The 48,224-nt window shown below is 69.7% G+C and carries 55 protein-coding genes, 1 tRNA gene and 1 pseudogene; 33 read left to right on the top strand and 24 right to left on the bottom strand.

The features are described from left to right. On the top strand, window positions 1-105 hold a 105-nt coding region (locus VGO10_RS21860; RefSeq protein ID WP_414642257.1), incomplete at its 5' end, for an IS3 family transposase. Between the two features lie 95 nt (window positions 106-200). Here the strand turns inward: VGO10_RS21860 and VGO10_RS17505 are convergent. Beyond that, on the bottom strand, window positions 201-677 hold the full coding sequence (locus tag VGO10_RS17505; protein WP_327470736.1) for a hypothetical protein: 477 nt from the start codon (window positions 675-677) through the stop codon (window positions 201-203). Window positions 678-693: 16 nt separating this feature from the next. Next, window positions 694-1,056: a nuclear transport factor 2 family protein gene (locus VGO10_RS17500; RefSeq protein WP_327470734.1), complete on the bottom strand. Its 363-nt coding sequence runs from the start codon at window positions 1,054-1,056 to the stop codon at window positions 694-696. A gap of 67 nt (window positions 1,057-1,123) precedes the next feature. Between VGO10_RS17500 and VGO10_RS17495 the strand changes: the two genes are divergently transcribed. Then, window positions 1,124-1,852, top strand: coding sequence for an SDR family oxidoreductase (locus VGO10_RS17495; protein WP_327470732.1), 729 nt, complete (start codon window positions 1,124-1,126; stop codon window positions 1,850-1,852). Here the strand turns inward: VGO10_RS17495 and VGO10_RS17490 are convergent, their stop codons facing one another. From VGO10_RS17490 to VGO10_RS17470, 5 genes are read right to left on the bottom strand one after another with little or no spacing between them, the layout of a single operon-like run. Then, window positions 1,853-3,397, bottom strand: a complete 1,545-nt coding sequence (locus VGO10_RS17490; RefSeq protein WP_327470730.1) for an MFS transporter — start codon at window positions 3,395-3,397, stop codon at window positions 1,853-1,855. It lies immediately after the preceding gene. Between the two features lie 3 nt (window positions 3,398-3,400). After that, window positions 3,401-4,312 (bottom strand): alpha/beta hydrolase, encoded by a 912-nt coding sequence (locus VGO10_RS17485; RefSeq protein ID WP_327470728.1) that lies wholly within the window; start codon window positions 4,310-4,312, stop codon window positions 3,401-3,403. Then, complete coding sequence (locus VGO10_RS17480) at window positions 4,309-4,617, bottom strand: hypothetical protein (protein ID WP_327470726.1); 309 nt, start codon at window positions 4,615-4,617, stop codon at window positions 4,309-4,311. The genes VGO10_RS17485 and VGO10_RS17480 overlap by 4 nt, the downstream gene beginning before the upstream one ends. Then, entirely contained in the window at window positions 4,617-5,282 is a 666-nt protein-coding gene (locus VGO10_RS17475) for an isochorismatase family protein (RefSeq protein ID WP_327470724.1), read from the bottom strand. Before VGO10_RS17475 ends, VGO10_RS17480 begins: the two co-directional genes overlap by 1 nt. A 19-nt stretch (window positions 5,283-5,301) precedes the next feature. Then, window positions 5,302-6,300 (bottom strand): MBL fold metallo-hydrolase, encoded by a 999-nt coding sequence (locus tag VGO10_RS17470; RefSeq protein ID WP_327470722.1) that lies wholly within the window; start codon window positions 6,298-6,300, stop codon window positions 5,302-5,304. A 93-nt stretch (window positions 6,301-6,393) separates the two neighbouring features. Here VGO10_RS17470 and VGO10_RS17465 point away from each other — a divergent pair, with 93 nt between their 5' ends. The 15 genes from VGO10_RS17465 to VGO10_RS17395 all read left to right on the top strand — a co-directional run bounded on the left by VGO10_RS17465 (window position 6,394) and on the right by VGO10_RS17395 (window position 21,066). After that, the gene (locus tag VGO10_RS17465) at window positions 6,394-9,138 is read left to right on the top strand and encodes an ATP-binding protein (RefSeq protein ID WP_327470720.1); all 2,745 of its coding nucleotides are present in this window, start codon (window positions 6,394-6,396) and stop codon (window positions 9,136-9,138) included. Between the two features lie 40 nt (window positions 9,139-9,178). Then, on the top strand, window positions 9,179-10,111 hold the full coding sequence (locus VGO10_RS17460) for a DUF5996 family protein (protein ID WP_327470718.1): 933 nt from the start codon (window positions 9,179-9,181) through the stop codon (window positions 10,109-10,111). A gap of 259 nt (window positions 10,112-10,370) precedes the next feature. Beyond that, window positions 10,371-11,066, top strand: a complete 696-nt coding sequence (locus VGO10_RS17455; RefSeq protein WP_327470716.1) for a polysaccharide deacetylase family protein — start codon at window positions 10,371-10,373, stop codon at window positions 11,064-11,066. Then, window positions 11,066-12,214, top strand: a complete 1,149-nt coding sequence (locus tag VGO10_RS17450) for an alkaline phosphatase family protein (RefSeq protein WP_327470714.1) — start codon at window positions 11,066-11,068, stop codon at window positions 12,212-12,214. Before VGO10_RS17455 ends, VGO10_RS17450 begins: the two co-directional genes overlap by 1 nt. A gap of 51 nt (window positions 12,215-12,265) precedes the next feature. Next, complete coding sequence (locus VGO10_RS17445) at window positions 12,266-12,946, top strand: DedA family protein (RefSeq protein ID WP_327470712.1); 681 nt, start codon at window positions 12,266-12,268, stop codon at window positions 12,944-12,946. After that, window positions 12,943-13,884, top strand: coding sequence for an ABC transporter ATP-binding protein (locus VGO10_RS17440; RefSeq protein WP_327470710.1), 942 nt, complete (start codon window positions 12,943-12,945; stop codon window positions 13,882-13,884). Before VGO10_RS17445 ends, VGO10_RS17440 begins: the two co-directional genes overlap by 4 nt. Continuing rightward, window positions 13,881-14,711, top strand: coding sequence for an ABC transporter permease (locus VGO10_RS17435; RefSeq protein ID WP_327470708.1), 831 nt, complete (start codon window positions 13,881-13,883; stop codon window positions 14,709-14,711). The genes VGO10_RS17440 and VGO10_RS17435 overlap by 4 nt, the downstream gene beginning before the upstream one ends. Window positions 14,712-14,780: 69 nt before the next feature. Then, window positions 14,781-14,981: a hypothetical protein gene (locus tag VGO10_RS17430; protein ID WP_327470705.1), complete on the top strand. Its 201-nt coding sequence runs from the start codon at window positions 14,781-14,783 to the stop codon at window positions 14,979-14,981. 52 nt (window positions 14,982-15,033) lie between these two features. Beyond that, window positions 15,034-15,645 carry a phosphatase PAP2 family protein gene (locus VGO10_RS17425; RefSeq protein WP_327470703.1) on the top strand — a complete coding sequence of 204 codons (612 nt, stop codon included), beginning with the start codon at window positions 15,034-15,036 and terminating at the stop codon, window positions 15,643-15,645. A gap of 424 nt (window positions 15,646-16,069) precedes the next feature. Beyond that, window positions 16,070-16,786, top strand: a complete 717-nt coding sequence (locus VGO10_RS17420) for a hypothetical protein (protein ID WP_327470701.1) — start codon at window positions 16,070-16,072, stop codon at window positions 16,784-16,786. A 157-nt stretch (window positions 16,787-16,943) separates the two neighbouring features. Continuing rightward, a complete protein-coding gene (locus VGO10_RS17415) occupies window positions 16,944-17,519 on the top strand; it encodes a hypothetical protein (protein WP_327470699.1) in 576 nt (191 codons plus the stop codon). Continuing rightward, entirely contained in the window at window positions 17,516-17,782 is a 267-nt protein-coding gene (locus VGO10_RS17410) for an acyl carrier protein (protein ID WP_327470697.1), read from the top strand. Before VGO10_RS17415 ends, VGO10_RS17410 begins: the two co-directional genes overlap by 4 nt. Window positions 17,783-17,861: 79 nt before the next feature. Next, window positions 17,862-18,485 (top strand): hypothetical protein, encoded by a 624-nt coding sequence (locus tag VGO10_RS17405; RefSeq protein ID WP_327470694.1) that lies wholly within the window; start codon window positions 17,862-17,864, stop codon window positions 18,483-18,485. A gap of 5 nt (window positions 18,486-18,490) precedes the next feature. After that, window positions 18,491-20,146 carry an AMP-binding protein gene (locus tag VGO10_RS17400; RefSeq protein WP_327470692.1) on the top strand — a complete coding sequence of 552 codons (1,656 nt, stop codon included), beginning with the start codon at window positions 18,491-18,493 and terminating at the stop codon, window positions 20,144-20,146. Between the two features lie 2 nt (window positions 20,147-20,148). Then, window positions 20,149-21,066 carry a sulfotransferase gene (locus VGO10_RS17395; RefSeq protein WP_327470690.1) on the top strand — a complete coding sequence of 306 codons (918 nt, stop codon included), beginning with the start codon at window positions 20,149-20,151 and terminating at the stop codon, window positions 21,064-21,066. Between the two features lie 397 nt (window positions 21,067-21,463). Here VGO10_RS17395 and VGO10_RS17390 read toward each other — a convergent pair whose 3' ends face one another. From VGO10_RS17390 to VGO10_RS17375, 4 genes are all read right to left on the bottom strand, one after another. Further along, entirely contained in the window at window positions 21,464-22,273 is an 810-nt protein-coding gene (locus VGO10_RS17390; RefSeq protein ID WP_327470688.1) for a nucleotidyl transferase AbiEii/AbiGii toxin family protein, read from the bottom strand. 100 nt (window positions 22,274-22,373) lie between these two features. Continuing rightward, on the bottom strand, window positions 22,374-22,961 hold the full coding sequence (locus VGO10_RS17385; RefSeq protein ID WP_327470687.1) for a hypothetical protein: 588 nt from the start codon (window positions 22,959-22,961) through the stop codon (window positions 22,374-22,376). Window positions 22,962-23,216: 255 nt separating this feature from the next. Further along, complete coding sequence (locus VGO10_RS17380; protein ID WP_327470685.1) at window positions 23,217-24,887, bottom strand: SulP family inorganic anion transporter; 1,671 nt, start codon at window positions 24,885-24,887, stop codon at window positions 23,217-23,219. Further along, complete coding sequence (locus tag VGO10_RS17375; RefSeq protein ID WP_327470683.1) at window positions 24,884-25,198, bottom strand: metalloregulator ArsR/SmtB family transcription factor; 315 nt, start codon at window positions 25,196-25,198, stop codon at window positions 24,884-24,886. The genes VGO10_RS17380 and VGO10_RS17375 overlap by 4 nt, the downstream gene beginning before the upstream one ends. 60 nt (window positions 25,199-25,258) lie before the next feature. Here VGO10_RS17375 and VGO10_RS17370 point away from each other — a divergent pair, with 60 nt between their 5' ends. From VGO10_RS17370 to VGO10_RS17355, 4 genes are all read left to right on the top strand, one after another. Next, window positions 25,259-25,969: a VIT1/CCC1 transporter family protein gene (locus VGO10_RS17370; protein ID WP_414642254.1), complete on the top strand. Its 711-nt coding sequence runs from the start codon at window positions 25,259-25,261 to the stop codon at window positions 25,967-25,969. A gap of 88 nt (window positions 25,970-26,057) precedes the next feature. After that, on the top strand, window positions 26,058-26,411 hold the full coding sequence (locus VGO10_RS17365; RefSeq protein ID WP_327470680.1) for a metalloregulator ArsR/SmtB family transcription factor: 354 nt from the start codon (window positions 26,058-26,060) through the stop codon (window positions 26,409-26,411). After that, the gene (locus VGO10_RS17360; RefSeq protein ID WP_327470679.1) at window positions 26,411-27,607 is read left to right on the top strand and encodes a permease; all 1,197 of its coding nucleotides are present in this window, start codon (window positions 26,411-26,413) and stop codon (window positions 27,605-27,607) included. Before VGO10_RS17365 ends, VGO10_RS17360 begins: the two co-directional genes overlap by 1 nt. Then, a complete protein-coding gene (locus VGO10_RS17355; protein ID WP_327470678.1) occupies window positions 27,604-27,909 on the top strand; it encodes a hypothetical protein in 306 nt (101 codons plus the stop codon). The genes VGO10_RS17360 and VGO10_RS17355 overlap by 4 nt, the downstream gene beginning before the upstream one ends. Before the next feature lie 64 nt (window positions 27,910-27,973). Here VGO10_RS17355 and VGO10_RS17350 read toward each other — a convergent pair whose 3' ends face one another. Then, window positions 27,974-28,759 (bottom strand): DUF2231 domain-containing protein, encoded by a 786-nt coding sequence (locus VGO10_RS17350; RefSeq protein WP_327470676.1) that lies wholly within the window; start codon window positions 28,757-28,759, stop codon window positions 27,974-27,976. 64 nt (window positions 28,760-28,823) lie between these two features. On the opposite strand from VGO10_RS17350, the gene VGO10_RS17345 reads away from it, so the two are divergent. Next, window positions 28,824-29,498 carry a response regulator transcription factor gene (locus VGO10_RS17345; protein WP_327470674.1) on the top strand — a complete coding sequence of 225 codons (675 nt, stop codon included), beginning with the start codon at window positions 28,824-28,826 and terminating at the stop codon, window positions 29,496-29,498. Then, a complete protein-coding gene (locus VGO10_RS17340) occupies window positions 29,495-30,733 on the top strand; it encodes an ATP-binding protein (protein ID WP_327470672.1) in 1,239 nt (412 codons plus the stop codon). Before VGO10_RS17345 ends, VGO10_RS17340 begins: the two co-directional genes overlap by 4 nt. Window positions 30,734-30,903: 170 nt before the next feature. On the opposite strand, the gene VGO10_RS17335 is transcribed toward VGO10_RS17340, so the two are convergent. Then, entirely contained in the window at window positions 30,904-31,242 is a 339-nt protein-coding gene (locus tag VGO10_RS17335) for a metalloregulator ArsR/SmtB family transcription factor (protein ID WP_327470670.1), read from the bottom strand. A gap of 11 nt (window positions 31,243-31,253) precedes the next feature. Further along, on the bottom strand, window positions 31,254-31,811 hold the full coding sequence (locus VGO10_RS17330) for a cation diffusion facilitator family transporter (RefSeq protein WP_327470668.1): 558 nt from the start codon (window positions 31,809-31,811) through the stop codon (window positions 31,254-31,256). 292 nt (window positions 31,812-32,103) lie between these two features. Between VGO10_RS17330 and VGO10_RS17325 the strand changes: the two genes are divergently transcribed. From VGO10_RS17325 to VGO10_RS17310, 5 genes and pseudogenes are all read left to right on the top strand, one after another. Beyond that, entirely contained in the window at window positions 32,104-32,457 is a 354-nt protein-coding gene (locus VGO10_RS17325; protein ID WP_327470666.1) for a metalloregulator ArsR/SmtB family transcription factor, read from the top strand. A 152-nt stretch (window positions 32,458-32,609) separates the two neighbouring features. Next, window positions 32,610-33,347, top strand: a complete 738-nt coding sequence (gene arsM / locus VGO10_RS17320; RefSeq protein ID WP_414642256.1) for an arsenite methyltransferase — start codon at window positions 32,610-32,612, stop codon at window positions 33,345-33,347. After that, a complete protein-coding gene (locus tag VGO10_RS17315; protein ID WP_327470662.1) occupies window positions 33,344-34,066 on the top strand; it encodes an MIP/aquaporin family protein in 723 nt (240 codons plus the stop codon). The genes arsM and VGO10_RS17315 overlap by 4 nt, the downstream gene beginning before the upstream one ends. Further along, window positions 34,066-34,203 (top strand): annotated as a pseudogene (locus VGO10_RS21760) (heat-shock protein HtpX); the annotation flags it as partial. The gene VGO10_RS17315 and the pseudogene VGO10_RS21760, both read left to right, overlap by 1 nt. Window positions 34,204-34,261: 58 nt before the next feature. Further along, window positions 34,262-34,462 carry a hypothetical protein gene (locus tag VGO10_RS17310; RefSeq protein WP_327470660.1) on the top strand — a complete coding sequence of 67 codons (201 nt, stop codon included), beginning with the start codon at window positions 34,262-34,264 and terminating at the stop codon, window positions 34,460-34,462. 36 nt (window positions 34,463-34,498) lie between these two features. On the opposite strand, the gene VGO10_RS17305 is transcribed toward VGO10_RS17310, so the two are convergent. The 3 genes from VGO10_RS17305 to VGO10_RS17295 form a co-directional block, all read right to left on the bottom strand. Beyond that, window positions 34,499-35,143: a cation transporter gene (locus tag VGO10_RS17305; protein WP_414642255.1), complete on the bottom strand. Its 645-nt coding sequence runs from the start codon at window positions 35,141-35,143 to the stop codon at window positions 34,499-34,501. A gap of 32 nt (window positions 35,144-35,175) precedes the next feature. Continuing rightward, window positions 35,176-35,541, bottom strand: a complete 366-nt coding sequence (locus VGO10_RS17300; protein ID WP_327470656.1) for a metalloregulator ArsR/SmtB family transcription factor — start codon at window positions 35,539-35,541, stop codon at window positions 35,176-35,178. Window positions 35,542-35,876: 335 nt separating this feature from the next. Next, a tRNA-His gene (locus tag VGO10_RS17295) sits at window positions 35,877-35,949 on the bottom strand. 87 nt (window positions 35,950-36,036) lie between these two features. Between VGO10_RS17295 and VGO10_RS17290 the strand changes: the two genes are divergently transcribed. Continuing rightward, a complete protein-coding gene (locus VGO10_RS17290; protein WP_327470654.1) occupies window positions 36,037-36,756 on the top strand; it encodes a DUF892 family protein in 720 nt (239 codons plus the stop codon). 50 nt (window positions 36,757-36,806) lie between these two features. Here the strand turns inward: VGO10_RS17290 and VGO10_RS17285 are convergent, their stop codons facing one another. Genes VGO10_RS17285 through VGO10_RS17275 form a run of 3 tightly spaced genes read right to left on the bottom strand, consistent with a single transcriptional unit; the run spans window position 36,807 to window position 39,511 of the window. Continuing rightward, complete coding sequence (locus VGO10_RS17285; protein WP_327470738.1) at window positions 36,807-37,454, bottom strand: HAD hydrolase-like protein; 648 nt, start codon at window positions 37,452-37,454, stop codon at window positions 36,807-36,809. After that, entirely contained in the window at window positions 37,454-38,410 is a 957-nt protein-coding gene (locus VGO10_RS17280) for a hypothetical protein (RefSeq protein WP_327470652.1), read from the bottom strand. Before VGO10_RS17280 ends, VGO10_RS17285 begins: the two co-directional genes overlap by 1 nt. Window positions 38,411-38,452: 42 nt before the next feature. After that, a complete protein-coding gene (locus tag VGO10_RS17275; RefSeq protein ID WP_327470650.1) occupies window positions 38,453-39,511 on the bottom strand; it encodes a hypothetical protein in 1,059 nt (352 codons plus the stop codon). 103 nt (window positions 39,512-39,614) lie between these two features. On the opposite strand from VGO10_RS17275, the gene VGO10_RS17270 reads away from it, so the two are divergent. After that, window positions 39,615-40,148 (top strand): HNH endonuclease signature motif containing protein, encoded by a 534-nt coding sequence (locus VGO10_RS17270; RefSeq protein WP_327470648.1) that lies wholly within the window; start codon window positions 39,615-39,617, stop codon window positions 40,146-40,148. On the opposite strand, the gene VGO10_RS17265 is transcribed toward VGO10_RS17270, so the two are convergent. From VGO10_RS17265 to VGO10_RS17255, 3 genes are read right to left on the bottom strand one after another with little or no spacing between them, the layout of a single operon-like run. Then, the gene (locus tag VGO10_RS17265; protein ID WP_327470646.1) at window positions 40,145-41,662 is read right to left on the bottom strand and encodes an NAD(P)/FAD-dependent oxidoreductase; all 1,518 of its coding nucleotides are present in this window, start codon (window positions 41,660-41,662) and stop codon (window positions 40,145-40,147) included. The genes VGO10_RS17270 and VGO10_RS17265 overlap by 4 nt on opposite strands. Beyond that, window positions 41,659-42,810 (bottom strand): hypothetical protein, encoded by a 1,152-nt coding sequence (locus VGO10_RS17260; RefSeq protein ID WP_327470644.1) that lies wholly within the window; start codon window positions 42,808-42,810, stop codon window positions 41,659-41,661. The genes VGO10_RS17265 and VGO10_RS17260 overlap by 4 nt, the downstream gene beginning before the upstream one ends. 58 nt (window positions 42,811-42,868) lie before the next feature. Further along, window positions 42,869-44,377, bottom strand: coding sequence for a DHA2 family efflux MFS transporter permease subunit (locus VGO10_RS17255; RefSeq protein ID WP_327470642.1), 1,509 nt, complete (start codon window positions 44,375-44,377; stop codon window positions 42,869-42,871). 430 nt (window positions 44,378-44,807) lie between these two features. Between VGO10_RS17255 and VGO10_RS17250 the strand changes: the two genes are divergently transcribed. After that, a complete protein-coding gene (locus tag VGO10_RS17250) occupies window positions 44,808-45,398 on the top strand; it encodes a hypothetical protein (RefSeq protein WP_327470640.1) in 591 nt (196 codons plus the stop codon). Window positions 45,399-45,446: 48 nt separating this feature from the next. On the opposite strand, the gene VGO10_RS17245 is transcribed toward VGO10_RS17250, so the two are convergent. Then, on the bottom strand, window positions 45,447-45,875 hold the full coding sequence (locus VGO10_RS17245) for a MarR family winged helix-turn-helix transcriptional regulator (RefSeq protein ID WP_327470638.1): 429 nt from the start codon (window positions 45,873-45,875) through the stop codon (window positions 45,447-45,449). Window positions 45,876-45,939: 64 nt separating this feature from the next. Between VGO10_RS17245 and VGO10_RS17240 the strand changes: the two genes are divergently transcribed. Beyond that, complete coding sequence (locus tag VGO10_RS17240) at window positions 45,940-47,664, top strand: MFS transporter (RefSeq protein WP_327470636.1); 1,725 nt, start codon at window positions 45,940-45,942, stop codon at window positions 47,662-47,664. Next, a partial coding sequence (locus tag VGO10_RS17235) for an MBL fold metallo-hydrolase (RefSeq protein WP_327470634.1) occupies window positions 47,654-48,224 on the top strand: 571 nt, incomplete at its 3' end. The genes VGO10_RS17240 and VGO10_RS17235, both read left to right, overlap by 11 nt.

Raw genomic sequence — 48,224 nt, 5'->3', positions numbered from 1 at the left:
GTCTTCTACAACCGCGAACGACGACACAGCAGGCTCGGGCAACTCTCCCCGGTCCAATACGAGAAGATGATCACAGAAGATCTACAAGAACACCAAGCCGCCTAAACCACCCCTGCCCACGAGAACGGGGGAACTCCATGTAACGCATCAATCAGCGGCTCGACTTCCCGACGAACCAGAACCTCCCAGCGCACCGCTCGCTAATCCTCCGGGTGCCAGCTGTCTCGCCGCGCCGCAACGTACTGCGAACGATCCAGCGGCTCCCCGGCACGCTCAACGAGGGGACCGATCTCCTTACCCCAGTCCTCGCCCTCCGTCTCAAGGCGGCTGAGCGCCTCGATCAACAAACCGCGCTTCCGCCCTTGCTGACGCAACTCCTCAACCTCTGCTACCAGCGCCATCAACAGCTTCAGCGGCACACGCTCACGCGCGTAGCGAGGATCCTTGACGGTGGGCAGCAGCCCCCGCTCTACCCACGTATCAACGGTCTGCGCACTCACACCCAGCCGCTCTGCCGCCTCGGCCTTGGATGTCGTCCGACCCTCGAACGCCTCCTCGAGTTGCTGCTGGGCGCGATCCAATCCCGCCGCCAAGTCATCAGGGCCCTCACGCCGCGCGCGACGCAGCGTCAGATACGCCGAAGCGACGGGATCCGAGGCTGAAGCTGCGCGAGCCATGACTGGAGTCTATCGCCTAACTTGGGGAAATAGACGTCCATACTCCACATTTACCGGTTCCTCCACGGATACGGCTGATGACCATGCCGTGCAGCACGACCCGGCGGCCGCGATTGGTCCCATACAGGGTCCATCGGCTGGCGACCCGGTCGCCTTCGGTGACTTGCTCGTCGACCTCGAAGCGCAGCGGGCTGAACAGCGACTGGTAGAACGCGATCGACTCCCGCCCCTCGTCATGGCCACGGAAGACCATCCCGTTGACGTAGTCGACGAACTCCTCGTCATAGAACTCGGCGATGCGGTCAAGACGGCCCGCGCAGACGTTCTCGATCGCGTCGCGCGCGATCACGGTCTCGACAGCCGGCGTCTCAGCCTCCATGACACCCGACCCTACGCCGCGTGCTTCGGCTCCGCCATGGCCTGCCCCAGGCTGGTAGGACTACGTCATGACCGAACCACCCCGCAGCGCCCTGGTCTTCGGGGCACGCAACCTGGGCCGGGCCATCATCGAGACGCTCGTCGCGCAAGGCTGGAACGTCGCAGGCGCCGCGCGTTCGGATGAGACGCTGGCCACCATCACCGCGGCCGGCGCGCTCGCGCTGCGCTCCGACATCACCGACCAGGCGACCGTGCGCGCGACCGTCAAAGAGGCCGCGCAGGCGCTCGGCCCCTTGGACCTCGTCGTCAACGCAGCGGCAGCCTACGGGGGCACGCGGACCGGCGTGTTCGGCGGCGGCCCGATCGCCGACGCCGCTCCAGACGCGTTCGACAGCTGGTCGGTGGCGCCCGCGCGCTCGGCGTTCGCGTTCCTCTCGGGCGCAGGCGGCGCGCTGGCACCGCTCGACCGGCCCGCGACCCTGATCCAGGTGACCGGCGGCTCGTCACGGCGGGCGATGCCCGGCCGCGGGCTCTGGGCCGCGGGCGCGTTCGACGTGCGCGCGATCACCCAAGCGGCCGCGCTCGAGTTGCGCGACCGCGCCATCCACGTGGCGTTGCTGATCGTCGACGCGGGCATCGAGCCCTACGCCGGCGGCGGCAGGCCCGGCGTCGATCCCGCCGCGCTGGCCGAACCGCGACAGGTGGCCGACGCCGTCGTGTTCCTCGCCGAGCAGGGACCCCGCGCGGCGACACACGAGCTCCAGGTGACACCGCTGGCCGAGACCTGGGTGCCGTAGCTACGAACCCGGACGCGCCACCGCGAGGCGCGCGCGGTGGCCCCATGAGGCGACCCGCGCGAGGTGGCCGCCGCACGGCGCGCCCGGAGCGCGCGCGGAGGACATCGCGACGGTCTCGGCGTGGATGTTCTCCAGGTCACGCCGGCGCCCCGGGAGCAGGACCATGGCCGCGACGGCGGCCGCGGCGCACAGGATCGCGGACACGGTGAATGCCGCCGTGAAGCCGTGCGTCAGCGCGATGGCCGGCGTCGATCCGGCGTCCAGCGCACTCGTGGCCCGCGACGTGGAAACGGCCGACAGGACGGCCAGGCCCAGCGACCCGCCGACCTGCTGGACCGTGTTGAGCAATCCCGAGGCCAGACCGGAGTCCTCGGCCGCGACGCCGGTGGTCGCGGCGATCGTGACCGGCACGAACGACATGCCGAGCCCGATGCCCATCACGACCATCGCGGGCAGCACGCGACCGGCGTAGTCGCCGTGGGCCTGCAGGCGGGTGAACAGCACGAAGCCGACCGTCGAGATCAAGAGCCCGCCGACGAGCACCGGCTTGGGCGTCAGGCGATCGACCACGCCCGAGGCGATCGTGGAGCTGGCGATGATCGTGAAGCTGAGCGGCAGGTAGGCGACGCCGGTCTTCAGGGCGTTGTAGCCGAGCACCTGCTGCAGGTACAGCGTGCAGAAGAAGAACACGCCGAACAGCGCGGCGGCGAGCAGCAGCATCGTCGCATCCGAGGCCGCGAGGCTGCGGTTGGAGAAGATGCGCAGCGGGACCAGGGGATTGTCGTTGCGGTGCTCGATCCACACGAAGGCGACCAGCAGCGCGGCGGCAACCGCGATGCCCGCGAGCGTGCGCGACGACCCCCAGCCCCACTCGTTGGCCTTGATCAAGGTGAAGACGAGCGCCATCGTGCCGAGCGTGATCGTCGTCGCGCCCTCGAGGTCGTAGCCGCCGCGGACGCCCTCGGCCCGACTCTCGGGCAGGATCCGCGGCGCCAGCAGGAGAACCACCGCGCCGATCGGCACATTGACGAAGAAGACCCAGCGCCAGCTGAGCACCTCGACGATCGCGCCCCCGAGCAGGAGGCCGACCGCGCCGCCCGCACCGGCTATCGCGCCCCAGACGGCGAGTGCCCGGTTCCGTTCGCTCCCCTCCGCGAACGTCGTGAGGATGATCGACAGCGCCGCAGGCGAGACCATCGCACCGCCGAGGCCCTGCGCGCCGCGGGCGATCAGCAGCGTCGACTCCGACTGCGACAGCCCGCACGCCAGCGACGCGCCCGCGAAGAGCGCAATGCCGGCCATGAACAGGCGGCGACGACCGAGTCGATCGGCCGCGCGCCCGCCGAGCAGCAGGAACCCTCCGAAGAGCAACGTGTAGGCGTTGAGCACCCACGACAAGCTCTGCTCGGAGAAGCCGACGTCGCGCTGAATGCTCGGCAGTGCGACGTTCACGACGCTCGCGTCGAGGATCACCATGAACTGGGCCACCGCGACGAGGACGAGCACCGCGTTGGCGCTCGCTCGAACCTGCCGATCGGGCTCCATGAGCTAGGCGCTGACGTGTTCCGCGCCGGCAAGATGCGCCGACAGGAACCGCCCGGCCCGGTCCAGCGCCGCGGCCGCTTCGTCGAGGATCGGGTGATAGGCCTGAAAGACGTGGGGCACCCCCGGGACGATCTCGAGCGTGACCTCGACATCGGCGATGGCGGCTTGCCGCGCGAGGCGGACGGCGTCGTCGAGAAGGACCTCGTGACTTCCGGCCTGGATGCTCAAGGGCGGCAGGCCGGACAGGTCCGCGAACACGGGACTGATAAGGCCAAGAGCCGCGTCTTGCCCTGCCGTGTAGTCGGGAACTCGGGCTTGGAGAGCCTCCCAGCTGAGCAGCGGGTCGACCGCGCGCCGGGTCTCCATGGTCGTCCCGGCCAGGGTGAGATCGGCATACGGCGACATGACGAAGGCCGCGACCGGCAACGGCAGCCCGTGATCGCGAGCGTTGACCAGGGTCGCGATGGCGAGTCCGCCGCCTGCGGACTCTCCCGCGAAGACGATGTCCGAAGGGGCGACGCCGCTGAGCAGGAGCGCTTCATACGCCGCAAGAGCGTCGTCGACCGCTGCCGGATACGGGTGCTCGGGAGCGAGCCGGTAGTCGACGGAGATGGCCCTGGCGTCCGTCCGCCGGCCAACCTGCGAGGCCAGGTCGGCGGCGAGGAAGGCGTCCCCCATCACGTACACGCCGCCGTGGAAGTAGAGGACGACGTGGCGCGGCTCGACGCCGTCCACGGTGATCTCGGCCGCCGGGACGCCACCCAGTTCCGCCGCGATCACGGTCACGTCGGCGGGCAGCGGCTGCGCCGACAACAACACCTTCAGCAACCGCCGTTGCTCGTGGACATCGCTGCCGGCGGGAAACGCCGACTGGCGCAGGATCGCGTCGAGGTTCTCGCGCTGCTCGATGCTCATTCCTTCAACAACCTCTCGGTCAGCACGATCTCGCCGATGTCCGGCACCGTCTCCATGCGGTTCCAGTCGCGCTGCACGGTCGGCTGTTGCTGGCCTGAGGTGACGTTGACGGTCGAGTGGACGATCGGCAGCCCGAACGCGCTGACCGCCCTGACGGTCGAGATGATGTTCTTGCGCAGCAGGTCCGGATCCATCGAGCGGACCGTCGCGAACTGCGACGGCTGGTAGTCGATCAGCACGAGCGCGGCGTTCTGCGGGGTGATCAGGTAGTCGCCGACCTGATCGCGGATCAGTGCGCTGGCCATCACGTCGCTTCCTGCAGTGCGGCTGCCGCGGCCTGCTTCTCGGCCTCGGCGACCCCGACGGCGTCGGTGTGCTTCGGGACCTCGGTGAAGTACCAGTGGATGGCCTCGAGAGCGGGCGCGGCGGGTGGCGTCGCCCAGTCGCGGAACAGCTCGGTGGTGACGGCGAGCGCCGTGGTCGGCACGGCGCCGGCGTGCGCCAGCCGCTCGATGGCGGTGCGGTGCGCGACCTGCGAGCGACCGCCGACCGCGTCGGTCACGACCATCACGTCGTAGCCGTCCTTCAGCGCCGCGACGGTCGCGAACGCGAGGCAGATCTCGGTGTGGAGCCCGGCGATGATCAGACGCCTGCGCCCGGTCGCCTCCACCGCCGCGCGGAAGGCCTCATCCTCGAAGGCGTTCATCGACGTCCGGTCGATCGACGTGACGCCCTCCAGCTCGTCCACGATCGAGGGCAGCGTCGGGCCGTTGAACCCGTACTCGATGCCCACGGTCGACAGCACGATCGGCAGCCCGAGCTTCTTGGCGGTCTTGGCCAGCAGCCGCACGTGCAGCTCCACCAGCTCGGCGCTGGTCTCCGAGCGGATGACCTCGAACATCTCCTGTTGGTGATCGATCAGCACGAGCGCGCAGTCCTCTCGCGTCCAGACGCCCAGATCCTTGTTCATGTCCATCTCCTTACGCGGCTCACGGGTGGACCTGCGAGCCGTAGCCCAGGTCGAGCCGGATCGACTGCATGACGTGGAAGGTCGTGCTGGCGGTGAACACGTCGGCCGCCGCCAGCACGCCGGTGTACTGCTCGATCACGGGCGTCGCCGCGGCGGCCGTGACCGCGTCCAGGTAGCCCCGCACGGCCGCCCAGGTGTTCTCGCCGTACTTGATGAAGTACGGCGTGGGATCGACCGTGTCCAGCGCCTTTCGCGCGTGGTCGGCGATGTCGGCCATGTAGCGCTGGTGCAGCGCGATGTCGTCCCGCGTGCCAAGGCGGCCCATGTGCCCGCCGATGAAGTGCTTCCAAGGGTAGGTCAGCGCCGTGGAAGGCGCCGCGACGTAGCCCGGGACGTCCTCGGTGAGGTTGCTCAGGTACACCGGTGCCCAGCCTGGGTTGACGATGTCGACGAGCATGAGCGTGTCGTGGTCGGGCAGGTGGATGAAGATGTTGTCGGGCGAGTGGTTGGAGCCGTGCCAGGACAGCTCGATGCGCTCCCCTCCGATCTCGAGGGTGCGGCCGTCCTGGAAGGTCTCTTCCGGCGCGGGCCTGGCGGGGTCGTCGTCGCGGAGCAGGAGCCTGCGGGTCTCCTCGTGCCCGATGCGCGCGACCGTCCCGTCAAACAGCGATGACGCGCCGACGTGGTCGGCGTGGTGGTGGGAGTAGACGAGGTGGGTGACCCGGTTGCTGACGCCGTTGGCGGCGGCGATCTCGTCGACCGCGCGCTGGATGTTGTGGCCGATGGTGGGCGGCGCGTCGAGCAGCACGACGCCGTCCTTCGTGGTTAGGAAGGCTGACTGATAGGTGCCGTCGGTGACCCAGTAGAGGTTGCGCTCGACGCGCCCGACGTAGTAGCCCTGCTCGTTGAGGGCAGGGCCGAGCGCCGGACGAGGGATCGGCGCGTAGTCCGGCAGGTCCTGGGCGCTGCTCAGGCGGGTGTCGGCGTGCGCCTCGGTCGTCGTGTCCGGTGCGTCCATGGACACGATCGTCCGCTGCGCGGCGCGCCGATCGCATCCTGGATTTCCTTAGTCCGCGACCCGAGCGCCGTCCTCAGGCATGCTGTTGGCCGTATGGGCTCGCCGTCAGACCTCCGGGAAGGCCGCTTGGTCGGCCGCGAGCGCGAGCGCGAGGCGCTCGGCCGCCTGCTCGCCGCCGCGCGCGGCGGCGACGGCGGGGTCCTGGTGGTGCATGGGGACCCGGGCGTCGGGAAGACGGCGCTGCTCGCATGGACGGTGCAGGAGGCTCAGCGGTTGCGGGTCCTGCAGACGCTCGGGGTCGAGGGCGAGATGGAGCTCCCGTTCGCGGCGCTCCAACAGCTGTGCTCACCGATCCTCGACCGCTCGGACCGCCTGCCAGGTCCTCGGCGCGATGCGCTGCGCGTCGCTTTCGGACTGAGCGCCGGACCGGCGCCGAGCCCGTTCCTGGTGGGATTGGCTGCCCTCGACCTGCTGTCCGAGGCTTCGGTGCAGGAGCCGCTGCTGGCGGTTGTGGACGACGCGCAATGGCTCGATCGCGCGTCGGCGCGCGCGCTCGCGTTCGTGGCCCGCCGCCTGCAGGCCGAGCGGATCGCGCTCGTGGTCGCGTCTCGTGACCGGGGCAGCGCGCTCGCGGGGTTGCCGGAGCTTCGCGTCGAGCCCCTGGGGCGCCGTGATGCGCGGGCCCTGCTGGAGTCGGTCCTTCCGGCGCGCCTGGACGAGCACGTGCTGGACCGGATCGTCCGCGAGACCCACGGCAACCCGCTCGCGCTGATGGAGCTGCCGCGGGGGATGACGCCGATCCAGCTGGCAGGCGGGTTCGGGCTGCCCCCGGCGGTGCCGCTGTCGGCAAGCATCGAGGAGAGCTTCACGCGACGCCTGACCCGGCTCCCCGGTGACGCGCGTCGCCTGTTGCTCGTCGCGGCGGCCGATCCGACGGGCGACCCGGCGGTCGTCTGGCGGGCCGCCCAGCAGCTCGGGATCCCCGAATCCGTCGCGGACGCCGTCGAAGGCGAAGACCTGTTGGAGCTCGACGTCCGGGTGGTCTTCCGTCATCCGCTGATCCGCTCGGCGGTCTACCGCTCGGCCGGGCTGCGGGAGCGCCGCGCCGTCCACCGGGCCCTCGCGGAGGCAACCGATCCGGAGATCGATCCGGATCGCCGCGCCTGGCACCGAGCGCAGGCGGCATCGACGCCCGACGAGGACGTCGCCGCAGAGCTCGAGCGCTCCGCCGGACGCGCGCAGGCGCGCGGTGGGTTGGCTGCCGTCGCCGCCTTCCTCGAGCGTGCCGCCGCGCTCACCCCCGAGCCCGCGCACCGCGCGCGGCGCCTGCTGGCCGCCGCCGGCGCGAAGTACGACGCCGGCGCTCTGGAGGCAGCGATCGAGCTGCTGACCGGCGTCGAAGCGGGACTGCTCGACGAGCTCGAACGCGCACGCGTCGACCTGCTGCGCGGTCAGATCGCGTTGGAGCAACGGCGTGGCGGTGACGCCGGCCGCCTGTTCCTCGGCGCGGCGAGACGCCTCGACACACTCGACCCCCAGCTGGCGCGCGAGACCTACCTCGAGGCGCTGGCGGGCGCCATGTCCAGCGACGTCGACGTCGACGGTGGTGCGACGGCGGTGGCGCGAGCCGCACGGGCGGCGCCGCCCGGCCCCACCCCGCCGCGGGCGGTCGACGCGCTGCTCGACGCGTTCGCGATCCGCCTGACCGAGGGATACGCGGCCGCGGCGCCGACCCTGACCCGAGCCCTCGAGCTGCTGCTGCGCGCGAGCGACTCCGACGAGGACGTCGGTGCGCGGCTTTCGGTGTCGAGCTCGAGGGACGGCAACATCGTCGCCCTCGAGCTCTGGGACGACGAGGCCCTGCATCGCCTCGCGGCTCGCCAAGTGCGCGTCGCCCGCGAGGCGGGCGCGCTCGTGCACCTGCAGTTCGCGCTCAGCTTCCTGGCCAGAAGCCACATGCTCGCGGGCGACCTGGCGACGGCCGCGCAGATGATCGACGAAGCCGACCTGATCGCCGACGCGACCGGGAACGCGCCGCTCGTGAACGCCCCGATGATCCTCACCGCGTGGCGCGGCCACGAGGCCCAGGCCTCCGAGCTCATCGAAGCCTCCTCACAGGAGGCCGCCACGCGGCGATGGACGTCTAACAACTACGCGAGGGCCGTGCTCTACAACAGCGTCGGACGCTACGACGACGCGCGCGACGCGGCCTGGGAGGCGTTCCGGCCCGACCCGGTCGGATACGGGTCGTTCCTGGTGGGCGAGCTGGCCGAGGCGGCCGCCCGGACCAACGACCGGGCGCTGCTGCAGGCCGCGCTGGACTGGCTCACGGAGCGCACCGGCGTCATCAGCTCCGGCTGGGCGCTCGGCATCGAGGCGCGTACGGGCGCGTTGCTGAACGAGGGCGAGGTCGCCGAGCGCCTGTACCGCGACTCGATCGCCCACCTGACCGACACCCGCGTCCGGATCGAGCTGGCCAGGTCACAGCTGCTCTATGGGGAGTGGCTGCGACGCGAACGGCGCCGCAGCGACGCGCGAGAACCGTTGCGCGCTGCGATGGCGGCGTTCACCAGCATGGGCGCCGAGGCGTTCGCGCACCGCGCCGAGCGCGAGCTACGGGCGACCGGCGAGCACGCCCGCCCACGGACGGTGGAGACGCTCGACCAACTCACCCCGCAGGAGCAGCAGATCGCGCGCCTGGCCGCAAGCGGAACGACGAACCGAGAGATCGCCGCGCAGCTCTTCATCGCCCAGAGCACCGTCGAGTACCACCTCCGCAAGGTCTTCCGGAAGCTCGACGTGAAGTCACGCACGCAGCTCGCGCACCGCATCTCGTAGTGCATGGAGACCTGGGTGCCGTAGCCGTAGGCTCGCGGTCATGACCGAGACCCGCTGGCCGGCACTGCGCGTGGACGACTGGACCGCGACGCGCGAGACGCTGCACCGCTGGACACAGGTCGTCGGGAAGATCCGCCTGGCGCAGGCGCCGATGGTCAACCACTGGTGGCAGGTCACGCTCTACGTGACGCCGCGCGGGCTGACGACATCGGCGATGCCGTCGGGCGACGGCAGCACGTTCGAGATCGAGTTCGACTTCTGCATGCACCGCCTGCGGATCACGGTCGCGGGCGGCACGCAGCGCGAGCTGGCGCTGGAGCCAAAGAGCGTCGCCGCGTTCTACGCCGAGGTCGAGGAGGCGCTCGCGTCGCTGGACCTCGCGGTCCGGATCTGGCCGGTCCCGGTCGAGATCGAGGACGCCGTCCCGTTCGACCAGGACACCGCACACGCAAGCTACGACCCGGTCGCCGCGCAGCTGTTCTGGCGCCAGCTCGTCCAGGCCGACCGCGTGCTGACCGCGTTCCGGGCGCGCTTCGGCGGCAAGGTCAGTCCCGTGCACTTCTTCTGGGGCGCGATGGACCTCGCCGTGACGCGCTTCTCGGGCCGGACCGCGCCGCGCCACCCCGGCGGCGCGCCGAACTGCGGCGACTGGGTGATGGTCGAGGGCTACTCGCACGAGCTGGCGAGCTGTGGCTTCTGGCCGGGCGGCGGCGAGGAAGGCGCGTTCTACGCCTACGCCTACCCGGAACCAGAGGGCTACGCCGCCGCGCCGGTGACGCCGGACGCGGCGTTCTACTCCACCGACTTCCGCCAGTTCCTCCTGCCCTACGAGGCGGTCCGGACCGCAGCCGACCCCGACGCGACGTTGTTGGGGTTCTTGCAAACGACCTACGACGCGGCGGCCGATCGGGGCGGCTGGGACCGCGCAGCGCTCGAGTACGTGCCCGTCGAGGGCGCCCGCCCCAACCATTAGGGACGAAGCGTAGGCGGAGGGTTCGGCAGGCGCGGAGCATCTCTCCGACGTGGTCGCCGCGTCGGGCCTCACGCTCGGGCTCAGCTTCCAAGGGCGCCGGCGCATGCTTGCAATCGCACGTGCTCTGAGCGGGTGCGTTCAGGCACCAGTCATGGTCAGGGCGGCACCATGCCAGCACAATGCCGCTCCACCACCTCGATCCGATCGGCGTGCTCCTCGGCCTGCTCGTCGTCTTGGCCTACCGCGGCCTGCGTCACCGATGACCGGTCTACAGCTGAGCGTCCTGACACATCCGCTGCCGGCCCTGTGCACGGTGGCTCCCGGCCTTCGCTCGCGCTTTGGCGTCCGAGACCGCATCAGCGACCCGTACGGGGTGGCGTTGACCTTCGACGACGGGCCCGACCCTGAAGGGACGCCCCGAGTTCTCCACGCGTTGGAGGCGATGGGCGTCGTCGCCACCTTCTTCGTCACCGGCGAGCAGGTGCGCGACCATCCGTCGGTCGCAGCCCACGCCGTCGCCGCCGGTCACGAGATTGCCGTCAAAGGCGACCGACATCGCAACGTCCTGCGCGTCTCACCTTGGACGCTGCGCGAGGACCTGCACCGCGCCGAGGACGCCATCGTCACCGCGACCGGCATCCGCCCACGTCTGTACCGTCCGCCCTATGGCGTGCTCAGCGCCGCCGCACTGTCGCTTGCCACCGAGCACGGGTGGGAGCCTGTCCTCTGGACGCGTTGGGGGCACGACTCGCGCGCCACCGCATCGGCTGTCTCCATCGCGGCCGATCTCACGCGCGACCTCGCCGGTGGAGAGATCCTGATGCTCCACGACGCGGATCGCTACTCGGTGCCGCTCTCCTGGCGCCGTATGCTCACCGCCCTGCCCGCGATCGTCGATGACATCCGCAGCGCCGGGTTCGAGTTCCGGCCCATCGGCTCATCGCTCTCAGGGTGATGACGCACCGCGCGCTCCTCTCCGCGCTAAGCGCCGTGGCCGCAAGCGGTGCCATCGCCGCGTGCGGCGGCGCGACGACTGCGCCCGCAGAGACGCCCGCGACCGGCGCACCGTCCGCCCTGACTTCGCGCGCCATCCACCACGTCTTCCTCATCGTCCTCGAGAACGAGGATGCAGGCACGACGTTCAGCGCAGACTCCCCCGCGCCCTACCTCACCAAGACACTGCGTCGGCGAGGCGCGTTCATCCCCAACTACTACGGCATCGGCCATCACTCGCTCAGCAACTACTTGGCCTTGATCAGTGGCCAGGCGCCGACGCTCGCCACCCAGGCTGACTGCCCGACGTTCACCAATGTCCGACCCGGGAGCCCGCGCGCCGACGGTCAGGTGTTCGGCCAGGGCTGCGTCTATCCGGCGTCGGTCCCGACGCTCGCGGGCCAGCTCCAAGCCAGGGGCATGACCTGGAAGGGGTACATGGAGGACATGGGCGACGATCCTGCCCGCGACGGCGGCCGCGCGTGCGCCCACCCGGCGATCGGGGCCGCCGACCGCACCCAGAGCGCCACCGCCGATGACCAGTACGCCACGCGCCACAACCCGTTCGTGTACTTCCACTCGATCATCGACAAGCGAGCGACGTGCGCCGCTCGCGATGTGCCGCTCACCGCGCTGCCGGCCGATCTCGCCCGAGTGCAGACGACCCCCAACTTGTCGTTCATCACGCCAGACCTCTGCCACGACGGCCACGACGACACCTGCGCCGACGGTGGCCCGGGCGGCCTTGCTGCGGCCGACGCCTTCCTGCGCAGCTGGATCCCGAGGATCGCCGGCTCGCCTGCCTTTCGGCGCGACGGACTCCTGATCGTCACCTTCGACGAGGGGAGTGCCGATGGCGCCGCCTGCTGCGGCGAGCGTCACGGGCCTAACACGATGGCGCCCGGTGGCCTCGATGGCGGCGCGGGCGGCGGACGGGTCGGGGCGGTGATGCTCTCGCCATTTACCCGACCGGGCACGACCACGACGCACACTTACAACCACTACAGCTTGCTGCGATCGATCGAGGACGCGTTCGGGCTGCCCCACCTGGGCTATGCCGCGGCTCGTGGGCTTCGGCCGTTCGGCGGCGACCTGATCAACCGGCGCTGAGCACAGCCTGTTCAGGCGGCAGTCAGGGCCGCTCGCCCATCCTGGCGGGACATGAGCCATCTCGCTCTCGCGTCGATCACCTCGTCGCTGACCGACTTCATCGGACGCAACGGCGTCTACGCCGTCTTCTTGATCATGGCGGCCGACGCGATGCTGCCGGTCGGCGGCGAGCTGACGATGCTCTACGCCGGCGCCCTGGCCGGCGGGGCGATCGCCGGCCGCCACCCGGAGATCTTCGGCCACGTCATCCCCCACGGCCTGGAGGCGTACCTGGTCCTCGCGGCAGCCGGCACGATCGGCTATCTGGTCGGCTCGCTCATCGGCTGGGCGATCGGTCACTACGGCGGTCGCCCGCTGATCGAGCGTCATGGCCGCTGGCTGCATCTCTCCCCGCAGACCTTCGAGCGGGCCGAGCGGTGGTTCGAGCGGCGCGGATCGCAGGCCGTCCTGCTCGGCCGGCTGACGCCCGTCGTGCGCTCCTTCATCTCGATCCCCGCCGGCGTGTTGCAGAGCCCGCTCGGGCTCTACACGGTGCTGACGCTGATCGGCTCGGCGATCTGGTGCTTCGGCTTCGCGCTGGTGGGCTGGGGTCTGGGCGACAGCTACGACAAGGTCCACCACGCCTTCACCGGCGTCGAAGTCCTGGTGGTCATCGGCGCGCTCGCCGCGGCCGCCGTGCTGCTGCGACGCCGCCGACGCCCTCTCTCCCCCACCCACGGAAGGACACCATGATCGACGCCCAGCATCTCAGCAAGCGCTACGGCGACCGCCTCGCCGTCGACGACCTCACGTTCACCGTCGCGCCCGGTGTCGTCACCGGCTTCCTGGGTCCCAACGGCGCGGGCAAGTCCACCACCATGCGCATGATCCTCGGGCTCGACACCCCGACCTCCGGTCACGTCACGGTCAACGGCAAGGCCTACCGCGACCTCGCCGCGCCGCTGCACGAGATCGGCGCGATGCTCGAGGCCCGGGCGATCCACACGGGCCGCAGCGCCTACAACCACCTCCTGGCCATGGCCCAGACCCACGGCATCCCGCGCCGCCGGGTCGACGAGGTCATCGACATGGTTGGCCTGCAGTCGGTCGCGCGCAAGCGTGCCGGCGGCTTCTCGCTGGGCATGGGCCAACGCCTCGGAATCGCGTCGGCGCTGCTCGGCGATCCCCGGACGGTGATCCTCGACGAGCCCGCCAACGGCCTGGACCCCGAGGGCATCCTCTGGATCCGCAACCTGCTCAAGCGCCTGGCCGCCGACGGCGCCACCGTCTTTCTCAGCTCGCATCTCATGAGCGAGATCGCGCTGACCGCCGAGCACGTCATCGTCGTCGGGCGCGGCAAGCTGATCGCCGACACCAGCGTGGCCGACATCGTCGCGCAGGCCTCCCAGAACGCGGCCGTGCGCGTCCGCACGCCGGAGGCGGCGCGCCTACGGGCCGGGCTGGTCGCCGACGGGGCGACGGTCACCAGCACCGAGCACGACCTCCTCGAAGTGCAAGGCCTCGGCAGCGAGCGCATCGGCGAGATCGCCGCGACCCACCGTGTGGTCCTCCACGAGCTCACGCCGCAGATGGCGTCGCTCGAAGACGCCTACATGGCCTTGACCGGCGACAGCGTCGAATACCGCGCCACGACGACCGAACCCGACCCCGAGCTGGAGCACGCCGCATGAGCACCGCCATCGCCACCGACCATGCCCCGGCCGCTCACGCGCGCGGGCGCGTGACGCAGGCCAACGTCATCCGCTCGGAGTGGACCAAGCTGTGGAGCCTGCGCTCGACGCGCTGGTCGCTGCTGGCCGCCGTCGTCGCCCAAGGCGCCCTGGGGATCCTCGTCGCCGCCGTGCAAATGAACCGCTGGACGCACCTCGATCCGCACGACCGCGCCACCTTCGACTCCATCGACGCCGGCGTCGGCGGCTATCACCTCGCCCAACTCGCCATCGGCGTGCTCGGTGTCATGATCATCTCCTCGGAGTACTCGACCGGCATGATCCGCTCGAGCTTCATGGCCGTGCCCAAGCGCCTGCCCGTCCTGTGGGCCAAGATCGGCGTCTTCTCCACGGTCACATTCGTGTTGATGTTGATCTCGGCGGTCGTGTCGTTCTTCGTCGTGCAGGCGATCTGCACCCAGCACCACGTCCAGCACGCCATCGGCGATCCGCACGCCCTACGCGTCGTCATCGGCACCGCACTCTTCCTGACCGTCCTCGGGATCCTCGCAACGGGCATCGGCGCGCTGATCCGCAACACCGCGGGCGGCATCGCGTTCTTCGTGTTCCTGCTCTTCGTCCTACCCGGCATCACCGCGATCCTGCCCCACACCGTCGGTGACTCGATCAACCCCTACCTCCCGCTCAACGCCGGCTTCACCGTGGCGACCAGCACCTTCGAGGACTCCCACCACCTCTCGCCGTGGGGCGGCTTTGCGGTCTTCTGCGCCTATGCCGCCGTCGCAGTCGGCGCCGCGGTGATCGGGCTGCTGCGGCGCGACGCCTGACCGCCCGCGAAACCTGACGATCCAAGACCGCTGTCCTCCTCACGCCCCTTCCCCTACCAAGGTATGCCGGTGCGCGTGATGCACCTCGGCGTCACCGAGGCGACGAAGGTCGACGAGGTCCTCGACGACGGCCGCACGCTCGTCGTCGGCACCGACACCTTCACCCTGCGCCGCATCAACGGATGGTTCGTCCGACGAGAGGAGCCGTATTACGGGACGCGGCTCTTGCTCGGCCTGTCGTCGCCGTCGGAGAACCCAGACACGATGTGAACGCGGTGTTCAGGCGATGTTCATGCGCGGCGGCTGATCATGGGCCCACGTCATGGACATGTCGCTCCTTCACCCGCTTAACCGCCTCTTCGCTCACCACGACGGGCTCGAGGACATGTTGGTGGCCTACGCCAACGCGTCGGAGATCCTGTTCCTAGGGATGTTGATCGCAGCGTTCGTCCTGGTCCGCGGCGAGCTCGCCCACCGGTCAGCCGTGCGCCGCGCCGTCGCCGCCGGCGGCCTCAGCGCCGGGCTGGGCCTGGCGCTCGCCCAGGTGATCTCACGGCTTGCAGACCGACCGCGGCCGTTCATCGCCCACCCGGACACCGTTCACCTGTTCGCCAAGCACGCAGCCGACCCGGGCTTTCCGAGCGACCACGCCACCGCGGCGTTCGCGATCGCCGTGGCGCTCCTGCTGCACTCCCGACGATGGGGCGCGCTCGCGCTGGTCGCCGCCACGATCCTCGCCATCACCCGCGTAGCGATGGGCATCCACTACCCCACCGACGTCCTAGCCGGCGCTGCGGTTGGCGGGCTGTCCGCGTTGACCCTGAACCTCCCCCGCTGCCGGGCCGTCGTCCACCACCTCGCCGACACCTTCGGCACGCTCCTCGACGGCACGATCCGCATCATCGAGACGCGGGTGGCGCCGGACCGGTCCTAAGCCTTGGCCCAGACGGGGCGACCTGACACGCAATCTACTCCAGCACCGTGGCGTCCGGGAACCTCAACCGCGCACGACGAACTGCCCGACAGAAGGCCTCCCAAACGCCACGGTCACCTTCCCGCCATTCCAGGCGACCGCAACCGCGGATTGACGCCGATTAGCGCCGATCCGCCACGTTTCAGGCACTAGTGCCTAAGTCCTGCTCTGAACTTCAACGTGTCGGCAACCGCCGAACTAACAAAATTTGCCTTATTGCGTCGATTCAGCTGATATCGCTCGCTAAAACTTATAGCACTTAAATCCTTGCTGCTTACGACCGTTGCGCAATCAGTGCGAATGTGCTTAGATCATCGCGCGGAATCAATGGTGCACACAGGCCGGCGTACGAGTGCCGTCCACGAACGATGGAGCGGCGGTTTCTATGGTCATCAGCAGTCGTGTGGCGCTCAGCGCCACCCTGGTGCCGGTTGCGCTCGGCCTCGGCGCCGCCGGCGCTGCAAATGCCGACGTCGGCGGTCGTCCGATCGGGCTCGTTCCGGACAAGACGACGGCGCCGAAGGCGCGGCCCGGCGTCACGCCGAATGCGACCGTCTCCCCGGGAACCAGCTACAGGTGCGATGACTCGGGCACGCTGCGTCGCGGCGCCGGTTCCTACGTCACCGGATGGTGCACGGCCCCGAACATGCACATCGACATCAGCTCCGGGTCGGTCAACGGCTACCAGTCGGGCTGGGGCGAAGGCAACTTCCAGCACTGTGGCTGGTTCCAATCGTCGATTCACGGCCTCACCCCGAACGGCACATACGACCACAACTGCGGGGGGAACTACTACAACGAGAACACCTTCGCGACGCAGGTCAACGTGAGCCCGTCGAACGACGGCTCGCCTGCTCCGGTCCTCAAGAACTGCGCCGAGTACGCCAACGTCCAGCCGTGGAACACGGGGAACATGACGGGCTATGACCAGGTCGGCACGTTGAGCAGCAGCACCGTGTTCCTGTGGCGGTACAAGTCGTTGAACAACTTCTGGGTCCTCGGGCGCATCTCACCCGCTGCGGGCGTCTATGACTGGGTGTTCGTCCAGGCCGCCTGCGTCGGCGCACCGGCCAGCGGCACGCGGGCAGCTGCGGCCAGCTGATGATCGCGACGCGGCGCCCGGCCAGGCCGGGCGCCCCACTGTCGTCCTGAGTCAAGGGAACGTCGAGCAGATGGATCAAGACGATGCCGCGCTCCTCGGGGGCCGGCACCTGTACCTGCGGCCGGTGATGCCAGGCGATTACGGGCTCTTGCAGGCGATGGAGACCGCGGGCCCATACGCGACGCGATGGCGTTACCGGGGTGAGACCCCCAGCCCCGACCGCTGGGTCCAGACCCTTTGGGGCGGGGTGTGGGCTCAGTACCTGATCGTTCGGCGTGCCGACGATCAGCCGATCGGCTTCGTGTTCGCCTACCGCGCGTCGCAGCTCGATCGTCACTGCTATTTCGCGGCGTTGAGCTTTGGTTTGGACGCCGGCCCGCTGGTCACGCTCGGGATCGCGATCTTCCTCAACTACCTGTTTACGGTGGGCGCCTTTCGCGTCGTCTACGCCGAGGTGCCCGAGTACAACATGCCGCAGTTCGCCAGCGCGGTGGATCGCTATTGCCAAACCGAGGGCCGGCTCAAGGACTACGTCTTCTGGAACGGTCGCTACTGGGACATGCACATCCTGGCGTTCCGGTCCGAGATGCGCCGGCCCGACGGGCCGCTCGCCTACGCCTTGTCCCAGCCGCCCACACCGGTGTCGACGGCCGCCTCGGTCCAAAGGCCCGACGACGAGATCTCCGACGGCATCCCGCAGCGGCTGGTCTTCCGACCGAAGGGGGTGCGATGAGCGCCGCGGATTGGGACGCCTTTGTCCTGGAGGTCGCGGGCCTTGCGGGCATCGGCCCCGAGGCGATCGCACCCGACGACCCGGTGGTCGAGAGCGGCCTGCTCGACTCGCTGGCCGTCACGGAGCTCTGCGTGATGGTGCTGCACCGGTCAGGTCAGGATCTGCTGGACGCCGATGGCAGCTACCGCTATCCCGGCATGACCTGGCGCGGGCTCTACGAGCTCTGCTCGCCGGGCACCGTGTTCATCGATCTGCCGACCTGATCGCGCGACCGCAACCTTGCTGCTCAGTATCCGTTGATAGATGAGAACTTGTGATGACTCTGTCGCGAATGGATCAACTATGACGCACCTGTCTTCGATCTTCCGGCGCGCGGTCCCGGCACTCACGGCCACCGCGCTCTGCGCTGCTGCGCTGCCAATGACCGGCAACGCCGCTCGGACTGCGCGGACGCCCTCGGCCGGCGACGCGGCGCTGAACCTCAGGGGGCTGACGATTCAGGCCCGCCCGCGGGGCTCGAGCCTCCGTGCGGTGGACGTGCGCTTCACGTCGGGCGCGGAGATCCGGCTGACCTCAGCATCCTCCGCCCGCGTGTACGCCACCTATGTGGGCGATCTGGGCAGCGTCCGTCAATACTTCGGCGTGCTCGAGATCCCGGCGCACAAGTCGTCGGGCACCTTCCGCTTGCGCTTCAGGGCGATGAGCGGCCAGTACAGCCGGTCGGTGACAGCCACGTTGACCGCCGGGTCCAAGCCGGCGCTGCATCTGTCCGGCTTCCCCGCGGGCACGACCCGCTTTGAGCTCAACACGGCCGGCGCGGGCAAGTCCGCGACCCGCACGACCAAGTGCACCAACAAGATCGCGCGTTACCACGGCACGATGAGCCTCACGCTGCGGTCCGGGGCCAAGGAGCCCGGCCACGCCAGCGGCGAGGTCAGCTGCGCGAAGCTCCCGCCCGCCGGATGACCGCGATGGGTGAAGCGCCGCCCGACCTCTGGAGACCGCTTGGCGGACCGGCCCGCGCGGCCGGTCCGCTGCTGACCGCCTGGGCGGACGGCGGCTACCGCTCGTGGTCGTGGGACGAATGGCGGTCCCGCGCGCTGGAGATCGCCGCCGATCTCCGGTCGCGTGGCGTTGTCCGCGAGACGCCCGTGGCGTGCCTCCTGGTCAACTCGCTTGACGCCTGCGCAGCCGTCCTCGGGATCTGGATGGCGGGCGGGGTGGTCGTCTCGTTGCCCCTCCCGGCACGCGGCATGGCCCCGGAGAGCTACCTCGCTCAGCTGCGTCTGATCGTGGGGCGCGCCGAGCCCACGCTGCTGCTCACCGATCGAAGCCTCGCTGGCGCGCTCGGCACGGCGGATCTGTCCGTGCCGGTGCTGGCCATCCAGGACCTTCGACGGAATCCCGCGGGCTTCGAGCCGGACCTCCCGGCCACCGACGAGACGGCCTTCGTGCAGTTCTCCTCGGGCAGCACCACAGAGCCCAAGGGCTGCATGCTCACCCCTGCAGCCATCGCGCGCCAGCTCGAAGCGCTGTCCGTGGCGCTGGCGATCGACCCGGAGCGCGACATCGGCGCTGTTTGGCTCCCGATGTCTCACGACATGGGGCTGTTCGGCTGTGTTCTGCTGACCTACTGGACCGGCCATCGTCTCGTGCTCGGGACACCGCAACGGTTCCTGGCCCACCCGCTGACATGGCTCGATGACATCGCCGCGTTCGGCGCCACAGTCAGCGCGTTGCCCGCTTTCGCGCTGAGCCTCGTCGCTCGGCGGGCCGGCGCGGCACCGATACAGCGGCTCACGCTCGAAAAGCTGGTCTTGGGCGGAGACCGCATCGATCCGCGCGTGATCGATGAGGCCGTTGCGACGTTCGACGGTGCGCTCTCGCGGACCGCGATGCTGCCGGCGTACGGGCTGGCGGAGGCCGTCCTCGCCGTCACGATGTCGCCTGTCGGAAGAGGACCGAGGACGCTGATCGCCGACGGCGCCGCCTTGGAGCGTGGCGAGCTGGTGTGCCTGGACCGAGACGACGCACCAGGCGCCGTGGCGCTCTGCAGCTGCGGGCCTCCCGTCGGCGAGGCCGAGATTCGCATCGACACGCCCGAGCCCGGCCGCATCGGCGAGATCGTCGTCCGCGGGGGATCACTGGCGTCGGGCTACCTTCGTGACGCAGCGCTGACCGCCAGCCACTTCGGTTCAGATGAGTTGCGCACCGGTGATTTCGGTGTGCTCGTGGACGGGGAGCTCTACGTGCTGGGCCGCACCGACGACCTCATCCCGGTCGCCGGCCGGAATGTGTACGCGCGTGATCTGGAGGATGCGCTGGCGGACGTCGAGGGGGTCGGCCGGGGGCGTTGCGCGGTGGTCGATGTTGGTGGAGGAGGGCGGCCGGAGCTCGTCGCGCTGGTTGAAGGACGCCGCGCTGAGGAGGCGCACCGCGCGCTTGCCAACGCGCTCAGCGCGGCGGCCGTGCGGCGGACCGGAATCGCGCTCGACGCCTGCGTCTTCGTCGCACCCGGCGTGCTGCCCAAGACGCCGTCCGGCAAGCTCCAGCGGTTTCGCTGTCGCGCGCTGGCGCGCCAAGGCGAGTGGTCGGCTGCGACGATCCGGCTGCGAACGGCGGGCTGACCGTGCGTCCGCGGTTCGTTCTGAGCACCGGTCGCTGCGGCTCGACGCTGCTCGGAGGTCTTCTGGGCCAGATCCCCGGCGTCGCGACCATGTCGGAGTTCTTCGCGTCCATCGGCCCGCGTGCGTTCGCGCGCGACTCGCTGGATGGACGCGAGCTCTGGGAGCTGCTGGGTACGCCGCTGGCCGACTGGTCGGCAGCACTGGCGGCGCACGAAGAGCCGTCGGAGTTCCGCTATCCGGTCGACGCGCCGGGAGCTCGATACGACCGCGCCTCCGGCGTGCCGGCAATCGCCGCGGTGTGTCTTCCGACGCTGGAGACCGAACCGGACCGGGCACTCGACGAGCTGCAAGTTGAGGTGCAGACATTCCAACGACGGCCGGTCGGCGTGCAGTACGGCGCAGTGCTCGACCTGCTGGCACAGCGCAGCGGCGCTTCGGCGTGGGTCGAGCGCTCGGGCGGCTCGCTGGGCTACGCGACGCAGATCGTCGCCGCGTTCCCGGCCGCCAAGGTCGTGCACCTCCACCGCGATGGGGCAGAGACCGCGCTCTCGATGCACGGCCACCGCTACTTCCGCGAGATGCTGACCACATTGCGACCGGGCCTGAGCGACCTGTCGCCGGCGCGGTTCGGTGCGCTGTGGTCGACCATGATCGTCAACGGCCTCCAGGCGCTGGACCGTTTGCCGAAGGACCAAGTACTGCACGTGGCCTACGAGCAATTGGTCGCCGAGCCGGAGCCAACGCTGAAGTCGGTCGCGACCTTCTTCGATATCGACGAACCACCGTCGGACTGGTATGCCGCAGCCCGAGCGCAGATCGTCCGACAGCCGGCACTCACCTCGATGGTGTCGGCAGACGAGTACACCGCCCTGGATTTGGCCTGCCGGTCTGGCACACGACGACTGAGGACTGTGTCGTGACGAGCGCGGCGCTTCACCCGCGGATCGGTGTCGATGAGCCCCGATCCACCCCGTTTCAGGCACTCGTGCCTGAGTTTGAGAAGGCCTACAACCCGCCTCCTCCCCACCCCACAACGACAAAAGCCCCGCAAAAACGAGGCTTCTGATGAGGGTGAGCGACGGGACTCGAACCCGCGACCGCCTGGACCACAAGCACGGGATCTGCGACCGTATCGCACTCCCAAAGTGCTCGATTTACAGGCATTTTCAATGGCGCAGCCGACAGACATGCAGCGCGATTTGAGTGCGGATTCGAGGCGATATTTGGCGATTCAGGCACTTAAGCCCTTAAGTGCCTGAAGATCGACCGAGCCCCTACATCTGCACGGCGCATGCATACGACCACGCGGTCGATCCCTCACCGGGATGTGGTCCAGCACCTCGTGTCTGGATCCCACATCGCGTTCGGGGCATCGACGCCCGTGATCATGGGATCTGCAAACGCTGTCGCGGCCGCGATCGCGTCGCCGAGGTCGTCGGGCAGGTGCTCGCCGAAGCGGCCGAGCGCCTCGCGATAGGCGCGGTAGTCGCCCCGACGGAGGTTGGCCAGATCCCCAATCGCAGCCGACAGCGCCACGGGCTCGACGCCTCTGAACTCCGCGGTCGCCAGCAGTGCGTCGTGCATCGGCGCGCGACGGATCGCGTGGCTGCCGGTCACGGTGTAGATGTCGACGAGATCACGGACACGGGTGTTCGCCTCTCCGAGGTCGATCGCCGTGGTGATCTTCTCCGCCAAAACGGTCTCGACGGGATAGCCGAGCACCTCAATTGGCGCGCTTGCGGGCCGCAGCCCCGGCAGGGACACCCGCTGCGGTGCGGGGTTGACCGGGTCGCCGAAGTTGATGTCCAAGTGCAACTTGACAGTCGCCGTGGCCAGCCGCGCGTCCATCGTCACGCGAACACCGTGGTAGAGCGCGTGGTCGCGGATGAGCTGCGCAGAGACGGTCGCGGTGAGGAACTCGACGCCGTCCTCGCCGTCCTCGACTGCCGCGATCTCAGCGACACGTGCGGCGACCGTCTCGGCATCGTTGGTCAGACCGATCGCCAGCGCGTCGGCGTCGACGGTAGGCCGGCGCTGACCGAGCGCTGCGAGCAGCACGCCACCTTTGAGCACGAACTGTGACGCGTACGGCGAGCTACTTAGCCGCGCCAGCCAGCGCTCGATCACGTACGCGGTCAGGTACTCCTGGGTGCCACGGCCTTCGCGGCGGGCCGGTTCTGCAGGTCCAGGTACGCCCGTCCCGCAGCCGTCGCACGGCTCACCGGGGTCATCGGGCGCTCACGACGTCCAACGCGCGGCGCATCGGGCCAAGCACGCCGAGCTCGCGTGCGTACTCCAACAGCAGCGCAGGCCGACCATCCGAGCGGGTCATGTAACGGTTCAGCGCGGTGTGCGCGATCGACTCACCCAAGCGATGACGCAACCGCATTAAGTCGGTCACGGTACGCGCAGGGTCATAAGCACGGATCTGCTCTGCGGGAGCGGCCTCGATGCTCATCAGGCCAAGCTCGAACGTCTTTGGGTCGAAGCGAAACACCCTCGTGGGCGGATAATCGATCCGCGGCGGATGCCGCCCATTCGCCACCGCCACCTGCACCCCCACCGGCTGCTCGTCGGTCAGCCCATGCACCGCCGCCGCCGACACACAGCACACGATCGCCCGGGGCGCCCGATATGACACGGCGAGCAGATCGGGATGCTCAGCCAGCGGCGCATCGGCTCGGCGAAACACTCCGCGAGACAGCTCCACGGTCTCCCCCGCGTCACGCCACGCGTAGAGCTCCCGCGGGTGCACCCCACACGAGAACGCCGACGACGACGTAAACGTCTCCGGCATGTCCGCCAACACAGGCATGGATAAATAGAGTACACGATGCTAGCTACAGTGTAAGCAATCTATCCAATACGCTGAGCACGCCCTCTCTGTTTGAACGCGTCCTAGCCCGGCCCCGGGTTCGGGCTCAGCCTGCAGCCGGGCGGCACGGCGTTCACATCTGACGTCAACGTCACCCGCCTCACGATCTTCGCCGGCTGCCCGTGCACGACGATCTCCAGCGTCGCCCTCCTCCCCGCGTGGAGCCTCTTCAACGGCGGCGACGGCTTGACCGCTCTAGGCGAGCGCCCGGAGGGCGTGGCCGGTACGCACGACGTGGCGGCGGGCGTGGATGAGCGCCTCGCTGATGTCCGCCACGACGTGGTTCTCGTGGACGAGCACGTCGAGGACTCCGGCGCGCTGGAGCAGGAGCCGGTGCTCCGGTCGCAGCGAGGCGAGCAACACGGTGATGTCGCGGTCCTGGAGGTGGGCGATGAGGTCGGCGAGTGCCTGGGCGCCGGTGGAGTCCAGGACGCGCAAGCCGCCGAGGCGCAGGATCACGACCTCGACGTCGGCGATCTCGGTCAGCTCGAGCAGGAAGCGCTGGGCGGCACCGAAGAACAGGGCGCCGTCAACGCGGTAGGCGACGATGTGCTCCTCCAGGAGCGCGTGCTCGAGCGTGGCGTCGACATCCGCCGGGTGGTCGACGGGCTCCGCTGCGAACGAAGTGCTGTCGGCGACGGCCTTGAGCGCCAGCAGCGACGCCAGGGCCACGCCGACGCAGACCGCGGTGACGAGATCGAAGGCCACGGTGGCTCCTGCGGTCGCGATGACCAGGAGCGCGTCGCCGCGCGTGGTGCGCAGGATCCGCGCGACGGTGCTGAACTCGACCATGCGCACAGCGGTCACCATCAGCACGCCGGCCAACGCGGCCAGCGGCACCCGCTCGAGCAGCGGCGCCAACGCCAGGACCACGACGGCGAGCACGAGCCCGTGGACGATCGCCGAGGCACGGGTCTGCGCACCGGCGCGCACGTTGACCGCCGTCCGGGCGATCGCCCCGGTCGCCGGCATGCCGCCGACGAACGACACGGCGATGTTCGCGAGTCCCTGCCCCACCAGCTCACGGTCGGGGTCGTGGTCCTCGCCGTCGGCCATCCCGTCGGCGACCTTGGCCGACAGCAGGCTCTCGAGCGCCGCGAGTGCCGCGACCGCGAAGACGCCAGAGACCAGCGCGGAAAGGTGTCCGCTGGAGACGCTGGGCCAGGTCGGCATCGGCAACCCAGAAGGGATGTGGCCGATCCGCGCGGCGTTCAGCCCCGCCAGCTCGCACAGCCCGGTCGCGACGACGACCGCCATCAGCGACGCGGGAAGCCCCCGGTGCAGCCGACCCATGGCGACCATCACGACCGCGACAAGCGCGACCAGGCCAAGCGCCGTCCATCCATGCCCGTCCCAGCGCGTCACCGCCCGCAGCGCGACCGCGGCGGTGTTGGTCCCGTCGGGCTTGGCCACGCCGAGCGCGGACGGCACCTGCTGCAGGAAGATCAGCAGCGCGATGCCGACGGTGAAGCCCTCGACGACCGGCCACGGCAGGATCCCGGCGTAGCGGCCCAGGCGCGCGCCACCGACGATCACCAGCAGGACGCCGGCCAGCAGCGCGACCAGCGCCACGCCACCCGGTCCCACCGACGCCACCAGCGGGACCAGCACGACGGTCATCGCGCCCGTCGGACCGCTGACCTGCACGCGCGAGCCCCCGAAGACCCCGGCGACGACCCCCGCCACGATCGCGGTAACCAGGCCCGCCTCCGGACCCAGGCCCGAGGCGACGCCGAAGCCGAGCGCCAGCGGCAACGCCACGATCGCAACGGTGATCCCCGCGACGAGGTCGCCGCGCCAAGACCCGCGCAGCCCGCGGTAGTCGCGGCGCCCGGGCAGCAGCGCGGCGGCCCGGGGACCGATCACGCGTGCCGCAGCTCGTCGTGCGTCGCAGAGACCATGTCCAACAGCATCTGCCGCGAGACGGCGAGGATCTCGACGATGCGCTCGTCGGCCAAGGCGTACATGACGTTCGCGCCCTCACGCCGCGCCTGGACGAAGCCCGCCCGCCGCAGGATCCCCAGCTGCTGGGAGAGCGCAGACTGCTCGACGTCGACCTGCTCCAGCAGCGCCGACACCGACTGCTCGCCCTCCGTCAACAGCTCGAGCACGCGGATCCGCAGCGGATGCCCCAACGCCTTGAAGAACTCCGCCTTGAGCCGAGGGATGTCCCGCATAGATATGAGAATATCGCAATATCTTCATGTTGCTCGTGCCGCAACTACGCCTGCTCCATCATGCGGTCGATGCGCGCGTCGACGCCGCCCGTGCAGGTCCACCTCAGCCACCGCTCCAACTGGTTGCGCGCCGCCGTGCTCGGCGCCAACGACGGCATCGTCTCCACCGCCAGCCTCGTGCTCGGCGTCGCCGCCTCCGGCGCTTCGGCGAGCGCGATCGTCACCGCCGGAATCGCGGGGCTGGTCGCGGGCGCGCTGTCGATGGCCGCTGGCGAGTTCGTCTCAGTCAGCTCCCAGCGCGACGCCGAACAAGCCGACCTGCGCCTCGAAGCACGCGAGCTCCACGACGATCCGGACGGTGAGCTGCGCGAGCTCACCGCCATCTACCAGAGGCGCGGACTCGATCCGGACCTCGCAGGTCAGGTCGCGCGAGCCCTGACCCGCGGGGACGCGCTGGAGGCCCACGCCCGTGACGAGCTCGGCCTCGACGGGGCGCGCCTGGCCCGGCCGCTGCAGGCCGCGTGGACGTCCGCCCTCTCCTTCTCGGCCGGCGCCGCGCTCCCGCTGCTCGCCGTCGCGCTCACCCCCACCGGTGCACGCCTGGCTGCAACAGTCGCCGTAACGCTGCTCGCCCTGGGACTGCTCGGCGACCTCGGAGCGCGCCTCGGCGGCGCAGCCCGACGCCCGGCGACCATCCGCGTCGTCGCCTGGGGCGCCGTGGCGATGGCCATCACCGCAGGCATCGGCGCGCTGGTCGGCACCATCGCCTAGCGCGATCCGCAGCCAGCGCATGCGACATGAGCTTCGTGGCCGCCCTCGTTGATCGAATCTACATATCAACATCTGTTAATATGTACCCATGAGCGATCTCGGGGATCTGCTGCACATCGACGAGCCGGCGGCGACGAAGATCCGACGGGCCGGCCTGCCCGCACCCGATGCCGAGCGCGTCGCCGGTGCGCTGAAGGGCCTCGCCGATCCCACGCGGCTGAATCTCGCGCTCGCTCTGCGCGACGGCCAGGAGCTCTGCGTCTGCGACCTATCGTGGATCGTGCAGCGCGCGCAGAGCCTGGTCTCCCATCACATGAAGGTCCTGCGCACCGAGGGATTGGTCACCGCGCGCAAGGACGGCAAGATGACGATGTTCCAACTCACCCCGACCGGGAGCGCCTTGGTGACCATCGCGGGTCACCTCGCGCAGCGGCCGGCGTGATGAGCGGTGTGCTTGATGTGCTGTGGATGGGCCTCAAGGACGCGTTCCTGATGGCCTACGAGGTTTGGTGGGCGCTGGTGATCGGCTTCGCGATCTCCGCGATCGTCCAGGCCTGGGTCCCGCGCGAGCGCATCCAGGCCGCGCTGTCGGGCTCCGGCGTGCGGCCGATCGCCAAGGCCACCGGCCTCGGCGCGGCGTCGTCGTCGTGCTCCTACGCGGCGATCGCGATCGCCAAGTCGCTCTTTCAGAAGGGCGCCAGCGCGTCCTCGGCGCTGGCCTTCCAGTTTGCCTCCACCAACCTGGTGTGGGAGCTCGGCCTCGTGCTGTGGGTCCTCATCGGCTGGCAGTTCGCGCTGGCCGAGTACGTCGGCGGAATCATCATGATCATCCTGATGGCCGTCTCGCTGCGGCTCTTCGTCTCTCGAGAGCTCGAGGCGCAGGCGCGCGAGCATGCCCAGGACGCCGACAGCGACCACCAGCACCACACCGCCGGCGAGCAGTTCACCTGGCGCCAGCGGCTGACCAACCCATCGGCCTGGTCTGACGTCGCGCACAACTTCCGCGGCGACTGGCAGATGCTGTGGAAGGAGATCACCATCGGCTTCCTGCTGGCCGGCTTCGTCGCTCAGCTCGGCGACGGCTTCTTCAACGCCCTGTTCATCACCAGCGCCCCCGCCGGTGTGCAGACGATCGAGAACGTGCTGGTCGGCCCCGTCATCGCGGTGCTGAGCTTCGTCTGCTCGGTCGGCAACGTCCCGCTCGCCGCCGTGCTGTGGTCGGGCGGCATCTCCTTCGCCGGCGTCATGGCCTTCATCTTCGCCGACCTCATCGTCCTGCCGATCATCGCCGTCTACCGCAAGTACTACGGCACCAAGTTCGCGCTGCGCATCGTCGCGCTGATGTTCATCACCATGGTCATCGCCGGCCTCCTGGTCGACGGCCTGTTCAGCGCCACCGGCCTCCTGCCCACCGGCCCTCGCCCCAGCCGCGGCGACGTCTTCGGGACCATCAGCATCAACTACAAGCTCGTTCTCAACGTCGTCGCCGTCTTCGTCTTCGGTGCCCTGTTCTGGCTGACCGCTCGCCGCGGCGTCACCGACCCGGTCTGCGGCATGAAGGTCGATCGCGCCAAGGCCGTGACCGCCGAGCACGACGCACACTCCCGTCACCGCGCACCCCAGGAGACAGGCACGTGAGCACCCACATGATTCGATACACCGTCGCACCCGACCAGGTCGCCCACAACGAAGAGCTCCTGCGCACCCTGTTCGCCGAGCTCGCCGAACTGCGCCCCGACGGCCTCCGGTACGAGGCATTCAAGCTCGCCGACGGCGTGAGCTTCATCCATCTGGTCTCCCACGACAAGCCCGGCCACGGACCCGTCCCGCACCTCCACGCGCTCAAGGCCTTCCACACGGGCCTGCACGAGCGATGCGACCAGCGCCCCGCCCGCACCGAGCTGACCGGGTTCGGCACCTACCACCCGCTCGACGCTTGACCGATCTCCCCACCAGCGCGCAGCGTTCCTCTTCGGCAGCGATCGACTGAGCGGCACCGGGTCGTCAGCCGTCGCGTCGGTCGGGTGGGCCGAGGGTCTTCAGCCAGGCGTTGATCGCGGCGAAGTCCTTGTCGGTGACGACGGCCTTGGGGAACAGACCATGTTGATGGACTCGCCGGAAGTCCGTCACGTCGCGGCCGCCGGCCAGTCTCGGTGCGCGCAGGCCCTCGGCGAGGTTGCCGTGGCAGCGCGCGCAGCCGAGGCCCTCGGCCGAGAACGCCAGCTTGCCGGCCTGGGTCTGGCTTGCGCCCTTGGCGAGGGCGACGTCGAGCTTGGAGACCCCGATGGCGGTCTGGGCCATCTGACCGCCGTCAAAGACACCGACGCCGTGCTCATAGGTCATGCGTCCGCCGAGGTAGCCCTGGACAGCCACGCCGGCGACGATCAGCATCGCGAGCACGGGCACGACGACCGGGCGGTGATGGACGCCGTTGCGGCGGCGGCTGAGGTACCAGTCGATCGCCGCCAGGACGGCGAGCACCGCGACGGCGATCCCGAGCCAGAAGTGGGCGTTGCCAACGCGGAAGTGCTGGCCGCGCAGCGTGGTCTGCGCCTCGCCCCACACGAGCAGGCCGGTGGCACCGGAGGCGGCGATGCCGACCAGTGCCGCGCCCAGCGCCCACGGCTCAGCGCCGACCACTGCCGCTCCCCCGCGCCCCGCCCGCCGCAGGAAGTGCAGGATCGCGAAGAGCGGGATCGCGACGACGGCCAGGTGGGTGGCGGCGCCGTGCAACTCGGAGAGATGCGGCATGGCGGCCAGCATCCCGAGCGCCGGGTCAAGAAACGGCAAAGGACTCGCAGGCTACGTGGACGCTGACGCAGCGCAGACGAGTCCGCGGGCTTACGATCGGGAGGTGGCCCGCCTGCTGATCGTCGAGGACGACGAGGGGATCCGCGTCCCGCTCGCGCGGGCGCTGGAGCGCGAGGGCTACGTGGTCGACGGCGTCGCGAGCGGCGAGGAGGCGCTGCGCCTGGCCGCCGGGGACGGCGACGAGCACAACCTGATCATCATCGACGTCGGCCTGCCCGGCGTCGACGGCCTCGAGGTCTGCCGCCGGATCCGCGCACAGCGGCCAGCAGTCCCGATCCTGTTCCTGACCGCCCAGGACGGCGAGCTGGACATCGTCGACGGCCTCGACGCCGGTGCCGACGACTACGTCACCAAGCCCTTCCGGGTCAGCGAGCTCCTCGCGCGCGTGCGCGCGCACCTGCGGCGGAACGCGTCGCCCGATCTCTCCGAAGCCGGCGACATCCGCATTGACCGCGCAGCCCGCCGCGCCTGGCGGGGCGGCGACGAGCTGGAGCTCGCGCCCAAGGAGTTCGACCTGCTCGCGCTGCTCGTCGCCGAGGCCGGGCGCGTCGTGACGCGCGAGCGGATCATGGCCGAGGTCTGGGACGAGAACTGGTTCGGCTCGACCAAGACGCTGGACATGCACGTCTCCTGGCTGCGGCGCAAGCTCGGTGAGGACGCCACCGACCCGCACCACCTGATGACCGTACGCGGCGTCGGCCTGCGGTTCGAGCCGTGACCGTCCGCCGTCGCCTGACGACCTCGACGGCGCTGATCGCCTTGGCCGCCGTCCTCGTGCTCGGGATCCCGCTCGGCGCGGTCGAGGGCGCGCGCGTGCGCTCCGAGCAGACCGGCAAGCTCGAGCGCGAGGCCGACGCCGCCGCCAGCGTCATCGACGACCGACTCCAGCGCGGGGCCACGCCGACGACCGCGAATGTCGCCCCGCTGGTCCGGCCCGGCCACCGGCTGACGGTCGTCGCCGGCGAACGCCGGATCGAGGCCGGAGCGCGCCTCACCGGAGACGTGGTGACGACGCGCGCGGGCACGACCGGCGCAGCGGCCGTGACCGCCTTGGCACCCACGAGCGAGATCGACCGCCGCGTCCGCCGCTCCTGGCTGCTGATCGCCCTGCTCGGCACCGGCGGCATCGCCGTCGCGACCGCGCTGGCCGCGATCCAGGCGCTGCGGCTTTCACGCCCGCTGGAGCGCGTCGCACGCACCTCCGCACGCCTCGGCGACGGCGACTTCTCGGCCCGCTCCCCGCGCTCGGGCGTCCCTGAGATCGACGCGATCGGCCAGGCGCTCGACACCAGCGCCGGCCGCATCGCCGAGCTCGTCGCCCGCGAGCGCGAGTTCTCCTCCAACATCTCCCATCAGCTGCGCACCCCGCTCACCGCTCTGCGTCTGCGTCTGGAGGAGAGCGCGCAGGCCGGCGACCCGGCGGCGCTGCGCGACGAGCTCGACGCCGCGCTGCGCGAGGCCGACCGCCTGGAGGCCATGATCGCCGACCTCCTCGCCCACGCCCGCTCCGCGACCGCGCAGGACACGATCGCCGTCGCGCTCTCCTCCACGGCACGCGAGCACGCCGCCGCCTGGTCCACGCTCTTCGCCCGCGCCGGACGGCGGCTCGTCGTCGACGACAGCGGCCCCGTCGGCGTCCTGGCCTCCCGTGGCACCGTCGGGCAGGTCCTCGACGTCCTGCTCGACAACGCGCTGCGCCACGGCGCCGGGACCGTCACCGTCACCATCGACCAGGAGGCCCGCTTTGCCACGCTCACCGTCGGCGACGAAGGCCCCGGCATCCCCGGCGACGACCCCGAACGGATCTTCGAGCGCGGCGCCACCAGCGCAGACGGCACCGGCATCGGCCTGCACCTTGCCCGTGCACTCGCCCGCGCCGACCGCGGCAGCCTACGCCTCAGTCGCACGATCCCGCCGTGCTTTGAGCTGCGGCTACGGGCCGACGATTCTTGAGGCTTCGCTTCGAGCCCGCCGACGGCTATGACGAGGCGCCGGCTGGGCGGACTTGTGCCCTCATCTGCCGGTGAAGAGCGGCCTCGTCACAGCGTCTGAGTCGATGATCGAGCCCGCCGGAAATCCTGCGAGGACATGTGCTGCATGACGTCTCCGGCAGACGGTCTGGATCAGGCTCGCGGTGGGTTGACGTGCTCGTGGTGGTTGCGCAGCGCGGCGAGCAGGTCAGGCAGGTGGTGGTCGAAGAGGCGGTAGTGGGCGTGGCGGCCGTCGCGACGTACGGCGACCAGTCGCTGCTGGCGTAGGAGGCGCAGCTGATGGGAGACCGCGCTTTGCTCCATGTCGATCGCGGCGCCGAGCTGCTCGACGGTCTGCTCGCCATCGATCAACGCCCATAACAACCGCAGGCGACTGGCCGAGCCGAAGGCGCGCAGCGCCTCGGCGAGGCGCTCGGCCTCCTCGAGGTCGAGCGGCCGGCCGGCGTCGCGATGCTGAGAAGGCTCGGGCATGCAAGCCCAATCTAGGTGACGGGCTCGCCGGGGTCGGTCTTGATCGTCTGGATCGACTGCCAGGTGATGCGCAGGATCACGCCGGTGATGACGAGGCCGATCAGCGGATCGCCGAGGCGAAACCTCAGGGCGACGCTGGCCGCGCTGGCGACCACGGCGAGGCTGACGAACCCGTCTACGCGGGCGTGATGGCCGTCGGCGATCAGCGCCGGGCTGCTCATTCGCCGCCCACCGTGCAGCCGCACCTGTGCGGCGATCTCGTTGCCGGCGAAGCCGACCAGGCCGGCCAGGGCCAGCGTCCCGAGGTGGTCGAGATCCTGGGGATGGATCAGCCGCGAGATCGCCTCGAACCCGGCCACACAGGCGCTGACGAAGATCGTCGCCACGACGAAGTACCCCGCGCGCTTCTCCGCGACGAACGACCGCAGCAAGAACGCGATACCCAACGGGATCGCCGTCAGCGCGTCTCCGGCGTTGTGGATGAGGTCGGCCAGCAGCGCGATGCTGCCCGTGCTGGCGAAGACCACAGCCTGCGCGATCGCGGTCACCAGCAATACCGCCAGGCTCACCCCGACAACGCGTAGCCCGTCCCGCGAGCGCGTGATCGAGCGATCGACCAGACCGTGGCTGTGACCGTGGCCCTGGGCGTCGTGGTCATGTCCATGTTCTTGGTGGCCTTGACCGCTTGCTGGAGCGTGGATCATCTGAATACATGATAGGACGCTCATGTGTACCCAGGCCCCGGCCGGATCCACCATCGCGCTGGCTCGGCCCTGGCTGCTTGATCAGCCGTACGGTCAGGCACGAAGATAGATAACCGATTGGCTTGTTCATAACCGTTTTGTTTTGTATGGTGGCGGCGTGAGCACCGCCCTTCCCGTCATCAGTCCCCGCGAGCGTCAGGCCGGCGGGTGCTGTGTGGCGCCGGTCCAGCCGGACTTGACCGCCGATGCGGCGGTTGCGCTGGCGGCGACGGTCAAGGCGCTGGCCGACCCGACGCGGCTGCGGATCGTGGACACGCTGCGCAAGGCGGCGCCCGAGGCGGTCTGCCAGTGCGAGCTGATGCCGCTGTTCGACATGTCGCAGCCCGCGCTGTCTAAGCACCTCAAGGTGCTGGTCGGCGCCGGGGTGATCGGGACCGAGCGGCGAGGACTGTGGGCCTACTACTACATGTTGCCGGGATCGACCGAGGAGCTGATCGCGTGGCTGACGTGACGTCATCGGAGTGCTGCGTGCCCGCCGCGCAGGCGAGCTGCTGCGAACCGGGGGACAAGGCCGGCGGCTGTTGTGACCCGGCCGTGCACGCAGCGGGTAGCTGCGGGTGCTCGACCGGACAGGCTGCCCCGACCGCACCGACCGAAGGTGACGTGCGCGAGGTCGTGCGCGAGCGCTACGCCGCCGCGGCGCGCGCGGCCGGGTCCGGCGACGGGTGCTGCTCGGCGGTGGCGTTGACCGACGCCGCCGGCGTCGAGGTCTTCGGCAACGCCGTCTATGCCGGGGCCGAGGTCGACGGTGCGATTGGCGACGCGCTGAGCGCCTCGCTGGGATGCGGTGTGCCGACCGCCGTGGCTGACCTGCATCCCGGCGAGGTCGTGCTCGATCTCGGCGCCGGAGCGGGCGCCGACGTGCTGATCTCCGCGCGGCGGGTCGGGCCGACCGGCAAGGCGTACGGGTTGGACATGACCGACGAGATGCTGGAGCTGGCGCGCGCCAACGCCGCCGCGGCGGGCGCGGCGAACGTCGAGTTCCTCAAGGGCTACATCGAGGACGTCCCGCTGCCCGACGCCACGGTCGACGTGGTCATCTCCAACTGCGTCATCAACCTGGCCGGCGACAAGAACCTGGTGTTCGCCGAAGCCGCACGCGTCCTGAAGCCCGGCGGGCGATTCGCCGTCTCCGACGTCATCGCCGACGCCGGCATGGACGACGCGACCCGCGCCGACATGGCCGCATGGACGGGCTGCATCGCCGGAGCACTTACGCGCGAGGAGTTCGAGGACGGGTTAGGCGCGGCCGGCTTCGAGGACATCGACATCCGCGAGACCCACCGCGTCCACACGCACGCCGCCTCGGCCATCATCCGCGCCCGCAAGACCGCCGCGTGACCGAGCTGCGCCGGCGCCTGCTGGCCGAGCTGCTGGGCTCGGCACTACTGGCCGCGATCGTCATCGGGTCGGGCATCGCTGCCGCTCGCCTCTCGCCCGACGACACGGGCTTGCAGCTCCTCGAGAACGCCGCCGCGACCGCCACCGGCCTCTTCGCGATCATCCTCATGTTCGGCCCGATCTCCGGCGCGCACTTCAACCCGGTCGTGTCACTGGTCGACGCCGCGTTCGGCGGCATCTCGCGCCGCGACGCGCTGGCCTACATCCCAGCGCAGGTCGCCGGATGCATCGCAGGCGCGGTCCTCGCCAACGCGATGTTCGCCAAGGCGGCCATGAGCATCGCCACCACCCATCGCGCGACCGGCGCGCACCTGCTCGCCGAGGCCGTCGCCACGGTCGGGCTGCTGTTGGTGATCTTCTCGCTAGCGCGCACCGGCCGCGGCGCGAGCGCCCCGGCGGCGGTCGGCGCCTACATCGGCGCCGCCTACTGGTTCACCAGCTCGACCAGCTTCGCCAACCCGGCAATCACGGTCGGGCGGATGTTCTCCGACAGCTTCGCCGGGATCGCCCCCGCGTCAGCGCCCGCCTACGTCGTCGCGCAACTCGTCGGCGGCGCGCTCGCCCTCGCGCTGATCCGCGCCCTGTATCCCGGCGTCACGCCGCAGGAGGCCGCCGAGGTCCTCGTCCCGCACCCCGAGCCCGCGAAGGCCACGGTCTGATGTCCACCGTGTTGTTCGTCTGCCTGCACAACGCCGGGCGCTCCCAGATGAGCCGCGCCCTCTTCGACCAAGCCACCGAAGGTCACCACCACGCGCTGAGCGCGGGCAGCGTCGCCGACCCCGACGGCCACGTCCACCCCGAGGTCGTAGAGGTCATGCGCGAGGTCAGCGTCGACCTGGCCGACGTCCGCCCCCGTGCGCCTGACGCGCGAGCTGGCCGAGCAAGCCGACGTCGTGGTCACGATGGGCTGCGGCGACGCCTGCCCCTACATCCCCGGCAAGCGCTACATCGACTGGGACCTCCCCGACCCCAAAGGACGGCCCGTCGCAGAAGTCCGCGCCATCCGCGACGAGATCGCCCGGCGCGTCACCGAACTACTGGCCGAACTGGAGTAAGCAGCTGTCAGGGAAGACGGCGCGAGCGAAGTCCGGTCAGCAGCATTCGCAGACCTCGCCACGCCACGCATCGCGTCCTTCCTTGACCGCGACGAAGGCAATGAACAACCCGATGAGCGGGTCCAGCCACCACGCTCCAACCGAAGCGTTGGCGGCCAAACCAACCAGGACAGCCGCAGCCTGAACGCCGCACAAGACGTTCTGCGTTCCCTCCCCAGCGGTCGCACCCGAGCCAAGACGCTGGGCCAGGTTGTGCTTGGCCTTCCCCAAGAGCGGCATGAGGACGACGCTGGTCGCCGTGAGCGCCATGCCGATCGTCGTCACGTCGGCGTGGCCACCGTCGATCAGCGTCCGGACGCTCTCGACGACGACGTAGGGCGCCAGGACAAAGAACTGCAGCGCAACGAGTCGCTGTGCGCGGTGCTCGGCGGTGTCAGACAGACGCCGGTCACCGGTAAAGCGCCAGACGACCACCACCGACGCCAGACCTTCGATAAACGAGGCCAGGCCCCACCCAACGAGCGCAACCGAGCCAGCGGCCAGCCCCTGCCAGATGCCGACGCCGCCCTCGACAGCCATGTAAGCGAGGCTGATCCACGACAGGAGCACCGCCCAATGCGCCGCCCCCTCCCAACTCGCATCACGCTGTGGTGAAGGCGCGAGGCTCGCGGACGTCGGCAGGACCACGGGGAGCTGAAAAGCGCCGTCTCGACTCATGCCGTTACCTCGGATCGGTGGGGGAGCACGGCGACCAGCAGCGCTGACCCGATCTCGGTCAGCTCATACATCACCATCTTGCCGTCGCGGCGCGAGTGAACGAGACCGGCGGTCCGGAGTTGACGCACGTGGTGGGAGACGAGCTTGTCGGATCGCTCGGTCACCCAAGCCAGGTCACAGACGCAGAGCTCGCCGCCGTCTCGCAGCGCGGTCGCGACCGTCAGGCGCGTCGGGTCGCCGAGCGCCTTGGCGGCGCCGGCCGCGACCTTGAGAGCCGTCGCGTCAGGGCGCGCCTGGCGTAGCGCCTCAGCCTTGGGCAAGTCCAAGCACAACAGGCCGCAGTGATCGTGCTCGTCGCTCATCCATACATTCTAACGGATATACGGATATTGTTCAGGCCGCCGGCAAGACGTACCTCTGAACTCGTGGTTCGCTTCGTCCGAGTCGCCCGACAGAAGGCCGTAGAAGCGCCACAGTCGCCTTCCCACAATTCCAGGCGACCGCAACAGCTCCAGAACCCGAGATCGCGCCGTCTGCCCACGCGGCGCCAACCGGCAAAGTGCGCCGCGGATTGGCGCCGATGAGGCCCGATTCACGGCGTTTCAGGCACTAGTGCCTGAGTTTGAGAAGGCCTACAACCCGCCTCCTCCCCACCCCACAACGACAAAAGCCCCGCAAAACGAGGCTTCTCTCTGAGGGTGAGCGACGGGACTCGAACCCGCGACCGCCTGGACCACAACCAGGAGCTCTACCAACTGAGCTACGCCCACCACGGACCGATCGCAGTGTAGACGGTCGGCCGCGTGGGAACTGCGCAGGGGTAGGTCTACCGTCATCGAGGAGGAGCGCACATCACCATGGCCCCTGAGCCGACCACCCGTGAAGCCAAGCTGATCCAGTACCTCAACGAGGCGTACGGCAAGGAGAAGGAGCTCGAGACGGCGCTGAAGGCGCACATCTCGATGACCTCGCGCGACGCCTACAAGAAGCGGCTGCGCGAGCACCTCAAGGAGACCTCAGCGCAGGCCAAGGGCCTCGAGCGGCGGATCAAGCAGCTCGGCGGCAAGGCCGAGGCCGTGAACCTCCCCGGCCCAGACGTCGCGTCCGAGGCCGCGGCGAAGGTGACGGCCGCCGCCAAGAAGGGGGTCGCGCTCGCCCAGGGCCCGCTGCACGCGATCCGCGGGACGGGCGAGGCCGAGAAGCTCCTCAAGAACGCCAAGACGGAGCTCTTCAACGAGTTCGAGGAGATCGCCAACTACCTCGCGATCGAGGAGCTCGCCAACGGCCTGTATGACCGCGACACCGCGAAGCTCGCCAGGGAGTTCCGCCGCCAGGAGGAGCGGATGGCCGGCTTCCTGCAGAAGCTGATCCCGCAGCTGGCCAAGCAGGTCGTGCGTGACGAGGTTCCCCCGCGCGAGCGCAAGCCCGCCACCGCGGCGGCAACCCGCACAGCGACGACGACCCGCACGCCGCGAGCCGCAGCCGCCAAGCCGAAGACCGCCGCCGCCAAGAAGCCCGCGACCCGCACCCGCACGAAGGCGGCCGCCGCGTCCGCCTCGCGCGCGAAGAAGTCCTAGAACATCGGCGCGGCGGCGAGACCACCCGCCGCCGCGCCGCCGAGCGTGCCCTAGCCCCCGAGCAACCCCACCAACTCGCCCGGCTCCTCCACGACCGCAACAGCACCCGCCTCGCGCAGCTCCTGCTCGCTGCCAATCCCCCACAGGACCCCAACGCACGGCAGCTCCTGCGCCCGGGCACCCAGCACGTCGAACTTGCGATCCCCCACCATCACCGCCCGGCGCGCATGCGGCAGCCCCTCCAGCGCCCGCGCGATCGTCAGCGACTTCGCCTCATCGCGCGCCTGCAGCGACGGCCCGTACACCGCCTGGAAGCGATCGCGCAACCCCAACTGCTCCAACAACGGCTCCGCCAAGGCCTGGGACTTCGACGTCGCGACCACCAGCGGCATCCGCGCCGCCAGCACGTCCAGCGCCTCCGGAATCCCATCGAAGACGGCGCTCTCGGCCGCCATCGTCGCTCGGTAGCGCGCGCGGTAGGACACCACCAACGCGTCGACCTGCTCCTCCTGCGCGGCAAACAGCGCCATCGTCCGATGCAGCGGCGGACCGAGATGGGGCAGCAGCTCGGCGACATCCCGCTGCGGGAGGCCGTGCTCGCCGAGCGCCGCGTTGATCGACGCCACGAACGCCACCCGCGAGTCGACGAGCACACCGTCGAGGTCGAACAACACGGCATCGGCGCCGGTCAAGTCCATCACCTTGCCGCCTTCCTGACGCTGTACCGCCGGACCGCGGCGCCCGCACCTTCCGGGATCGTGAAGAACGACCGACCGTCGCGGCTCAGCGCGAGCGACTCGCCTTGCCCCTCGAGCCCGAGTTGCGCGCTCCCGACGCACGGCTTGCGTGCCAGCGTCGCCGCCAGCGACGCGCCCGGCTTGCGCGCCCACACATACAACGCCGTGTAGGTGCGGACCGCGACCGTGCGCCCATCGGCGCTCACGTCGCCCGCCGTCGCCAACCCACCCAAGCCGAGACGCAGGTCCCCCGTATGACGGAGCACCGCCTCTCCCGGCGCATCGCGCTCCGGCGCCCGGCCCACGTACACCCCGGAACGACCATCGAGCCGCTTGGTGACGATCACGATCTCCCCCGTCGACCGGTCGGCGAGCAGCGTCTCGGCATCGTGCGCGCCATCGGGATACGTCAGCCGTAGACGTGTGGCAGCGTCCGTCGTCGACGGCCCGTCGACCAGCCGGGGTTCGGGCACGCGATAGATGTCAATGTCCTTGCGAACGGAATTGTTGTCGCCGATGTCGCCGAGCAGGAGATCGCCGCCGGGCCCGACCGCGATGTCCTCCCAGTCGGTCGCCTCGGCGCCCGGGACGTCCAGCGACGCGATGAGCGACCCGTCGCTGCGCAGCGCGAAGATCCGCGCGCGGTCGCCGGAGTCGTTGTGCGCCCACAACACGCCGGGCTGTGTCGGACTGGCAACGAGGCCGGAGATCTCGGTCGCCTCGGGCGCGGCAAGCCTTCCGGTCACTGCCATGCGCAGCCTGCCGCAGAGCGGCGGCGCCGCGGCAGGCTTCTTCGCGACAGCGGTGCTGGTCGTGCCCGTCGTCGCCGGCGCGTCGCCGCTGCCGCACGCAGCCACACCCAGGCCCACACCGGCGGCGAAGACGACAAGCAGCTGGGCTCGGCGGGAGGACGGCATGGCGCGCCGCCACCCTATCCCGCAAAGCGGTCGTCGGCGGGCTCAGCGTGCGCGCGTCGCGGTCAAGCGACGGGGCGACAACGTGCGGACGTTGCCGGCCGTGTCGCGAAGGCGCGTCGTCAAGGTAAGCGTGGTGGACTTCGACCGCGCCAGGCGGCGCCGGCCGCTCTTGGAGAGCGCGAGCCGAAGCGTCACCGCGCCGGCCTTCTTGGCGGACTTCGACGCCGTCGCGACGGTCGTCTTCCCGGACACCAGGCGCTCGGTGACCGTGCCCGGCTCGTTGACCGTCACCGAGACGGTGAAGGTCCCGGCGACCAAAGCCTTGTACGCCGCGGTGGGCTTCGTGCGGACGGTGAGCCGCCCGAGCGGAGCGACGCTGTCGGCAGGCGCCGGTACACCAGAGGGGACAGAAGCCGGCGGCGTGGGATCCGGAACCGGCGGGGTCGGGAGAACCGGCGCGGGCGCGGGCGGCGCGGGCGGATCCTCCGGAGGCGTCACGACCGGACAGGTTCCGCCGACGACCGCGCTCAGCGCATCGAAGACGGTGAACTCCGCGTCGATCACGCGACCCTGGGACGCCTGTACGGTCCAGCCCGTCGTCAGCGCCTTGGCGAAGGAGCCCGAGTAGGTGATCCCGGCGCCGAAGCGCTGCACGGTCGGGACCGACTCGGCCCCCATGCTCGCACTGACGTCGACGGTCGCCCCTTCGTCGCGGGCGCCGCTGAACGCGGACGTGCCACACGACGGCGCCGTCAGCGTCGGATTGCCCGTGAACGTCGCCGTGTGCGTCGCCGACGTGGTCGTGTCGGTCAGCACGATCTCGTCACCGGGCAAGAGGGATGATGGGGTGAGGAGCACGAAGTCCGGCGCCTGCGTCGTGTCGACCGTCACGCCACCACGGATGAGGTCGAGCTGGAAGCCGTCTTGAATCTGGGTCGTGCCGTCCAGCGCGTATCCGCTGATCGACACGGTCCCATCGACCGCGCGTGCGGTTGACACGTACATCCGGGTCGCCGCCGAAGCCGATGCCGGCATCGCGAGCAGCAGAACAAGGATGACGGCACGCGTGACGAACCGTCCCATGCCTTTGCGATCGGCCATGCGCCCATGGTGCCTGATCCGCGCATCCCGCCGTCCGTCCGCGCGCTGACCGCTCGCACCGTCCGTTGCACGCTGTCGGATCCGCTGCGTAGCGTCGCGCATCATGCTCCGCGAGGCAAAGAACGCCGCCTGGACGCCAGCGGGCCGCTGGTGGTGGCGCCGCACCGTCTTCACCGCCGGCCGGCTGGTCGCCACCCGCGGACTGCGGCCCGCGGAACACGCAGCGCTCGAAATCGAACAGCGAGACACCGCGGTCGCGGTCCTTCAAGCGCCTGGCGGCCGCACCTACTGGTGGTGCATGGGCCGCTTCTTCTGGGAGGACGATGACCTCAGCCCCGACGACGTGTTCGCCTTGGTCTACGAACGCAACCACCGCGCGCAGCGGCGGTTGGCCCGCGCCCATCAGACCGTCGCCCTCGGCCAGGCGCCGCCTGCGCCCCGCCGCGAGACGATCTCCCGCGACGTCCGCCGCGCGGTCTGGGAACGCGACGGCGGCGCCTGCGTGCAGTGCGGCGACGCCTTCGAGCTCCAGTTCGACCACATCATCCCTGTCGCCTTCGGCGGCGCGACGACGCCGGAGAACCTCCAGGTCCTCTGCGGTCCGTGCAATCGCACCAAGGGCGCAGAGGTGGACTAGGGCCAGCGCCGCAACGCGGCCTGCGCCGCCGCATCCCCCGGCACCCCGTGCACGGCCCCGCCCGGGAACGCCGCCGCGCTCCCGAGGAACAGCCCCTTCAGCGGCGTGCGATACGGCGACAACGTCGGCACCGGGCGGAAGACCACCTGGCGCAGGACGTAACTCCCGCCACCGACGTCGCCCGCGACGAGGTTCGCATTCCGCGCCTCCAGATCGCGCGGCGATAGCACATGTCGCGCCAGCACCCGATCCCGGAACCCCGGCGCATACCGCTCCACCTGCGCTTCAACACGTTCAACTTGCCGCGCCGTCGCAACCTCATCCCACACCTCAAGGTCATGCGGCCCGTGCGTGTATGCCCACGCCGTGTGCTTGCCCGCCGGCGCGCGCGTCGGGTCGGCGACCGTTTGCTGCCCCAGCAACAGGAACGGCCGCTCCGGCAATCCGTGAGCCGACACCGCGATGGTGTCCAACAACTCCTCCTCGCCCCCACCGATGTGCACCGTGCCCGCGCCACGCACGCCCGGGTCGCTCCACGGAATCGGCCCATCGAGCGCCCAATCGAGCTTCAGCGTCGCGGGCCCGTAGACATAGCGCTTGATCAGCTCGCGGTACCACCGCGACAGCGCGTCGCCGCCCAACCGCGCCAGCGCATCCGGCATGACATCCGCAATAACAAGTTCCGCGCCGATCCACTCGCCCCCCGCAATCGTCACCCCCGTCACCCGACCGCCAGACGACGTCACCGCCTCCACCCGCGCACCGGTCCGGACCTCACCTCCCAGCGACTCGAGATACCCCACCAACGCACCCGCAAGCCGCCCCGCGCCCCCGCGCGGGCTCGGCCAGCCAACCGCGTGCCCCATCAGGTTCAGATACGCCGCCGCGATCGCGCTGCCAGCCCGCTCCGGCGGCGTGTCGCCATGCATCGCCGCGCCATGAAGCCACGCCCGCGCATCCCCGCCCGCAAACAGCCGCCGCGCCAGCCCCACGGAAGACTCCGGCAGCAGCCGCGCGAACCCCAGCGCGCCCAATGGCCCCATCGACGTCAACAGCTTCAAGGAGCCGCCGACGGGCGGGAAGCCGGCGAGCATCGTCGCGCGCAGCGCCTCCCAGGAGTTCAGAAACGGCTCCGCAAACGCCGCCCACGCCTCGCCGTCGCCGGAACGCCCGGCCTCCAGCGCCGCAACCGTCCGCGACATGTCCCGATACAGCACCGGCGCCGCCCGCCCGTCGGGCAGCGGCGTGGCGTAGCAGCTCTCCGGGTGCACCCATTCGAGCCCGTGCTCGGCCAGCGGCATCCGGGCAAAGACCGGCGACGCCGCCCCTGCCGGATAGACCGAGGAGAACACGTCGTGGTGAAAGCCCGGCAGCGTCAACTCCTCGGTGCGCACTGCCCCACCAGGACCGTCGGACGCCTCGAAGACCCCGACCGACCGCCCCGCCTCTGCCAGCCGGATCGCCGCCGCCAGCCCGTTCGGGCCAGAGCCGATAACAACGGTGTCGAAGCTCACGACGCGATCTGCAGCGCCAGTTGATGGAGCATGCTCAGCCGCTCGACCTCGCCCTGCCCCCAGAACGCATGCTGCGCTTCCCGTCCGGCGATGCGGTAGGCGCGGTCGATATGCCACGGCATCGGGTCCCACGTGCCGGCGGCCTTCACCCACGCCACGCCGTCCAACTCATACAACAACAGCCGGTTGTGGCCGTTGCCCATGAAGTGGCCCTGATGCGTCGTGAGGTCGAAGCCCACCAGCGGCGTCCCGCCGAGCGGCACCGCCCGCGGCTCCTCCTTGCCATAGCGCGCCAGCCCATCCTCGAGCGCGGCGAAATACGCCGCCAGCGCCTCCGGATCGTCCGGTGTGACCAGCGCCGTGATCGTCACATACCCGCGCGTGAAGATCGGTCGCCCGGAATCCGTCCCCGCCGCGACCTCGATCTCGAACGTCTGTCCGTCCAACCCACCGGCCCGCAGCGGCGTGAAGCGCCCGATCTCCGACGCGTAGTCCGGCCAGGTCTCGACGCGCGTCAACGCATCGATCACGGCGGCGGCTGACGGCATCCGCACCGGCGGATACGTGTGCCACGTCTGTTCTTCGAGTGGCGCGCTCTCCGGCGTCAGCTCGCCCATACGCGCGAGCACCCGCCGGCGCTCCGGGTTGTAAGCCTCGCGATCGGCGATGGTCGCAAAGCCGATCCCCCACCCTCGCCGCGCATCGTCGACGTAAGCCTCCGGGAACCAGTCGCCGAGCAGCTTCGCCGCGCCCTCCTCCAGCTGCCCGCGCGACAGCGTGCCACGCGCCGAGCGATCGGTCTGGAAGCGCTCGCTGCCGAAGGCCTTGTGGAAGGCAACGAGGTCAGACAGATGCAACCGCCGCTGCGTGTCCTTGTTGTACCAGTAGGTCGTCAGGACGCCGAAGGCGAAGCGCAGGTCGTCGACGTCGCGCTCCCCCACCGCCCGCCGGTAGTAAGCAGCGTTGAGGAAGTCGGTGACCCACGGCGCCGCGTCGCGCCCGGCGATCGAGGAGCCCGTCATCCGGGCGAAACGCAGCGGCCCGCTGCGAGGGACGTCGCGCTGTTGGGCCTCTACGTCCTCGTCGTCGAGGTGATCGGGAAGATCGTCCTCGGAGTCGCGATCGTCGCCGGGCGGGTGCTGGGTCATGGAAGTCTCCTTCGTCCGTACCCAGCCTCCCACACCCGGCACCACCCACGGGCGTCCCTCAGCCCACTTCGGCGTACGCGGCCTCGCGCTCTGGGACGTCCTCGCCGGCCTCGTCGGCCTCCGGCGCCCCATGCGGCGCCATCGCCACCGGCTTGATCACCGTCAGCGCCACGACCAGCGCGGCCAGCGCCAGACCGAGCGCGACGACGAACGCCAGCTGATACCCGCCCGTCAGCGCCTCGGCCGTCGACTTGCCCTGGGCGGTCAGCGTGTCAGAGCGCGTCGCCGACAGCGTCGCGAGCACGGCCAGCCCCAGCGCGCCGCCGACCTGCGCCGTCGTGTTGACCAGGCCTGACGCCAGCCCCGCGTCCTGCGGCTCGACACCGGACATCGCCAGCGTCATCAGCGCCGGGAACGCCGTGCCGCCGCCGATGCCGAACAGGACGATCGCCGGCAGCACATCGACGACGTAGGAGCCATCGGCCGAGACCTGCGTGAACCAGGCCAGCGCGCCGTTGATCAGCACGAGGCCGGGCACGAGCACGTTGCGCGCGCCGAAGCGCATGATCAACTTGTCCGTGTAGCCCAGCGACAGCGCGCCCATCGTGAGCGTCGCGGGCAGGAAGGCGAAGCCGATCTGCAGCGGGTCGTACTTCAACACGCGCTGCAGGTAGAGCGTGCCCATGAAGAACATGCCGAACATCCCGGCGACCGACAGGATCTGCACCAGGTTGGAGCCCGTGATGTTGCGCGAGCGGAAGATGCGCAGCGGCACGAGCGGCGCGGCCGCCGTCGCCTCACGGACCACGAAGGCCACCAGCAACGCGATCGCGACCGCGCCGAAGGCCAGCGTCGTGCCCGAGCCCCAGCCGTCCTCGGCCGCCGGCTTGACCATCGTGTAGACCAGCAGCATCAGCGCGCTGGTGATCAGCACGGCGCCCGCGATGTCGGTCCCGCCGGCGAAGCCGGCGCCCTTGTCATGCGGCAGCAGCCGCACGGCCAGCGCGGCGGTGACGATGCCGATCGGCACGTTGATGAAGAAGATCCAATGCCAGTTGATGGCGTCGGTCAGCACGCCGCCGGCCAGCAGGCCGATCGAGCCGCCCGCCGAGGCGACGAAGGCGAAGACGCCGATCGCCTTGGCCTGCTCGGCCGGCTTGGGGAACATCGTCACGATCATCCCGAGGATCACCGCGGACGTCATCGCGCCACCAATGCCCTGGACAAAGCGCGCGATGACGAGCATCGCCTCGCTGTTGGCCACGCCGCACACGATCGAGGAGAGCGTGAAGACGGCGAGCCCGGCGAGGAAGACGCCGCGCCGGGAGATCAGGTCGCCGAGCCGTCCCGCCAGCAGCAGCAGACCGCCGAAGGCGATCAGATAGGCGTTGACGACCCACGCCAGCGACGAGCTCGTAAAGCCCAGATCGGTCTGGATCGACGGCAGCGCGACGTTCACGACGGTCGTGTCGAGCACGATCATCAGCATCCCGACGCAGAGCACGATCAGCGCGATCCAGCGGGCGCGGTCGTCGTCTTGGGTGGGTTGGGCATTAGCGGCCATCATCGGGCTCCTGGTGCTCGGGGTTCCGAAAGGGGAGTTGGGGTCGTGCTTGCAATGAAGACGGGGCCGGCGCCCAGAACTCATCGCTGCCTATCCTCGAACGTACCGCGCCGGGCAGTGGAAGGTGGACAGCCACGAGGCCCTGCCAGCGGGCAGGGGTTGGGGGTTCCCCTGCTGAACATCGTGAGGCGCTGCCGACGCGGCGACCCCTGAGATACGCCTGATTCGGGTGACAAAGCCGCCGTGATTCCGGCCCCTGATCTGGGTCAAGCAGGGCCCGAAACGCCGGTTGACAACGTGAAGTTGCTGACGTCTACTTGGCGCGCTGAGCGCCGGTCCATCCATCAGATCCGGAGCGCCGCGCCACGACGTCGGCGCCCGGGACCGATCCAACAATCCCGGCGTCAGCCGGGAGCTCACAAGGAGCGTCCACATGTTGAAGAACTGCTCGAAGAGGAGCGTCCTGCTCATCGCCGCCGTCATGGCGGCCGCCGCACTTGCCGCGCCGTCGTTCGCATCGGCGTCCAGCTGGGGAGTCGTCGGCACGACTCACGTCCTCGATGCGACCAGCTACTCCACCAACATCGCGGCGATTGGAACCGGCACGGCCTGCTTCGGGCCGCGCATCCACTTGGATGTCCACTCGCCGCAGATCTTGACTATCACTGGCATCACTTTCGGGCACTGCACTGGAACAGGGAACGGAACCAACTGCACTGTGACTAAGAAGGCCACTAGCCTTCCGTGGATCGTGACTGTCCCCACGCCCACCACCATCACTATTCACAACTATCACGTGGACACGATCCTGGAGAACATCCCAGGAAATCCGACCGCTTGCGCCACCCCGACCGTCATCACTGAGTTCGGCTCGATACATGCGGGGGTCTGGGATCCGAGCGCCCATCAGATCACTTACACGAACGCCACTGGGTCGACTGCGGCCGTCGCTGGCCTGGGCACCTTCCCCCAGACGGTCAGCGCCACGCTCAGGGACACTACTCAGACGTTGACTGTGAACTAGGCGAACACCTGGCGTGGGTGCCGATCGCGCTGGTCGGCACCCGCGCCCCTACGCGCTCGCGATGCGGTCCAGCAGCGCCAGGACGCGCCGGATCTCGTCGCGCTGCGCCGCGTCGAGCTCGCGATCCAGCGTCTGACTCAGCCAGTCCTCGCGCGCCGCGCGCGAGGCCAGGATGCTCTCGCGCCCCGCGGGTGTGAGCTCGACGATCGCGCGGCGGCCATCTTGCGGATCAGGACGGCGGGTGACCAAGCCGGAGACCTCGAGCTCCTTGACCGTCTGGGCCATCGACTGCGGGCGCATGTGGTGGGCGGCCGCGAGCTCGCTCACGCTCGCCGGACCCTCGCGCTCCAGGCGACCGAGGACGGCGAGCTGCGGGATCGGCGGTCCGGGTTCGGCCCGCAACCGCCGTACGAGACGGCCGAGGGTCTCGCGCAGATCGTGGGCGAGCAGCGTGGTGGTTGGCGCCTTAACGGCCATGATGCGCAGTGTAACCGCCAACTCCGCAGGTCACCTGTACAGGTAGCCTGTATATTGTCGCGGAGTGCCCGCCACCGCGCATCCCGACCGCTACAAGTGGATCGCCCTCTCCAACGCCACGCTCGCCGTCCTCCTCGCGACGCTGGACGGCTCGATCACGATCATCGCGATGCCCGACATCTTCCGCGGCATCCACCTCGACCCGCTCGTCCCGGCCAACTCGTTCTACCTGCTCTGGATGATCTTGGGGTACCTGGTCGTGACCAGCGTGCTGATCGTCAGCCTCGGCCGCCTCGGCGACATGGTCGGCCGCGTCAAGATCTACAACCTGGGCTTCGTCATCTACACGGTGGCCTCGCTGCTACTGGCCATCGACTGGATGACCGGGCGCAACGGCGCGACGTACCTGATCGTCATGCGGCTCGTCCAGGGCGTCGGCGGCGCCTGCCTGCTGGCCAACGCGGCAGCGATCATCACCGATGCCTTCCCGACCCACCAGCGCGGGATGGCGTTGGGCATCAACAACATCGTCGGCGTCAGCGGCACGTTCATCGGCCTGGTGCTCGGCGGCATCCTCGCCCCCATCGACTGGCGGCTGGTCTTCCTGATCTCGGTGCCGGTCGGGATCTTCGGCACGGTCTGGGCCTACACCGGCCTGCGCGAGCTCAGCACGCCGCGCGCCGCCCGCGTCGACTGGGCCGGCAACCTGACGTTCGCGCTCGGCCTCGTGCTGCTGATGACCGCGGTGACCTACGGGATCCGTCCCGCGGGCGGGCACCCGATCGGCTGGGGCAGCGCCAAGGTGTTGGCGTTGCTCGCCGCGTCGGCCGCCTCGCTCGTCGCGTTCGTCGCGATCGAGCGGCGGGTGACCGACCCCATGTTCCGGCTGCCGCTCTTTCGCATTCGCGCGTTCACCTTCGGCACCCTGTCGACGTTCCTGTCCTCAGTCTCGCGCGGCGGCCTGATGTTCATGTTGATCATCTGGCTGCAGGGCATCTGGCTTCCCCAGCACGGCTACTCGTTTGAGCAGACGCCGCTTTGGGCCGGCATCTACATGCTTCCCCTGTCGATCGGAATGCTCGTTGCCGGGCCTGCGTCGGGCTACCTGTCGGACCGCTACGGCTCGCGCTGGTTCGCGACCGGCGGGATGCTCCTCACGGCTTTCAGCTTCGCGCTGCTCTACGTGCTGCCGACGAATTTCGATTACGGCACCTTCGCGGTCGTGCTCGCGCTGATGGGGATCTCCATGGGGATGTTCGTGTCGCCCAACCGCGCGTCGGTGATGAACAGCCTGCCGGCCGACCATCGCGGCGCTGGTGGTGGCATGAACCAGACCTTCCAGAACTCCGCCCAGGTGATGTCGATCGGGATCTTCTTCACACTGATGATCGTCGGCCTCGCGGCGACGCTGCCGTCGACGTTGAGTAGCGGCCTTCAGGCTCACGGAGTCGCGCCCGGGACCGCGCACCATGTCGCCAGTCTGCCGCCCGTGTCGATCCTGTTCGCGGCGTTCCTCGGCTATAACCCGGTCGAGCACCTGGTCGGCCCGCACGCACTTAATTCGCTCTCCGCCCACAACCACGCAGTGATCACCGGGCACGCGTTCTTCCCGGACCTGATCACGCCGGCCTTCCGTGACGGTCTCCACTACGCGTTCGCGTTTGCAATTGCGGCCTGCCTGATCGGCGCGGTGGCTTCGTTCATGCGGGGCGGCCGGCAGCCGGTCACCGAACCCGAGGCGCGAGTGGTCAAAGCCAAGCCTCAACTGGAGGAACAGCATGCAAGTTGACTGGTACGGACAGTCCACGTTCCGGCTGTCGGACGGCGATCAGACGGTGGCGATCGATCCTTTCGCCGACATGTCCGCGGCAGCCGCCCGCGGGATTCGCTTTGACTATCCACCGATCAGCGGCCTCGAAGCTGACCTGCTCCTGATCACGCACGAGCATGGCGATCACAACGGGGCCGAGGTGGTCGGCGGCGATCCGGTGATCCTGCGCTCGACAGCCGGTACTCACAAATCGCCGATCGGCGAGGTGATCGGAATCGCCTCCGAGCACGACGACGTCGCGGGCACACAGCGCGGTCCCAACACGATCTTCGCGTTCACGTTCGGCGGCGTTCGCGTCGCTCATTTCGGAGATTTCGGTCAGGCGGCGCTGCGGAACGCGCAGGCAGCCGCTCTGGGCCAGATCGATCTGCTGTTCATCCCAGTCGGCGGCGCTCCGACGATCGGCGCCGCGCAGGCAGTGCCGATTGCAGAGCAGCTCGGCGCCCAGTGGATCGTCCCGATGCATTACAGGACCGAGCGCATCAGCTTTCTCGAGCCGATCGATGAGCTGCTTGGGC

Source organism: Baekduia sp. (genome assembly GCF_035996765.1).
GTDB lineage: Bacteria > Actinomycetota > Thermoleophilia > Solirubrobacterales > Solirubrobacteraceae > Baekduia.
This window is presented reverse-complemented; position numbering and strand designations above follow the sequence as displayed.

What these genes read in the sequence shown, in the direction of transcription:
- VGO10_RS17505 (WP_327470736.1), bottom strand. Translation starts at nt 677, where the DNA reads ATGGCTCGCGCAGCTTCAGCCTCGGATCCCGTCGCTTCGGCGTATCTG.
- VGO10_RS17500 (WP_327470734.1), bottom strand. Translation starts at nt 1,056, where the DNA reads ATGGAGGCTGAGACGCCGGCTGTCGAGACCGTGATCGCGCGCGACGCG.
- VGO10_RS17495 (WP_327470732.1), top strand. Translation starts at nt 1,124, where the DNA reads ATGACCGAACCACCCCGCAGCGCCCTGGTCTTCGGGGCACGCAACCTG.
- VGO10_RS17490 (WP_327470730.1), bottom strand. Translation starts at nt 3,397, where the DNA reads ATGGAGCCCGATCGGCAGGTTCGAGCGAGCGCCAACGCGGTGCTCGTC.
- VGO10_RS17485 (WP_327470728.1), bottom strand. Translation starts at nt 4,312, where the DNA reads ATGAGCATCGAGCAGCGCGAGAACCTCGACGCGATCCTGCGCCAGTCG.
- VGO10_RS17480 (WP_327470726.1), bottom strand. Translation starts at nt 4,617, where the DNA reads ATGGCCAGCGCACTGATCCGCGATCAGGTCGGCGACTACCTGATCACC.
- VGO10_RS17475 (WP_327470724.1), bottom strand. Translation starts at nt 5,282, where the DNA reads ATGAACAAGGATCTGGGCGTCTGGACGCGAGAGGACTGCGCGCTCGTG.
- VGO10_RS17470 (WP_327470722.1), bottom strand. Translation starts at nt 6,300, where the DNA reads ATGGACGCACCGGACACGACGACCGAGGCGCACGCCGACACCCGCCTG.
- VGO10_RS17465 (WP_327470720.1), top strand. Translation starts at nt 6,394, where the DNA reads ATGGGCTCGCCGTCAGACCTCCGGGAAGGCCGCTTGGTCGGCCGCGAG.
- VGO10_RS17460 (WP_327470718.1), top strand. Translation starts at nt 9,179, where the DNA reads ATGACCGAGACCCGCTGGCCGGCACTGCGCGTGGACGACTGGACCGCG.
- VGO10_RS17455 (WP_327470716.1), top strand. Translation starts at nt 10,371, where the DNA reads ATGACCGGTCTACAGCTGAGCGTCCTGACACATCCGCTGCCGGCCCTG.
- VGO10_RS17450 (WP_327470714.1), top strand. Translation starts at nt 11,066, where the DNA reads ATGACGCACCGCGCGCTCCTCTCCGCGCTAAGCGCCGTGGCCGCAAGC.
- VGO10_RS17445 (WP_327470712.1), top strand. Translation starts at nt 12,266, where the DNA reads ATGAGCCATCTCGCTCTCGCGTCGATCACCTCGTCGCTGACCGACTTC.
- VGO10_RS17440 (WP_327470710.1), top strand. Translation starts at nt 12,943, where the DNA reads ATGATCGACGCCCAGCATCTCAGCAAGCGCTACGGCGACCGCCTCGCC.
- VGO10_RS17435 (WP_327470708.1), top strand. Translation starts at nt 13,881, where the DNA reads ATGAGCACCGCCATCGCCACCGACCATGCCCCGGCCGCTCACGCGCGC.
- VGO10_RS17425 (WP_327470703.1), top strand. Translation starts at nt 15,034, where the DNA reads ATGGACATGTCGCTCCTTCACCCGCTTAACCGCCTCTTCGCTCACCAC.
- VGO10_RS17420 (WP_327470701.1), top strand. Translation starts at nt 16,070, where the DNA reads ATGGTCATCAGCAGTCGTGTGGCGCTCAGCGCCACCCTGGTGCCGGTT.
- VGO10_RS17415 (WP_327470699.1), top strand. Translation starts at nt 16,944, where the DNA reads ATGGAGACCGCGGGCCCATACGCGACGCGATGGCGTTACCGGGGTGAG.
- VGO10_RS17410 (WP_327470697.1), top strand. Translation starts at nt 17,516, where the DNA reads ATGAGCGCCGCGGATTGGGACGCCTTTGTCCTGGAGGTCGCGGGCCTT.
- VGO10_RS17405 (WP_327470694.1), top strand. Translation starts at nt 17,862, where the DNA reads ATGACGCACCTGTCTTCGATCTTCCGGCGCGCGGTCCCGGCACTCACG.
- VGO10_RS17400 (WP_327470692.1), top strand. Translation starts at nt 18,491, where the DNA reads ATGGGTGAAGCGCCGCCCGACCTCTGGAGACCGCTTGGCGGACCGGCC.
- VGO10_RS17385 (WP_327470687.1), bottom strand. Translation starts at nt 22,961, where the DNA reads ATGCCTGTGTTGGCGGACATGCCGGAGACGTTTACGTCGTCGTCGGCG.
- VGO10_RS17375 (WP_327470683.1), bottom strand. Translation starts at nt 25,198, where the DNA reads ATGCGGGACATCCCTCGGCTCAAGGCGGAGTTCTTCAAGGCGTTGGGG.
- VGO10_RS17370 (WP_414642254.1), top strand. Translation starts at nt 25,259, where the DNA reads ATGCGGTCGATGCGCGCGTCGACGCCGCCCGTGCAGGTCCACCTCAGC.
- VGO10_RS17365 (WP_327470680.1), top strand. Translation starts at nt 26,058, where the DNA reads ATGAGCGATCTCGGGGATCTGCTGCACATCGACGAGCCGGCGGCGACG.
- VGO10_RS17360 (WP_327470679.1), top strand. Translation starts at nt 26,411, where the DNA reads ATGAGCGGTGTGCTTGATGTGCTGTGGATGGGCCTCAAGGACGCGTTC.
- VGO10_RS17335 (WP_327470670.1), bottom strand. Translation starts at nt 31,242, where the DNA reads ATGCCCGAGCCTTCTCAGCATCGCGACGCCGGCCGGCCGCTCGACCTC.
- VGO10_RS17300 (WP_327470656.1), bottom strand. Translation starts at nt 35,541, where the DNA reads ATGAGCGACGAGCACGATCACTGCGGCCTGTTGTGCTTGGACTTGCCC.
- VGO10_RS17290 (WP_327470654.1), top strand. Translation starts at nt 36,037, where the DNA reads ATGGCCCCTGAGCCGACCACCCGTGAAGCCAAGCTGATCCAGTACCTC.
- VGO10_RS17285 (WP_327470738.1), bottom strand. Translation starts at nt 37,454, where the DNA reads ATGGACTTGACCGGCGCCGATGCCGTGTTGTTCGACCTCGACGGTGTG.
- VGO10_RS17280 (WP_327470652.1), bottom strand. Translation starts at nt 38,410, where the DNA reads ATGCCGTCCTCCCGCCGAGCCCAGCTGCTTGTCGTCTTCGCCGCCGGT.
- VGO10_RS17275 (WP_327470650.1), bottom strand. Translation starts at nt 39,511, where the DNA reads ATGGCCGATCGCAAAGGCATGGGACGGTTCGTCACGCGTGCCGTCATC.
- VGO10_RS17270 (WP_327470648.1), top strand. Translation starts at nt 39,615, where the DNA reads ATGCTCCGCGAGGCAAAGAACGCCGCCTGGACGCCAGCGGGCCGCTGG.
- VGO10_RS17260 (WP_327470644.1), bottom strand. Translation starts at nt 42,810, where the DNA reads ATGACCCAGCACCCGCCCGGCGACGATCGCGACTCCGAGGACGATCTT.
- VGO10_RS17255 (WP_327470642.1), bottom strand. Translation starts at nt 44,377, where the DNA reads ATGATGGCCGCTAATGCCCAACCCACCCAAGACGACGACCGCGCCCGC.
- VGO10_RS17250 (WP_327470640.1), top strand. Translation starts at nt 44,808, where the DNA reads ATGTTGAAGAACTGCTCGAAGAGGAGCGTCCTGCTCATCGCCGCCGTC.
- VGO10_RS17245 (WP_327470638.1), bottom strand. Translation starts at nt 45,875, where the DNA reads ATGGCCGTTAAGGCGCCAACCACCACGCTGCTCGCCCACGATCTGCGC.